58 protein-coding genes and 2 pseudogenes (1 of these 60 cut by a window edge) are annotated in these 57,671 nt (G+C 39.3%); 21 read left to right on the top strand and 39 right to left on the bottom strand.

The genetic code is table 11. The annotated features are described in order from the left end of the window. The 8 genes from ilvD to leuD all read left to right on the top strand — a co-directional run. Positions 1-1,247, top strand: partial view of a dihydroxy-acid dehydratase gene (gene ilvD / locus H0184_RS21810; protein ID WP_221828402.1) — the 3' portion only. 424 nt of this gene lie to the left of the window's left edge; the window shows 1,247 of its 1,671 coding nt (coding positions 425-1,671); the start codon falls outside the window, past its left edge; it ends in the stop codon at positions 1,245-1,247. Between the two features lie 454 nt (positions 1,248-1,701). Then, positions 1,702-3,429 (top strand): acetolactate synthase large subunit, encoded by a 1,728-nt coding sequence (gene ilvB / locus H0184_RS21805; protein ID WP_221828400.1) that lies wholly within the window; start codon positions 1,702-1,704, stop codon positions 3,427-3,429. Then, positions 3,426-3,947, top strand: a complete 522-nt coding sequence (ilvN, locus tag H0184_RS21800) for an acetolactate synthase small subunit (RefSeq protein WP_034677413.1) — start codon at positions 3,426-3,428, stop codon at positions 3,945-3,947. Before ilvB ends, ilvN begins: the two co-directional genes overlap by 4 nt. Positions 3,948-3,970: 23 nt before the next feature. Continuing rightward, positions 3,971-5,005: a ketol-acid reductoisomerase gene (gene ilvC / locus H0184_RS21795; RefSeq protein WP_221828398.1), complete on the top strand. Its 1,035-nt coding sequence runs from the start codon at positions 3,971-3,973 to the stop codon at positions 5,003-5,005. Continuing rightward, on the top strand, positions 4,992-6,539 hold the full coding sequence (locus tag H0184_RS21790) for a 2-isopropylmalate synthase (RefSeq protein WP_221828396.1): 1,548 nt from the start codon (positions 4,992-4,994) through the stop codon (positions 6,537-6,539). Before ilvC ends, H0184_RS21790 begins: the two co-directional genes overlap by 14 nt. A 46-nt stretch (positions 6,540-6,585) precedes the next feature. After that, the gene (gene leuB, locus H0184_RS21785) at positions 6,586-7,692 is read left to right on the top strand and encodes a 3-isopropylmalate dehydrogenase (protein ID WP_221828394.1); all 1,107 of its coding nucleotides are present in this window, start codon (positions 6,586-6,588) and stop codon (positions 7,690-7,692) included. A gap of 129 nt (positions 7,693-7,821) precedes the next feature. Next, positions 7,822-9,240, top strand: a complete 1,419-nt coding sequence (gene leuC, locus H0184_RS21780; RefSeq protein ID WP_221828392.1) for a 3-isopropylmalate dehydratase large subunit — start codon at positions 7,822-7,824, stop codon at positions 9,238-9,240. After that, on the top strand, positions 9,241-9,825 hold the full coding sequence (gene leuD, locus H0184_RS21775; RefSeq protein ID WP_221828390.1) for a 3-isopropylmalate dehydratase small subunit: 585 nt from the start codon (positions 9,241-9,243) through the stop codon (positions 9,823-9,825). It begins immediately after the preceding gene. Between the two features lie 325 nt (positions 9,826-10,150). Here leuD and H0184_RS21770 read toward each other — a convergent pair whose 3' ends face one another. Both H0184_RS21770 and H0184_RS21765 read right to left on the bottom strand, forming a co-directional pair. Continuing rightward, positions 10,151-10,477: a YnfA family protein gene (locus H0184_RS21770; RefSeq protein ID WP_221828388.1), complete on the bottom strand. Its 327-nt coding sequence runs from the start codon at positions 10,475-10,477 to the stop codon at positions 10,151-10,153. Positions 10,478-10,841: 364 nt separating this feature from the next. After that, positions 10,842-10,988: pseudogene (locus tag H0184_RS21765) on the bottom strand (alpha/beta fold hydrolase); the annotation flags it as partial. Positions 10,989-11,133: 145 nt separating this feature from the next. Between H0184_RS21765 and H0184_RS21760 the strand changes: the two are divergent. Then, entirely contained in the window at positions 11,134-11,271 is a 138-nt protein-coding gene (locus H0184_RS21760) for a hypothetical protein (protein WP_221828386.1), read from the top strand. A gap of 38 nt (positions 11,272-11,309) precedes the next feature. On the opposite strand, the gene H0184_RS21755 is transcribed toward H0184_RS21760, so the two are convergent. From H0184_RS21755 to H0184_RS21695, 13 genes and pseudogenes are all read right to left on the bottom strand, one after another. Next, positions 11,310-11,867 carry a class I SAM-dependent methyltransferase gene (locus H0184_RS21755; RefSeq protein WP_221828777.1) on the bottom strand — a complete coding sequence of 186 codons (558 nt, stop codon included), beginning with the start codon at positions 11,865-11,867 and terminating at the stop codon, positions 11,310-11,312. Between the two features lie 36 nt (positions 11,868-11,903). Further along, positions 11,904-12,425: a GNAT family N-acetyltransferase gene (locus H0184_RS21750; protein ID WP_221828775.1), complete on the bottom strand. Its 522-nt coding sequence runs from the start codon at positions 12,423-12,425 to the stop codon at positions 11,904-11,906. A gap of 66 nt (positions 12,426-12,491) precedes the next feature. Further along, positions 12,492-12,953: pseudogene (locus tag H0184_RS21745) on the bottom strand (histidine phosphatase family protein); the annotation flags it as partial. Positions 12,954-12,972: 19 nt separating this feature from the next. Further along, positions 12,973-13,371 (bottom strand): GNAT family N-acetyltransferase, encoded by a 399-nt coding sequence (locus tag H0184_RS21740; protein WP_221828384.1) that lies wholly within the window; start codon positions 13,369-13,371, stop codon positions 12,973-12,975. A gap of 26 nt (positions 13,372-13,397) precedes the next feature. Next, the gene (locus H0184_RS21735; protein WP_221828383.1) at positions 13,398-13,829 is read right to left on the bottom strand and encodes a VOC family protein; all 432 of its coding nucleotides are present in this window, start codon (positions 13,827-13,829) and stop codon (positions 13,398-13,400) included. 115 nt (positions 13,830-13,944) lie between these two features. Then, on the bottom strand, positions 13,945-14,520 hold the full coding sequence (locus H0184_RS21730) for a GNAT family N-acetyltransferase (protein ID WP_221828381.1): 576 nt from the start codon (positions 14,518-14,520) through the stop codon (positions 13,945-13,947). Positions 14,521-14,602: 82 nt separating this feature from the next. Then, on the bottom strand, positions 14,603-15,361 hold the full coding sequence (locus tag H0184_RS21725; protein WP_221828379.1) for a nucleotidyltransferase domain-containing protein: 759 nt from the start codon (positions 15,359-15,361) through the stop codon (positions 14,603-14,605). Next, positions 15,306-15,800, bottom strand: coding sequence for a GNAT family N-acetyltransferase (locus H0184_RS21720; protein WP_396953614.1), 495 nt, complete (start codon positions 15,798-15,800; stop codon positions 15,306-15,308). Before H0184_RS21720 ends, H0184_RS21725 begins: the two co-directional genes overlap by 56 nt. Positions 15,801-15,808: 8 nt before the next feature. Next, the gene (locus H0184_RS21715) at positions 15,809-16,432 is read right to left on the bottom strand and encodes a histidine phosphatase family protein (RefSeq protein ID WP_221828377.1); all 624 of its coding nucleotides are present in this window, start codon (positions 16,430-16,432) and stop codon (positions 15,809-15,811) included. A gap of 10 nt (positions 16,433-16,442) precedes the next feature. Next, positions 16,443-16,868 (bottom strand): HIT family protein, encoded by a 426-nt coding sequence (locus tag H0184_RS21710; protein ID WP_221828375.1) that lies wholly within the window; start codon positions 16,866-16,868, stop codon positions 16,443-16,445. Between the two features lie 240 nt (positions 16,869-17,108). Beyond that, the gene (locus H0184_RS21705; RefSeq protein WP_221828374.1) at positions 17,109-17,465 is read right to left on the bottom strand and encodes a DUF2085 domain-containing protein; all 357 of its coding nucleotides are present in this window, start codon (positions 17,463-17,465) and stop codon (positions 17,109-17,111) included. Then, positions 17,440-17,697: a hypothetical protein gene (locus H0184_RS21700; protein WP_221828372.1), complete on the bottom strand. Its 258-nt coding sequence runs from the start codon at positions 17,695-17,697 to the stop codon at positions 17,440-17,442. The genes H0184_RS21705 and H0184_RS21700 overlap by 26 nt, the downstream gene beginning before the upstream one ends. 462 nt (positions 17,698-18,159) lie before the next feature. Further along, positions 18,160-18,474, bottom strand: a complete 315-nt coding sequence (locus H0184_RS21695; protein ID WP_221828370.1) for a DUF3892 domain-containing protein — start codon at positions 18,472-18,474, stop codon at positions 18,160-18,162. A gap of 127 nt (positions 18,475-18,601) precedes the next feature. Between H0184_RS21695 and H0184_RS21690 the strand changes: the two genes are divergently transcribed. After that, positions 18,602-19,348 (top strand): RDD family protein, encoded by a 747-nt coding sequence (locus H0184_RS21690; RefSeq protein ID WP_221828368.1) that lies wholly within the window; start codon positions 18,602-18,604, stop codon positions 19,346-19,348. A 44-nt stretch (positions 19,349-19,392) separates the two neighbouring features. Here H0184_RS21690 and H0184_RS21685 read toward each other — a convergent pair whose 3' ends face one another. Beyond that, entirely contained in the window at positions 19,393-20,295 is a 903-nt protein-coding gene (locus H0184_RS21685; protein ID WP_221828366.1) for a hypothetical protein, read from the bottom strand. A gap of 167 nt (positions 20,296-20,462) precedes the next feature. Between H0184_RS21685 and H0184_RS21680 the strand changes: the two genes are divergently transcribed. Continuing rightward, positions 20,463-22,019 (top strand): glycoside hydrolase family 55 protein, encoded by a 1,557-nt coding sequence (locus tag H0184_RS21680; RefSeq protein WP_221828364.1) that lies wholly within the window; start codon positions 20,463-20,465, stop codon positions 22,017-22,019. 8 nt (positions 22,020-22,027) lie between these two features. Here H0184_RS21680 and H0184_RS21675 read toward each other — a convergent pair whose 3' ends face one another. Next, on the bottom strand, positions 22,028-22,618 hold the full coding sequence (locus tag H0184_RS21675; protein WP_221828362.1) for a DUF1836 domain-containing protein: 591 nt from the start codon (positions 22,616-22,618) through the stop codon (positions 22,028-22,030). A 132-nt stretch (positions 22,619-22,750) separates the two neighbouring features. On the opposite strand from H0184_RS21675, the gene trhA reads away from it, so the two are divergent. Next, positions 22,751-23,398, top strand: a complete 648-nt coding sequence (gene trhA / locus H0184_RS21670) for a PAQR family membrane homeostasis protein TrhA (protein ID WP_221828360.1) — start codon at positions 22,751-22,753, stop codon at positions 23,396-23,398. 37 nt (positions 23,399-23,435) lie between these two features. On the opposite strand, the gene H0184_RS27805 is transcribed toward trhA, so the two are convergent. The 8 genes from H0184_RS27805 to H0184_RS21635 all read right to left on the bottom strand — a co-directional run bounded on the left by H0184_RS27805 (position 23,436) and on the right by H0184_RS21635 (position 28,619). Further along, positions 23,436-23,570, bottom strand: a complete 135-nt coding sequence (locus H0184_RS27805) for a hypothetical protein (RefSeq protein ID WP_260631720.1) — start codon at positions 23,568-23,570, stop codon at positions 23,436-23,438. A 178-nt stretch (positions 23,571-23,748) separates the two neighbouring features. Next, the gene (locus H0184_RS21665; RefSeq protein WP_221828357.1) at positions 23,749-24,609 is read right to left on the bottom strand and encodes a phosphotransferase family protein; all 861 of its coding nucleotides are present in this window, start codon (positions 24,607-24,609) and stop codon (positions 23,749-23,751) included. A gap of 84 nt (positions 24,610-24,693) precedes the next feature. Further along, positions 24,694-25,158: an SRPBCC family protein gene (locus H0184_RS21660; protein WP_221828355.1), complete on the bottom strand. Its 465-nt coding sequence runs from the start codon at positions 25,156-25,158 to the stop codon at positions 24,694-24,696. 57 nt (positions 25,159-25,215) lie between these two features. Further along, complete coding sequence (locus H0184_RS21655; RefSeq protein ID WP_221828353.1) at positions 25,216-25,935, bottom strand: GDSL-type esterase/lipase family protein; 720 nt, start codon at positions 25,933-25,935, stop codon at positions 25,216-25,218. 18 nt (positions 25,936-25,953) lie between these two features. After that, on the bottom strand, positions 25,954-26,325 hold the full coding sequence (locus H0184_RS21650) for a DUF488 domain-containing protein (protein WP_260631719.1): 372 nt from the start codon (positions 26,323-26,325) through the stop codon (positions 25,954-25,956). 97 nt (positions 26,326-26,422) lie between these two features. Then, positions 26,423-26,653 carry an excisionase family DNA-binding protein gene (locus H0184_RS21645; RefSeq protein WP_221828349.1) on the bottom strand — a complete coding sequence of 77 codons (231 nt, stop codon included), beginning with the start codon at positions 26,651-26,653 and terminating at the stop codon, positions 26,423-26,425. Between the two features lie 5 nt (positions 26,654-26,658). Further along, positions 26,659-27,687 (bottom strand): DmpA family aminopeptidase, encoded by a 1,029-nt coding sequence (locus H0184_RS21640; RefSeq protein ID WP_221828347.1) that lies wholly within the window; start codon positions 27,685-27,687, stop codon positions 26,659-26,661. Next, a complete protein-coding gene (locus tag H0184_RS21635; RefSeq protein ID WP_221828345.1) occupies positions 27,684-28,619 on the bottom strand; it encodes a dipeptidase in 936 nt (311 codons plus the stop codon). Before H0184_RS21635 ends, H0184_RS21640 begins: the two co-directional genes overlap by 4 nt. A gap of 206 nt (positions 28,620-28,825) precedes the next feature. Here H0184_RS21635 and H0184_RS21630 point away from each other — a divergent pair, with 206 nt between their 5' ends. Together H0184_RS21630 and H0184_RS21625 are read left to right on the top strand one after the other, a co-directional pair. Then, the gene (locus H0184_RS21630; protein WP_221828343.1) at positions 28,826-28,975 is read left to right on the top strand and encodes a hypothetical protein; all 150 of its coding nucleotides are present in this window, start codon (positions 28,826-28,828) and stop codon (positions 28,973-28,975) included. Positions 28,976-29,112: 137 nt separating this feature from the next. Next, on the top strand, positions 29,113-29,748 hold the full coding sequence (locus tag H0184_RS21625) for an FMN-dependent NADH-azoreductase (protein WP_221828342.1): 636 nt from the start codon (positions 29,113-29,115) through the stop codon (positions 29,746-29,748). A gap of 36 nt (positions 29,749-29,784) precedes the next feature. On the opposite strand, the gene H0184_RS21620 is transcribed toward H0184_RS21625, so the two are convergent. From H0184_RS21620 to uraD, 6 genes are all read right to left on the bottom strand, one after another. Next, the gene (locus H0184_RS21620) at positions 29,785-31,026 is read right to left on the bottom strand and encodes an ArgE/DapE family deacylase (RefSeq protein WP_221828340.1); all 1,242 of its coding nucleotides are present in this window, start codon (positions 31,024-31,026) and stop codon (positions 29,785-29,787) included. 11 nt (positions 31,027-31,037) lie between these two features. Next, complete coding sequence (allC, locus tag H0184_RS21615; protein ID WP_260631718.1) at positions 31,038-32,264, bottom strand: allantoate deiminase; 1,227 nt, start codon at positions 32,262-32,264, stop codon at positions 31,038-31,040. Continuing rightward, entirely contained in the window at positions 32,245-33,642 is a 1,398-nt protein-coding gene (allB, locus tag H0184_RS21610) for an allantoinase AllB (RefSeq protein ID WP_221828337.1), read from the bottom strand. The genes allC and allB overlap by 20 nt, the downstream gene beginning before the upstream one ends. A gap of 8 nt (positions 33,643-33,650) precedes the next feature. After that, positions 33,651-34,010 carry a hydroxyisourate hydrolase gene (uraH, locus tag H0184_RS21605; protein WP_221828335.1) on the bottom strand — a complete coding sequence of 120 codons (360 nt, stop codon included), beginning with the start codon at positions 34,008-34,010 and terminating at the stop codon, positions 33,651-33,653. Continuing rightward, positions 34,011-34,961, bottom strand: a complete 951-nt coding sequence (gene pucL / locus H0184_RS21600) for a factor-independent urate hydroxylase (protein WP_221828332.1) — start codon at positions 34,959-34,961, stop codon at positions 34,011-34,013. It abuts the gene before it with no gap. 389 nt (positions 34,962-35,350) lie between these two features. Further along, complete coding sequence (uraD, locus tag H0184_RS21595) at positions 35,351-35,821, bottom strand: 2-oxo-4-hydroxy-4-carboxy-5-ureidoimidazoline decarboxylase (protein WP_260631717.1); 471 nt, start codon at positions 35,819-35,821, stop codon at positions 35,351-35,353. 407 nt (positions 35,822-36,228) lie between these two features. On the opposite strand from uraD, the gene H0184_RS21590 reads away from it, so the two are divergent. From H0184_RS21590 to adhE, 5 genes are all read left to right on the top strand, one after another. Further along, the gene (locus H0184_RS21590) at positions 36,229-36,699 is read left to right on the top strand and encodes a nucleoside deaminase (protein ID WP_221828328.1); all 471 of its coding nucleotides are present in this window, start codon (positions 36,229-36,231) and stop codon (positions 36,697-36,699) included. Between the two features lie 25 nt (positions 36,700-36,724). Beyond that, positions 36,725-38,455 carry an adenine deaminase gene (gene ade / locus H0184_RS21585; RefSeq protein ID WP_221828327.1) on the top strand — a complete coding sequence of 577 codons (1,731 nt, stop codon included), beginning with the start codon at positions 36,725-36,727 and terminating at the stop codon, positions 38,453-38,455. 269 nt (positions 38,456-38,724) lie between these two features. Further along, on the top strand, positions 38,725-39,114 hold the full coding sequence (locus H0184_RS21580; RefSeq protein ID WP_221828325.1) for an SET domain-containing protein: 390 nt from the start codon (positions 38,725-38,727) through the stop codon (positions 39,112-39,114). A 384-nt stretch (positions 39,115-39,498) separates the two neighbouring features. Next, positions 39,499-39,726: a hypothetical protein gene (locus tag H0184_RS21575; protein WP_221828324.1), complete on the top strand. Its 228-nt coding sequence runs from the start codon at positions 39,499-39,501 to the stop codon at positions 39,724-39,726. Positions 39,727-39,818: 92 nt separating this feature from the next. Then, entirely contained in the window at positions 39,819-42,422 is a 2,604-nt protein-coding gene (gene adhE, locus H0184_RS21570) for a bifunctional acetaldehyde-CoA/alcohol dehydrogenase (protein WP_221828322.1), read from the top strand. A gap of 73 nt (positions 42,423-42,495) precedes the next feature. Here adhE and H0184_RS21565 read toward each other — a convergent pair whose 3' ends face one another. The 6 genes from H0184_RS21565 to H0184_RS21540 form a co-directional block, all read right to left on the bottom strand. Then, positions 42,496-46,299, bottom strand: a complete 3,804-nt coding sequence (locus tag H0184_RS21565; RefSeq protein ID WP_221828319.1) for an FIVAR domain-containing protein — start codon at positions 46,297-46,299, stop codon at positions 42,496-42,498. A gap of 421 nt (positions 46,300-46,720) precedes the next feature. Then, a complete protein-coding gene (melA, locus tag H0184_RS21560; protein WP_221828316.1) occupies positions 46,721-48,049 on the bottom strand; it encodes an alpha-glucosidase/alpha-galactosidase in 1,329 nt (442 codons plus the stop codon). Positions 48,050-48,075: 26 nt separating this feature from the next. Further along, positions 48,076-48,906, bottom strand: a complete 831-nt coding sequence (locus tag H0184_RS21555; protein WP_221828314.1) for a carbohydrate ABC transporter permease — start codon at positions 48,904-48,906, stop codon at positions 48,076-48,078. Next, a complete protein-coding gene (locus H0184_RS21550) occupies positions 48,906-49,745 on the bottom strand; it encodes a carbohydrate ABC transporter permease (RefSeq protein WP_260631735.1) in 840 nt (279 codons plus the stop codon). The genes H0184_RS21555 and H0184_RS21550 overlap by 1 nt, the downstream gene beginning before the upstream one ends. 163 nt (positions 49,746-49,908) lie before the next feature. Further along, the gene (locus H0184_RS21545) at positions 49,909-51,174 is read right to left on the bottom strand and encodes an ABC transporter substrate-binding protein (protein WP_221828309.1); all 1,266 of its coding nucleotides are present in this window, start codon (positions 51,172-51,174) and stop codon (positions 49,909-49,911) included. A 258-nt stretch (positions 51,175-51,432) separates the two neighbouring features. Beyond that, positions 51,433-52,449, bottom strand: a complete 1,017-nt coding sequence (locus H0184_RS21540) for a LacI family DNA-binding transcriptional regulator (RefSeq protein ID WP_221828307.1) — start codon at positions 52,447-52,449, stop codon at positions 51,433-51,435. 271 nt (positions 52,450-52,720) lie between these two features. On the opposite strand from H0184_RS21540, the gene H0184_RS21535 reads away from it, so the two are divergent. Together H0184_RS21535 and H0184_RS21530 are read left to right on the top strand one after the other, a co-directional pair. Next, entirely contained in the window at positions 52,721-53,557 is an 837-nt protein-coding gene (locus H0184_RS21535; protein WP_221828305.1) for an AraC family transcriptional regulator, read from the top strand. Between the two features lie 183 nt (positions 53,558-53,740). Then, positions 53,741-54,601, top strand: coding sequence for a GRP family sugar transporter (locus H0184_RS21530; protein WP_221828304.1), 861 nt, complete (start codon positions 53,741-53,743; stop codon positions 54,599-54,601). Between the two features lie 109 nt (positions 54,602-54,710). Here the strand turns inward: H0184_RS21530 and htpG are convergent, their stop codons facing one another. Together htpG and H0184_RS21520 are read right to left on the bottom strand one after the other, a co-directional pair. Further along, positions 54,711-56,591, bottom strand: a complete 1,881-nt coding sequence (htpG, locus tag H0184_RS21525; protein WP_221828302.1) for a molecular chaperone HtpG — start codon at positions 56,589-56,591, stop codon at positions 54,711-54,713. Positions 56,592-56,734: 143 nt separating this feature from the next. Continuing rightward, positions 56,735-57,349 (bottom strand): LysE family translocator, encoded by a 615-nt coding sequence (locus H0184_RS21520; protein WP_221828300.1) that lies wholly within the window; start codon positions 57,347-57,349, stop codon positions 56,735-56,737. Positions 57,350-57,671: the final 322 nt, after the last annotated feature.

Raw genomic sequence — 57,671 nt, 5'->3', positions numbered from 1 at the left:
GAGGTCCAATGGAAGCTGGTGTTTCTCCAACGACTGGAAAGAATCTTTCCCTTACCTCTGTTTTTGAGGGTGTTGGTGCTTACCATAGTGGTTCCATGACAGAGCAGCAATTGCTTGAAATTGAAACAAACGCCTGTCCTACCTGCGGCTCATGCTCAGGAATGTTCACAGCAAACTCGATGAATTGTTTAATGGAAGTCCTAGGAATGACAGTACCAGGTAACGGAACAATGGTCGCAACATCTGTGGGAAGACATGAACTCATTCGTCAAGCGGCAAAACATCTTGTTGAATTGGTAAAAAATGATATACGTCCACGCGATATCATTACAAGAGAAGCAATTGACAATGCATTTGCTTTAGATATGGCAATGGGGGGATCAACGAACACGGTTCTACATACCCTAGCCATCGCACATGAAGCAGGTATTGAATATGATTTACGCGATATTAACAGAATTGCTGAAAAGGTTCCATATTTAGCTAAAATCATGCCTGCATCAGATTACTCAATGGAAGATATCCATCATGCCGGCGGAGTAAGTGCCATTATCAACGAGCTTTATAAAGTTGAAGGTGCACTGCATAAGGAGTGCTTAACGATCACCGGAAAAACCCTTCAAGAAAATGTGAAGGATGCCGCAATAACAAATGAAAATGTCATCCGAACAAAAGACAATCCATATAGCCCTGTTGGCGGTCTATCCATCCTATATGGAAATATTGCTCCAGATGGCAGTGTAATTAAAGTCGGTGCGGTTGACCCATCGATTACAACCTTCCTTGGTGAAGCAATCGTTTTTGAATCTCAGGAAGAAGCACAAGAAAATATTAATAATGGTACTGTCCAAGCAGGACACGTTGTCGTTATCCGCTATGAAGGTCCAAAAGGCGGACCAGGAATGCCAGAAATGCTTGCCCCTACCTCCGCTATTATGGGACGCGGATTAGGGAAAGAAGTCGCACTAATCACGGATGGCCGCTTTTCAGGTGCCAGCCGCGGAATTTCAATTGGACACATTTCACCTGAAGCAGCTGAAGGCGGACCTATTGCTCTAGTTGAAAATGGTGACAAAATCCTAATTGATCTGCCTGCCCGCTCCATTGAATTGCTAGTGGATGACGAGGTATTAGCAGAACGAAGACGCTTATGGCAAAAGCCAGAGCCAAAAATTAAAACTGGCTACCTAGCCAAATATGCAAAGTTAGTTACATCTGCCAACACTGGCGGGATTATGAAAATATAGAGTTAAAAGATGCTGTCGCTTTAACCTAACCAGGGTTTAGGCTCCCTTTTAATAGCCGAGGTTAAAGACATTTCAGTAGATTTGAAAAGTTTATAGTAAAAATCGATGACGGGAATAAAGGAATAAGAAAATGTATTTTCAGAGAGCTGGGGTTGCTGGAAGCCCAGTAATACACCTTATTCCGACATCATCCCTGAGTATTGAGCTGAACAGTCCTAACTTATTAGGCTCAATCAGGTGTTCTATTAGGGCACCTGTTATCAAAAGAGGCGATAATGTTTATTTGTCGCTTCAAGAGGCAGCATTCGTGAGGATGCTGTAAAACCGGGTGGTACCGAGAAATGGAAGGCCTTTTCTCCCCGATATATTCTGCTTTTGTTTTCAACTGCAGTTTATTCGGAGGCGAAATGGCCTTTTACTATTTAGGTAGATATCTACAAGGAGGGATTAAGAGGTGAAAGTAGAAGCAAAGCTGGACTTCCAAACAAGTACGGCACCGAAAACTGGTGCAGACCTGCTCATTGACTTATTAATAAATGAAGGTGTCGATACCTTATTTGGGTATCCAGGTGGTGCAGTTCTACCAATATATGATGCGATTTATCGTGCGAGAGGCAACATTAAGCATGTCCTCTTCCGTCACGAGCAAGGAAGCATACATGCAGCTGAAGGTTATGCCCGTATTACAGGAAAACCTGGAGTTGTAATAGCAACTTCTGGACCTGGCGCTACGAACCTGGTTACAGGTATTACAGATGCAATGATGGATTCCTTACCTCTAGTCATTTTCACTGGTCAGGTTGCAAGAGGTGTCATCGGAACAGATGCTTTTCAAGAAGCAGACGTTATGGCGATTACAACACCGATTACAAAACATAATTATCAGGTTCAAGACATTTCCGACCTGCCTAGAATTGTAAAAGAAGCTTTTCATATTGCTTCTACAGGACGTCCAGGTCCAGTATTAATAGATATTCCAAAAGATATCTCTGCTGGAGAATTAACGCAGATACCTGAGGAAGGTGCTATCCACCTGCCGGGATATCAGCCAACAACGAAGCCAAATCCGCTGCAGATCAAAAAACTTGCTGATGCCATTACAAAGTCTAAAAAACCGGTTATTCTTTCTGGTGCTGGAGTTCTTCACGGTAAAGCATCTACAGAGTTAACGGCTTTTGCAGAAAAACACAAGATTCCAGTTGTAACCACTCTTCTTGGTCTTGGAACTTTCCCAGCAAACAACCCTCTCTCTCTTGGGATGGGCGGTATGCATGGAACATATACAGCAAACATGGCAATATACGAGACTGATTTACTGATTAATATAGGTGCACGCTTTGACGACCGGCTTACAGGAAATCTAAAGCACTTCGCTCCAAATGCAAAAGTGGCACATATTGATATCGATCCGGCTGAAATTGGAAAAAATGTTCCAACAAATATTCCAATTGTTTCGGATTCCAAGGAAGCTTTGATTGAATTAATTAATCAGACAGCAGAATCACCCGATACTGAAGGCTGGTTAGAAACATTAAACAAGTATAAAGAAGAATTCCCATTATGGTATAAACACGATCCAAACGGAATGTCACCACAATGGCTGATTGAAGCCATTCATAAAGTAACAAATGGTGAGGCTGTTGTTACGACGGACGTTGGTCAGCACCAAATGTGGGCCGCTCAGTATTACAACTTTGAAAAACCTCATCGCTGGGTTACATCTGGCGGTCTTGGAACAATGGGCTTTGGCTTCCCTGCTGCAATCGGGGCGCAAATGGCTTCACCAGGAAGCACGGTAGTAGCAATTGTCGGCGACGCTGGATTCCAGATGACACTGCAAGAGTTGTCTGTCATCTATGAACAGAATCTGCCTGTCAAGATCATCATTGTTAATAACGGTGCCCTAGGTATGGTTCGACAATGGCAGGAATTATTACATGGCAACCGCATTTCAGAGTCCATCCTTCATTCGCAGCCCGATTTTGTGAAGCTTGCCGAAAGCTATCATATTAGAGGGTTAAAGATTGAAAGTCAGGAAGAATTAATCACCAAGCTTCCTGAAGTATTTGCTTACGATGGCCCAGTTCTAATGGATTGCCGCGTATTACAGCAGGAAAAAGTCTTCCCAATGATTGCTCCTGGCAAAGGGATACACGAAATGATTGGGGTGAAACCATCGTGAAACGGATAATATCGCTAACCGTTCAGGACCGAAGTGGTGTCTTAAATCGAGTCACTGGTTTATTGCAAAGACGACAATTTAATATTTCAAGTATTTCAGTCGGTCCTACTGAAACCGAAGGCATTTCAAAAATGACCTTAGTAGTTGAAGTTGAAGATGAGCAGCGCCTTGAACAAGTGACAAAACAGCTTAACAAGCAAATTGATGTTTTAAAAGTTTCAGATATAACAGATAAGGCAATTGTCGCTCGTGAACTGGCACTCATTAAAGTAGCCGGCAGCTCACAGCTTCGCAGCGAGATTAACGGGATTATTGATCCATTCCGCGCCTTGATTATTGACGTAAGTAAAGACAGCTTAACGATCCAGATCACAGGCCGTCCAGACAAAATTGACGCGTTGATTGATTTACTTCGCCCATATGGAATTAAAGAGATTGCAAGAACAGGATTAACCGCCTTCTTACGCGGTCATCAACCACAGGTTAACGAGTTAACTACCTACTCTCAAATAAAATAAACATTTTCGAAGGGATGATTAAAATGGCAAAAGTATTATATAACGGAGATATTCAAGAGGCAGTTTTACAAGGAAAGAAAATCGCAGTAATCGGTTATGGCTCACAAGGTCATGCACATGCATTAAACCTAAAGGAAAGCGGCTTTGACGTAGTTGTTGGTTTAAGAGGCGGAAAGTCTTGGGATAAAGCAGTTGAAGATGGTGTTGAGGTTACAACTGTTGCGGAAGCAACTGCTCAAGCAGATGTTGTCATGGTTTTACTTCCAGATGAAATGCAGCCTAAAGTATACGAAGAAAGCATTAAACCAAATCTTGAAGCTGGTAACGCACTAGTTTTTGCTCATGGTTTCAACGTTCACTTTACACAAATCGTTCCTCCAGCAGATGTTGACGTATTCCTAGTTGCCCCTAAAGGACCAGGACATTTAGTACGACGCACTTATACAGAAGGCGCAGGTGTTCCAGCACTTTACGCAGTTTACCAAGATTACACTGGCCAAGCGCGTGAATTAGCTCTAGCTTACTCAAAAGGTATCGGTTCTGCTCGTGCAGGTGTGTTAGAAACTTCTTTCCAAGAAGAAACAGAAACAGATCTTTTCGGAGAGCAGGCAGTTCTTTGCGGCGGTACTACAGCCCTAATCAAAGCTGGTTTCGAAACTCTTGTAGAAGCTGGTTATCAGCCTGAGGTTGCTTACTTTGAGTGTTTACACGAATTAAAATTAATCGTTGACCTTCTATATGAAGGAGGACTAGAAAACATGCGCTATTCTATCTCTGACACAGCTCAATGGGGAGATTTCGTTTCTGGACCACGTGTTGTGAACGAAGATACAAAAGCACGCATGAAAGAAGTATTAACAGATATTCAAACAGGTGCATTTGCGAAAGGCTGGATCTTGGAAAACCAAGCAAACCGTCCACAATTTAACGCAATTAACCGCAGCGAAAACAACCATCCAATTGAAGTGGTAGGCCGTGAGCTTCGTGCCTTAATGCCATTTATTAAAAATAAGCCAGTAAATGAGAAGAAGGAAGTGGTGGTAAATGGTTCACGTTAACATCTTTGATACGACACTGCGCGATGGTGAACAGTCCCCTGGTGTGAATTTAAACCAGCTTGAAAAACTTGAAATTGCTAGACAACTAGAAAGGTTTGGCGTTGATATCATGGAGGCCGGATTCCCGGCTTCCTCCCAAGGGGATTTCGAGGCAGTAAGAGCAATTGCCCGGAGTATTAAAAATAGTTCCGTTACAGGCCTGGCAAGAGCAACCAAATCGGACATTGACATTGCGTGGGACGCATTAAAGGATGCTGCAGAACCAAGGTTGCATGTTTTCCTTGCCACCTCCCCTATTCATATGAAATATAAATTGTTCAAAACACCAGAGGAAGTCATTCAAACCTCTGTCGATATGGTGGCATATGCAAAACAAAGGTTCCCTCATATCGAATGGTCTGCTGAAGATGCTTCTCGTTCAGATCTTGATTTTCTTGTCAAAATCATTACAAAGGTTATCGACGCTGGAGCAACAGTCATTAACCTCCCTGACACTGTAGGATATGCAACTCCAGCAGAATATGGTCAAATGTTCCGTTATATCAGAGAAAACGTTCCAAATATCCATAAGGCTGCACTATCCTGCCATTGTCATGATGATCTAGGAATGGCTGTAGCCAATTCACTAGCTGCGATTGAGAACGGTGTTACCCAGGTCGAGGGTACGATTAACGGTATTGGTGAACGTGCAGGGAACGCCTCATTAGAGGAAATTGCCGTAGCTCTGAATATTAGAAAAGATAAATACCCTTTTACTACGAATCTTGTTTTAAAAGAAATCAAACGCACTAGCGATCTAGTAAGCCGTTTTACGGGAATGATGGTACCTGGAAATAAAGCTGTTGTTGGAAAAAATGCCTTTGCTCATGAGTCAGGAATTCATCAGGATGGTGTCTTAAAAAATACCTTAACCTATGAAATTATTACCCCTGAGATGGTTGGTATTCAATCCAATGATTTAGTTCTTGGGAAGCATTCAGGACGTCATGCCTTCAAAGATAAAATTGAAAATATGGGCTTTACGTTATCAGATGAAAAACTTCTTGAGGCATTTAAGGCTTTTAAACAGCTGACTGATCGTAAAAAAGAAGTTACCGATGAAGATCTATTTACCATTTTGACAGATATTCAAACAGCTGTTGCTGACATTAAAAAGTATGAGTTAGAAGCTTTCCAAGTTCATTATGGTTCTGCAAACCTCCCTACTGCTACTGTAGCGCTTACCACTCCAGAAGGTGTACGCGTTGAAACAGCCCGTACAGGTTCAGGAAGTGTGGAGGCACTAATGAACACATTAGAAGCTCTTATTAAAGAAGAAATTCACTTAACTGATTTTAAACTTAACTCGGTCGGCCAAGGACGGGATGCATTGGCTGAGGTGCATGTAAAAATGACCGTTGATGGTGTACAGGTAAGTGGCCGAGGTTCAGCTCAGGACGTTTTAGAGGCTTCTGCCAAATCATTCTTGAATGCTGTAAATCGAGTATTTTTTACCCCTAAGGCTGTTGTTCAAGCAGCATCAGCTCAAGCATAGAAGGCTTCGCAAGGCGAATGAAAAAATGACGAGGAGGTTGCTTCGAATGAAAAGACGTATTGTATTACTACCTGGTGATGGGATTGGCAAGGAGGTTATTAATTCTGCAAAAGATGTATTGAATGCTGTTGCTGAAGAATTTAACCACAGTTTTAGCTTCGAAACCCATGAAATCGGAGGGGCAGCCATCGACCTATACGGCACTCCGCTGCCGGAAACAACAGTTGAAGCGTGTAAACAGGCAGATGCTGTATTATTAGGCGCGGTTGGCGGCCCGAAATGGGATAACAACCCCTCCCATTTACGCCCTGAAAGAGGATTACTCGGTATTCGGAAGGCTCTTGATTTATACGCAAATCTAAGACCTATTAAAGGATTTAAAAACTTGCTTCATGCTTCTCCTTTAAAAGAAGAAGTTGTTGCAGGCAGCGATTTATTAATCGTTCGTGAATTAACCGGCGGAATTTACTTTGGTACTCCAAGTGAACGCCGTGACAACGGTCAGACCGTTGTTGATACACTTGCATATACGCGTAAAGAGATTGAAAGAATTGTAGATAAAGCCTTTCAAGCTGCACAAGGACGACGTGGCCACCTTACTTCTGTTGATAAAGCAAACGTGTTGGAATCCAGTAAAATGTGGCGCGAAATTGTGGAAGAGAAAAAAGCTCAATATCCAGATGTCGTGGTTGAACATGTATTGGTGGATGCGGCAGCAATGAAATTAATCACAAGTCCTTCCAAGTTCGATGTTATTGTTACAGAAAACATGTTTGGTGACATTCTTAGTGATGAAGCTTCTGTCCTAACCGGTTCACTAGGAATGCTTGCTTCAGCAAGCTTAAGCGAAGATGGAGTTGGCTTATACGAGCCTGTTCATGGTTCTGCACCAGACATTGCAGGTAAAGGTATTGCAAATCCAACAGCAATGATTTTATCAACTGCATTAATGCTGCGTTACTCTTTCCAACTCAATGATGAGGCAAAGTTAATTGAAGATGCGGTACAGTCTGTGTTAGATAGCGGATTCCATACAGCTGACCTTCAAATACCTGAAGGAAGACAAGTGGGTACTGAAGAAATGACTCGTCTAATTGTGGATTATATTAAATCACAGAACGCATCAAAATGTATTATGAGCTGTTACGTGTAAAATTTATTGCAGCTGGGCTCATCAGTCCAGCTGCTTCTCCCTATCTAGGAACCGTTTTTTTAAGAATTTACTTATCTAATCCGGGACGACCTCCCTTTTACTAAATCTATAAACGTGAGGAAGGACATTATGCAAATACCAAAAAATATAATTCAAAAAGTTTGGCAGCAGCATGTTGTACATCAAGAAGCAGGAAAACCTGATTTACTTTTTATCGATTTGCATCTAGTTCATGAAGTAACTTCTCCTCAGGCCTTTGAAGGATTACGGATGAACGGTCGAAAAGTACGCCGCCCAGATTTGACATATGCGACAATGGATCACAATGTTTCCACACGTGATCGTAACGTTATCAAGGATCCAATTTCAAAGAAACAAATTGATACATTGAAAGAGAACTGCCAGGAATTCGGTGTTGAACTTTCAGATCGTCAGCACCCTGACAATGGAATTGTTCATGTTATTGGTCCTGAGCTTGGTCTTACACAGCCGGGTAAAACAATCGTCTGCGGTGATAGTCATACTTCTACACATGGTGCGTTTGGTGCCCTTGCGTTCGGGATCGGGACAAGTGAAGTAGAACATGTCTTAGCTACACAAACACTTTGGCAAGCACCTCCAAAAACAATGAATGTTAAGGTAAATGGAAATCTTGGAACGGGTGTAACGGCGAAGGATTTAATCCTAGCGATTATCGGAAAATTCGGGGTCCAATTTGGAACTGGTTATGTGATGGAATATACAGGTGAAGCAATCCGCTCCCTTTCAATGGAAGAACGAATGACCGTTTGTAATATGTCCATTGAAGCTGGTGCACGTGCAGGCTTGATTTCTCCTGATGAAACAACTTTTGAATACCTAAAAGAACGTCGACATGTTCCTAAGGGTGAAGCTTTTCTTGAAGCAGTTGCAAAATGGCGGGCACTTGCTACCGATGAAGGTGCACAATATGATGCGGTTGTTGAAATAGAGGCATCTGAAGTTGAACCTCAGGTTACATGGGGAACAAACCCAGGCATGTGTATCCCAATTACAGCCTCTGTTCCAAATCCAGATCATGAGGAAAAAGCAAATAAAAAGGATGAAATTTCTCGTGCCCTTCAATATATGGGACTTGAAGCCGGCCAGCCAATTTCAAATGTAGAGATTGATCATGTCTTTATCGGTTCCTGCACCAATTCACGGTTAAGTGATCTGCGAAAAGCTGCCGATGTCATCCGCGGTCACAAGGTTAATCCTAAGGTTAAGGCAATTGTTGTTCCAGGTTCTTTTAGTGTAAAAATGGCTGCCGAAAAAGAAGGCATTGACCAAATCTTTAAAGAAGCTGGCTTTGAATGGCGTGAAGCTGGCTGCAGTATGTGTCTGGCAATGAATGATGACATTGTTCCTCCAGGAGGACGCTGTGCTTCCACTTCCAACCGTAATTTTGAAGGCCGCCAAGGAAACGGGTCTCGCACTCACCTTGTAAGTCCTGAAATGGCTGCTGCTGCTGCGGTTGCAGGCCGTTTCGTTGATGTTCGTCAGTTCACTGCTCAGGGGGTACTATAAATGGAACCATTACGCATTCATACAGGAGTCGTTTGCCCGTTAAATCGAAATAATGTAGACACAGACCAGATTATTCCAAAGCAGTTTCTAAAAAGAATTGAACGAAGCGGTTTTGGTCAGTTTTTATTTTATCACTGGCGCTTTGATGATGATGGTAACCTGCGTGAGGACTTTTCCATGAATCATCGAAAATATCAGGGTGCTTCTATTTTAGTAGCAGGTGAAAACTTTGGCTGTGGGTCCTCTCGTGAGCATGCCCCATGGGCGATTCAGGACTTTGGCTTTAAAGTGGTTATTGCTCAAAGCTATGCAGATATTTTTAAAAACAACTGTGTTAAAAATGGTATTCTTACGATTCAAGCTAGTGAAGAACAAGTTCAAAGTATCATGCGTAAGGCTGAGAACGAAGAGTACACACTTACTGTGAATCTAGAAGACCAAGTGGTTACCGATAATCAAGGGTTAGAGTTTACATTTGATATTGCTCCATATCCGAAAGAGATGCTGCTTAACGGCTGGGATGAAATTGGAGTAACTCTCAACTATGAAGATAAAATTGCAGCGTATGAGCTTGCACATAAATAAAGTTGAAAAGAGCTTGGACATCCATCCAAGCTTTTTTTATTTGTTGTGCCAGAGCCCCCCAAAAAGCAGGACTCAGAATCACAAACACCCTACTGAGTGACCACTACTTTACTATTTATATGATTTAGGCCTCTCATCACCCCTATGAGTGACCGTTCCTTCCCTTTTTATAGGATTTTGGGCTCTCATCATTCTTATGAGTGCCCGTTTCTTCCCTTTTTATAGGATTCCGGGTTCTCATCACACTTATGAGTGCCCGTTTCTTCCCTTTTTATAGGATTTCGGGCTTTCATTTTACGAAAAGAGCTTGGACACCAGCTCTTTATTAGTTCCTTGGTGCAAGTAACATCACTAAAACACCTGCTATGCATATTCCAGCCCCGATCCAGTCATACAAATCTGGAGTTTTCTTATCAATTCCCCATCCCCATAAGACTGATAGTACGATGAAGACTCCCCCATAGGCGGCATATACTCTGCCGAATGACGGAAAGGATTGAAAGGTCGCAATAACACCGTACAAAGCTAACACTACTCCGCCAATTAGTCCCCAGTAGGAAGGCTTCCCCTCTCGAAGCCATTGCCAGATAAGATAACCCCCTCCTATCTCTGCAATGCCTGCAAGGATAAATAATATAGATGCTTGTAACACTGTGTTCACGTCCTTCGGTTAAATGAGAGATAATATGAGAACCATCTAGACCCCTTATGTCTTGAAAATGACTGTAGATGGGAATCAGATGTTCTTCCTGGTTCCCCTAACGGTTGAATTTGGATGTCGACGGGAATCAGACGTTCTCTCTGGTTCCCTTAACGAATGAATTTACCTGCCTACGGGAATCAGACGCTCTTTCTGGTTCCCTTAACGGTTGAATTTGGGTGCCAACGGGAATCAGACGCTCTTTCTGGTTCCCTTAACGGTTGAATTCCATTGTCAACGGGAATCAGACGCTCTTTCTGGTTCCCGTATCTGTTGAATTTACCTGTCAACAGGAACCAGACGTTCCCTCTGGTTCCTTGTCGGTCTTCGTAAAAGTTTCAGCAAAATAATCTCCGGTTTCATTAAATTCAGAATAATGGCGGGTGACACAAATCGGCTCTCCCTCACCCTTACTAAATACTTCAAACGTTCCACGTGGTGTATCTATTAGATTTGATTCCAATTAATCATATTATTCTCCCTAGATTTGTATTAGTCAAAAGACATGTGACCGTTTCTATATTCACCCCAATATCTCCTTCTCTAAAAAATAAAGAATGAACTAAGGGCTTAGGTTTGATACTAATTACTAAAAAGGAGGGATTACGATGGATGGAAAGTACAATACGAATGATGATGCAAATGTTGAAATGAAGAAGGCACTAAGCAAAACTACACCTAGAAAAAATCCAAACATGAGTGAAGCAGAGTTTAAGATGAAATATCAGGGGAAGAAGGAAATCTAATAATATGAGGCAGGACTTTCCTGCCTCTTTTCTATCTCTCATAGCTTTATTGCATCTAAGATCAGTGAAGGTGCACGCATTTGTTCCCTATTCCTGGGGTCAAATTTTTTCGAACGAAAAATCACTCCATCTTCTGGATTCCACTCTTTGAAGTGGAAGTTACCTTCTTCATCACAATATTCGAGTAAATTTACTTGAAAGCCTGCGGCTTCAAACAATTTTGTTAGAGTATGATAGTTATGTACGATTTTATGACTTGCTGCTGGGTGATCTTTTGGGCCTGGACCACCAATTTTAACTATATTTTGATATTCTTTATCAGGAAAATATCCATCTGGAACTGCACATCGAACATAACCGGAAGGCCTCAGGTATTTATTGCAATTTTTTGCCGCATCCACCCCTTCTTCAAATGTAAGATGCTCCCAAACATGCTCCGCTAATATTGCTGTAATTGTATTACTATCAAACTTTTTACTCCAAGTGGTTTCATCAAGTAAATTTAGTTCTTCTTCCTGGGTATGTACCCATCCTGGATTATTAATGTATTCCCCTGCTCCGATAACAATTTTGATTTCTTTCTCTGTTACCACCAGTTTTCCTCCTGTCCACGTCAACTCCAAATAAGTAAATTAATTTTCTATCCAAAATCTTTTTATAACATTACCATCTTCTTCAATATAGTCTGAATCTGGGATACCCCCATTATTAATAATCGTTTTGAAGGAACCTGTATTATCCTCATTACATAAAACCAGAGCTTTTCTAATACCTAACTCTTTAGATTTCTCAAGCGCCAATGACAATAATTTAGTCGCATATCCTTTTCGTCTCTCAGAAGGACGGATACCGTAACCAATATGCCCGCCGCTATTTAATAGAATTTCTGTTAAACGGTGTCTAATATTAACAACACCTAGTATTCTTTTATCTTGGTTTATTAACCAAAATGTTGAATCTGGCACCCAGCCTTCAGGAAGATTACACCCTTGCTCATTATCCTGTAAAAATTGAACCATTGCCTCAAAGTTTGAAGGATCTTTTTTAATAACCCAAGGTACCATATCCTCTTTGCTCTCTAACCATTCATCATAAAATGAGAGGTATTCTTCCTTCAAATCTACCGTTGGTTTAATTAACGATAGCTGATTCAATCTTTCATACGTTAATGAATGCTTCTCTTTTTTCAATAGAAAAACATCCGGATTTCGCAAAGCTTTCCAGTCCTCAAAGCCGAAATGATTATTATAATGATTTAAGAGTAATGACAGCAGGTTACCATGCGTAACTATTATAGTATTCTCAGCTTCACTGTTCAGAACTTCCTCTACTACACTAATGATTCGTTTTACTGCTTCATTACTAGACTCTCCACCTTCGAATTTCAAATCAAAATCCTCAAAGGTAGATCTCAACTTTTCAAGCCAGTCAGAAAGATTTTCAGAACTAAGTACTCTTTCTGTCAATAAATCATTTGTTTCAATCTCCAAATTAAGTCTTTTTGCAAGCGGCTCTATTGACTGTATCGTACGCACAAAAGGACTTGAAATAATCCGATTAATTGAAATTCCAGTAAACAAATCTGCTAATTGAATGGCTTGTTTAAAACCTCTTTCTGTAAGTGCTGCTTCAGGTGGCTGCCCTTCTGCTTCACAATGCCTAATAAGATAAATTTTCTTCACTAAAAACCTCTCCCTGAACTTATTCTCCTAACGTTTTCCTAAAACCATAAAATGGTCGAAAACCTTGTCCTTCATAAAAAGAACGAGATGTACTAGACGCAAGCATTTCAATTCTTGTTTTCGGATATTTATTATGAACGTATTGTAGTAACTCTCTTCCAAGACCGAACCCGCGATAATTTTTGTCAATTAGTAATTCACAAATATATAGTGTAATACGTGTATCAGTTAATCCTCTAATATATCCAACTACACCATTACCTTCTGCTTCTATGACAAAAGATACATTTGATTTTCCCCATGCTTCCTTAGTATCTTCATGATTTTCAACTAAGTTATTCCAGCCCTCTGCTTGGTTTAACTCTTGTATTCTGTTAAAATCATTCTCTACATACTGTCGGATATTTGTCTGATTCATTGAATAAACCTCACAAAATGGTTATTTTAATCAATAATTAACATATCACTCTCATCAAACTTCCAGCTCTCCGCATAAGCAACTTCCCAATGGTAGCCATCTGGGTCTAAAAAATATCCACTATATCCTCCCCAAAATACCTTTTGTGGATTTTTTACAATCTTTCCACCTGCCTGCTCCACCGTTTCAAATATTTGATCAACCTCTTCTGCAGATTTTGCATTGTAAGCGAGAGTAATCCCTGAAAAGCCTTGCCGAGATGGCGGGTCTTCTCCATTGATATCCTTAGCAAGCTCATCTAAAGGATACAAAGCAAGCTTCGTACCGCCATTTTTAAAAAACACAATTCCAGGATTTTCTTCCGTTACAGATGTTTCAAATCCTAGTCCATCTCGATAAAATCTAAGTGACTGAGAGATATTTTTCACACCTAAAGTAATAAGGTTTATTCTATTCATATGTTATACCTCCATTTTTAAAAAAATCTCAACACTATATATTCATCATTTAAACCTATTAATCCTTCCTAAAAAAAGGAAAAGTGCATTACCCCATCAGGAGCAAAGCACTACTTTATAATTCATCTAAAATATTTTGATTTTGGGGATTTTCGGTAAAGGTCAAGACCTCTTCAACAGGTTGGTACGACTCGCCATAAAAATGTTGATCCTTATAGGTATGTATCTTATTATACGTCTTTTTCATGCCTTCAAATATCAGCTCTTCCGACTCTTGATTAGGTGCCCAATAGAGAATCTCCATTTTATTAACCTCATTTGTCGCCAGCGACCGTCTTTCATACCCGATTGAATTTGCGTGCTCGAATCCCTCGCGTTTATAAAAATGAAGCCTTTTTCCTGTATCACTGTCTTCATAGTTAACCGGTTCAACTTCAAGGATAATTGGCTTTCCTTTTTGTTTCATTTTTTCGATAAGCTTATGACCAAGCCCCTGCCCGCGTGCATCTTTTGAAACAAATAGATAATCAATAAATACAAAATCCTCTAATTCTGCATACATCAAAACATGATTCGGCCCTTCGTCTTTATGATAAATATCAGAACGCTCTTTCAACAAAGTCTCCATATGCTCTCTAGACTTCATTTCTACCACAGGAAAATATTGATTTAACTTCTCATACCAATGCATACTACTCCCCCTATATTAAAGTATCTTAATGAGGAAAGTATGTGTGATTTTACCATTTTTAATACTGGTATGAACCAGATTATTATTTTCCTAATGAGAAGCCGTGAAATAGCCGTCCGCCATATGGCTGCAAAATCTCATCAACCAATACGATAATTAAATCCTTATTACCCGTTTTATAAAAAGTGTCAAACGCCTCGACAAATCGATTTGCAAAGTTTTCATCATAGTTTCTTAATGAGCGTATTACCCATTTGGATGCTCCTATCCATTGTCGGTTTGTCCTTAACACAAATTCACTAACTAATTCAGCTAGTGTATTAGCAATAAATATTTCTTCCGCCCGCATGGTACACCCTATAAAATCATCAAGCGCATCTGTAATAAAATAGCGTTTAAATGTTATTGTCTCAGATGACCATTCCTCAGGTCCCTTCTCCAATAATTCTCTTGCCTCTTGTTTTATAGGCTCGATTATTCCAGTATCTTTTATTACGATTCCCTCCGAAACCATTTTAGGCAAGGAAGGTCGTGCTCGTTCACAATCACTTTTAAAAAAGTCCTTATAAGAGGTAAAATTATGTACAAAAATCTCTATACTCCAACCATATTCAATGACTGACTCTCTAAATGCAGATTTAAGGTTACAGTCAAATATAACAATATCAAGGTCAGATGTTTTTGTGGCCTCGCCTCGAACAACACTCCCTGCTAACAAGGCACCATCACAATTCGGAAAATGGTTCATGATAAATAGATCAGCTGCTTTGTATGCTTCCAGTCTTTTAATCTGTCCCCGCCTCCATTTCTTTTTTATAAAAAATAAGTGTTGTTTGTTCATTTAAGACCTTTTTAACACCTGTTTTTATATATCCCAATTTTTCATATAAGCAGCAATTACGTTCTTCCTCCAAAATGGTTGCCAATTCCCAGCTAATAGCCTGAGGAAACAATTTTTCCACATGAGCAATAGCCTTTTGGGCAATCCCCTTCCCTTGATGTTCAGGAAGAATAAACATAGGACTTATCCAAAATTGTTTCTCCACTTTCCAATGTACACAAATAGCACCCACAAGATGGTGATCAGCCAGTATTTTATAAAATCCCCCTTGAGGATTGTTTATTCTGGTAATGACTCGTTCGATGGTTTCATTTGCTGGATTTTTCTGGTAATCTTTATATTTTTCAAGCAAGGGCATAAAGGCATCTACCTGTATATCAAAAATCGCTTTTGCATCTGTATTTACTGCTTTTTCTAATCTAACGTCCAAATTGGCCATACCTCCTTCTAAATAAAATTTGCCGTTTCCAAATGAGTGATATCTCCTTCTACTATGAGTTTAAAACCATTTTCATTCATTTCCACAATCGTAAGACTTGTATCATGTATATAGGGAGGGTCCCATAAATTTTCAATTGGTATATTCTTAAAGAATGTATACAAGCATTTGATGACGACAGAATGAGTAACAATCAATATATTTCCAGATTTATATTCTCTTTTTATTCGATTTAAAACCTTAATGGCTCTTGCACGTGTTTCTTCGAACGTCTCTCCTCCATCATTCGTAAATAGATGTGGTGTATTCCAGAATGCCTCGAACTCTGTTCCATACATTTCTTTAATGGAAGAATGAGTTTTTCCTTCCCATTGACCCAGTTTAATTTCCCTTAAATTTTCATCGTAAATGATCGGAATATCTCTTTCACCACGTATCAAATTAGTAGTGGCTTTCGTCCTCCCGCTTGTACTGGAATAAATGGCTGTTACCTCTGTTTCTTTCAATCTTTCGCCTAAACATACTGCATTTTTTATGCCGTTTTCCGTTAGATTTGAATCCAGCCAGCCTTGCATTCTTTTTTCAGTATTCCATTCTGTTTCACCGTGTCTTGTTATGTATAAAGTGATCATTAGTTTCTCCTTATTTGTTTAATTCACTAATTGCCTTAATTAGTTTTCTAGCAGTCTCTTTTAACTTCGTTTCATCTTCTATCACAATCTCATCTTCTAAATAGAAATCTCCAAATGACTGTCCTCTATATCTAGGGACCACATGCATATGATAATGTGTTAATTCATTAAAAATCCCGCCATTTTGGCAGATGGTGATCCCATCTGGATTAAACAGTTTTTTTATTGCTTTTGATAAAAGAATTGATGCCTTCATAATTGAATTGGCTGTTTTTTCGTTAAGTTCTTCTACATCATAAACATGTTTTTTAGGCAATATCATAATATGCCCTTCATTAAATGGCTCATGGTCTAAGAAACAACAAACATACTCATCTTCAAAAACAACATGAACAGGCAGATTTTTATTAGCCAAATTACATCCCAAGCATTCCATTTTTTCACAACCTTCGCTTCTTTACGTTCTACTTTAACAAAAAAAAGGCCATGCATTAGACCTTTTATAAAATATTTTGGAATGTTTCTAAAATATATAAAATAAATTGATAGACCATTGTGAGCAGCTGTGATAAAAACTCAAATAAAGAGTCCAACAATTAACATCATCCTTTCATACCGACCTGTCTTATACTATGCTTTGCAGGACAAGTATGAAACGGATAATAGCGCACTTGTGTTACAATACAAGAGAAATAATCCCTTGGCTGATACTCACGATAATAATACTCTGACCTAAACCGCTTACGATTCCCGTTGTTAACCTCAATGGATTATTACTCAATCGAAGTTTCCTTTTTTGGGTCCATCCGTCCAAGACCATGGGAAGATTTAATACAATCCCCAGCCAAAGCGGCTGATTTATTGGAACTATTAATAATAAAGGAAAAAATAAATACCCCAATAAGATCCCCGTGCACCTAGCGCATAGTGGAAGCGTATGCCCTTTTATTGTTAGACTTCTAGACTTCATTCGATGACAAGGTACAATATCAGTCAGCACCTTCAGTTTAATTACAATTTGGTCCGCAATCACAATCTGGCCCTCCGTCACAGTCTGGTCCACAATCGAAATCTGGGCAATCTGGCGTACAATCACCCTTTTTCTTTTTTCGATACCTCTTTTTTCCATAATAAAAAAGCACGAACAGCAACATTAAAATACCTATAGCAGCAGCAATTATGCCAATTACCATTTCACCATTTAGTAATAACGTAACAGCAACTACAAAAGAAATAATCATCGCAGTTAACAAAAGAAAAAACATACCAACCACCTTTTCCTCTAAGAATTTCTCTTATTCTATAACATTATGACTCCTGCAGACTAGGTCCCATAACAATATATTTAAGTCCTTTTCATCTTTTATATTCCATTAAAATAGGAAAAATCCTTTTTCTAACAAAAGGCTCTGTTAAGCGGAATATTGATTTTGCCGTGTTTGAAAAATAAGCGGAGTTTTTCCGTTTAAAATGGGAAATACTATCATTTCCTTATAAATAGGCGGAGTTTTTCCGCTTATTGTTCTCAAATCCTTGTAATTTGACTTATTTAAAGCAATTTAAGCGGAATATCTCCGCTTATATCTGCTTCTAAAGGTTCCTCTATAAACAATAGACGGAAATTCTCCGCCTATGAATTTTTAACCCTGTACGAAAATCAACAATGAATAATAACAGAGCCAAATAAAAGAAAGGGAGCAGCTCCTTTGTGCTGCTCCACTAATGATTTAGAATTCAGGCAGTCGGTCAAGATTGTTTTCTTTTATCCCATCTGGTTCACTTCGTATGATATCTCTTCCATACTTATGAAACACATCTACATGTGCAATCTGACCTGATTTTGCTTCTGTTAAAGCGGTAATGTAATCCAGTTCTCTGCCTGTACTTGTTTTAAAGGCAATGATATCCCCATCATCGTTTTTTCTAACGGCTGTAAATTCCTCTTTTCCATTAGGATTGCCTTGATCTGCCTCTAACTGTGCTTGCTGCTCACTTTGCTGCTTATATTCCTCATAAATCTTCTCATAATTCTTATCTTCCATAGCTCCCACCTCCGAACGTATGTTAGTATTTTGAAGCTAATGGGTAAAAAATATTCAAAATACACAAAACTGACAAAAATGGCCCTTAACCTAACATGGTATAATTTACCTAATCGGGGGCGATAAAATGGAATCAAATAAGGAAAATGTTTGGTTTTTTATTAAAGATTCTGAGCAGCAAGGTCCTGTCTGCCTATTTGAATTAAAGAAGTTAATAGAACAAAGAGTACTTTCTGGTGATACCTTTGTATGGAACAAATCAATGAGCAGCTGGCAAATGGCCAAAAACCTTGCAACTTTCTCAGAAAGTATTTTTGAATCCACTCGAATCCACCTGTTCCCAGATAAGTTTAAAACAAAAGAAGAATATGAAGAAGCGACCTATCCTGCTGGAAGACCTTATGTACGTTACCTTGCTAGACTATTCGACCTTTCCTTATTTTCAATACTTTTCATTCTATTTGTCTCTATTCTTTCTCCATCGTTCGTCGCAGAAATCTCAAATTTATATATATTTATCATAAGTTTATTCCTCTGGATTATCGTTGAACCGGCGATTATTGCTATTTTTGGCAATACTTTTGGAAGGGCTTTCTTAAATACTAAGATTAAAAGCATACATGGTGATAAAGTCGATTTCAAAACTGCCCTTAAGCGAAGTATTTTTGTTAGCGCTGCGGGTATGGGATTCGGAATCCCTATTTTAAATTTTATTTGCTTCATTTTTTCCTATCGGGACCTGAAGGGGCACGGAATGTCCACCTGGGACCTTAAAATCGGTACCGTAACCCTTTATGGAAAGGTTAGTATGTCGAGACTTTGTATTGCAGGAAGCCTTCCAATGGGGATGTTGGCTGCAGGTTTTTACATTTAAAGGAAGAGTCAGAGCTGTTTGGGAATCAAACAGCTCTTTTGTAATTAGTTTAAGGACATACCCGAAGAACTTGTTGGCTCTTTGGTCTCCTTTATGTTTTTTAAAACTAATATCATGCAGTAAATTACCAAGAGATTAAACAGAATTATGCTCCATATCAATAAGCCGCCTATCTGCACTCCCGCTTTTATTTGAAGAAAGATCATTGAAGTCATTGCTGTCAGTAATGTTATTTCTTTAATGATGATTACAGGCGCAAGCAGGTAGCCAAATGGTTTTCTCATAATAAGTAAGACACCGGCTAGCAAGCCCACAGGTACTACAAAGCCAAGGTCTAGTGCTTGAATCACAAATGTTGTGTAGTGCTGTAAATCTCCCGGAGGTAATGTATGGTTCATTAGCGGAAAACCCAGCTTCCCCGTCCACATCATCCCAAAAACAAAAGAGACGAATAGTAAGAACCCGCCTAAAAACTTTACTGGCATCTTTTCTGAAAAAAATAAAGGCAAAGAGTTAATATCATAAGACATCATCATGAGTGTAAAGGCAAAGAAACTGGCTGACATGAGGGCAACATAGACTAGAAACATTGAATTGTACATGGAAAGGAAGGAGTAAGAGGCGTAGGTGTATAGAAAATATCCTAATGTACCCGTTTGTAGCAGGCTGCCTTTAAGCAAACCTTTTCTATACAAATAAAAGGATAGCAGCAGCAAGGGAACTCCTAAGAAAAGCGTAACATAATCCTGTGCAATGGCTTGTGCAGCCATTGATACCGAGTCATGCTCATAAAGCCCTTTCCCATAGATTGAGACACTCTCTCCATATAAGGACTTGTATTCGTATTCTCCTTGACCTTGATTCGAGAAGATGGCAAAAGACGTTGAAAAGATAGAAAGTATGGCAACAATGATAACGAGTAAACTTATCGTTTTTTTGTATTTCATAGCTGGGTCCCCCCTTTCAAAATTAACGTTCATAGTATCTATTCTATATACCTAAGCCGCGACCTCTTTGTTCACAAAAAGTTCGGTTTTCCACTTTACTAGAGCTTTTCCTGCTAATCGGCAATAATAGTTTTATAAATGTTTTTTTCTTGGAGTGAAGAAGAATAATGAAATTTAATAAATCCCATGACCCGCGGGAAAATAGGGAATTGCTTATAGAGATTACCGGAAAAGATCTTGATATAGAAAAAGCCATAATAGAGACAGAGCAGATTTTTCATCAATGCCGTGAGAACAAGCCCGTCCCCTCTTTCAACAAGTCAACATTCACAGTTCCTTTTACACGAAAGATAATAGAGGGATTATTTAGATTCTTCGCCAAGCCCTATAACATTCTGGAGCCTGTAAAAGTTTCCGTCGATCCTAAAGGGAATGTGTATCCTGAATGGAAACCGAAACTAGATGACGAGTATGAAAACTTAGTGAGCAGAATTACCAGGGAGGTAAATATTGAGGATTATGGCGGGGTTGGGGATGGAAAAACAGATAACACAGCTGCTTTTAAAAGAGCGATTGGAAAGGGATTCGTCAAAGTAAACGTTCCAGAAGGAAGCTTTATTACCAAAGGGATTGTTCTGCCATCTTGGACCTATCTCGCTGGGGCTGGAAAAGGTAAAACAACGATTAAACTGCATCACAAAGCTCCCAAAGGGACACGATTAATTACCAACGCAAACCATTGGAAGGGAAATCATCATTTGCTTGTTCAGGGAATGACGCTTGATTGGAATGTCGAAAGACTGGGGGCTGTACAAAAAACGAGTACTTGGGGCAATCATTCCAGCTGTTTAACGTATGCAAACATAACCTATGGCTGGGTAAAGGATGTTGAAGGAATCAATCCTGGGCTGCATTGCTTTGATATTTCCTCCACTCTATACAATTATGCTGGAGATGGATTCCGCGCCAGAGGCGGCAGTAAATATGTTTGGCTGGATGGGTTAACTGGTTATGGTTTTGGAGATGACGGAATAACGACCCATCATAGTGACTATATTTTCATTTCGAATTCACATATGTGTGACCCAAGCGGACGAGCCCATAAGAAAGGTTTTTCGAATTCAAATGGGTTTGAAGTAGATGATGGTTCAAGAAATGTGCTTTTGGTTAATAATTCTTCGGCCAGGTGCTTTGGAGGCATTGAAGTGAAAGCCCATCAGAATTCTTCCGCTGCCTCAAATATTCAAATACTTGGTCATATCTCTGTAAACGATAATCGTTCCTATAACTTCCGCCATATCGGGCACCACAAAAGTACTGACTGCGAATCAAAATCAGCTTTTAATATTACAGCAATGAATCTTGTAGCAAATGCACCCATTTTTACTGACTTATATAAGGATTCCACACCGCGGGCCTTAGTAGTATCGGCTTATAAACATGTCATTATTAATCATTTCACATTGATTGGCGATCCCGATTATAACTACCAAGGTAACCCCGTTATTGCGATACAATATCGAGCAAGAAATGTAGCTTTAGATAATATTTCAATTCATGGATTTAAAAGTGCTGGTTCAGATATTAAAGTTTACGGCGGTGAAAACCGGGCTGATTCTGTTTCTATCCATAATGTTAAGACTTGTGACTCTGCCCCAAAGGCAATTGATATAGGTAAAGAGGTAGAAGATGTCCATGTACATCAAGTGAAGGAATTAGAATAAGCGTCATTTCATCTATGACGCTTTCCTTCTTTCTCAACAACAATTTCATCAACCAGTTTTTCAGCGACTTTTCGGTATAAATTACTCATGTGAACGAGGGCAGAAATCATCAGAACCTGCTCAAGATACGGAGCGTTTCGATCTTCCATTTTCGATACTTCTTCCTTGACATCCTTTACCCGCTCATTAATATCCTCATTAAAATCCACCACGTTTTTTTGAGCGAGGCTTAAATAACTATTGTAAAAAGAATCTATCTCGATATCCTCTTTAACAATTCTTTTATTTATCCCATCAAGTGTTGTCTGAATATCGTTAATGGAAAGAGCCCCTTTTAGTTGATAAATTAAACTCATTAAAATCAAATGCTCTTTGGAGTACTTCTTATTCTTTATCGGAAAAATAAGCTTCCCTTTCGCATAGTTATTGATCATTGTTTTGGTAAGGATCTTTTCTTCGTCATTGCGTTTGGAATCTGCAAATTTATTTTCAAATAACTGAATCACCTGGTCCATATACAAATCAATATTCGGTATTTCATCTACTGTTAGGTTTGAATCTAAACCTAGCTGTTCGATTATCTCACTGATTTTTTCCATCATAAAAACTCCGATCATTATGTTATCTAATTACCATTATATCGTAACAGTTATTCGTTGACTAGATTATGTTTTATGAGTATTATTATAAGTAGTTATTGAAACTACATGATGTATTAGGAGGGTTTTTGCTTGAGTAATTTTATTCGGGAACCAATTAATGGACTAACTCATTTAACTGGAGCGCTGTTATCGTTTGTTGGACTTCTTGCGATGGTGATCAAAGTGTCGAGTACGAACTCGTCAACGATGGCCATTACTGCAGTCATCATTTTCGGAGTCAGCATGATTCTTCTCTATTCTGCTTCGGCCACTTACCATATGGTAATCGCTAAAGACCATGTGATTGCTTTTCTAAGAAGGCTCGATCATTCGATGATTTTCATTTTAATTGCAGGTACCTATACACCATTTTGCTTTATCAGCTTAAATGGAACGACAGGGAATATTCTATTTTCGATTATTGCAGCGGTAGCTTTAAGCGGAGTAGTTTTTAAGATGGTTTGGTTTAATTGCCCACGCTGGATTTCTACGGCATTGTATCTTGTTATGGGATGGATGATTGTATTTGTCTTCTCCCCATTAGCAGGAAGCATGGATAGGCTGGGGTTGTTTTTATTAGTGCTGGGCGGTATTTTTTATACAATCGGCGGAGTTATTTACGGAGCAAAGCCAAAATTCCTTCAATCTAAATACATGGGCTTTCATGAGATTTTTCACATTTTTATTATGCTTGGGAGTTTGTCTCATTTCTTATGCGTATTTTACTTTGTTATATAAAATAGAAAAACGCCCTGGGAGGCGTTTTTGCTTTGAATTATGAGTTGTTTTTATTATCTCTTGCAGCTTGTTTCCTTGCTTTCTTGCTTAATCCTTGTTCTGCACCAAATTCCGTATCGGCTTTGCTGCCGCCAGTATGCGGCTGGTTACGATTATTATTTTTATTGGTCATAACTTGTAATTCCTCCTTTTTATGTATGTTGTGGCTAGCAACATCTTTTATAATGCTTAAAAAGGTAGGAATTTATACCTAATTATTCACTTCACTGCTTTATCAAATTAAACTTTTTATGAGTCTTAAGAACCATAAAGGTAAGGTAAGACCTTTTTAGAAGGCTTTTGAAGTTATTCTAAATATAAGCTTTAATACCATTTTTAAATGCTTCAGCATCATTATTTTCCACCCCATGTAAGGCTTCCTGCAGCGCAAATGTGCTTCTATAAAACTTTACTCGTTCAGCTATTTCGGTTCCGTTTGGATACAAATTCAAACACATGTTATAAAAATCTTCCCCGTAACTGGATAGTATTCCTGCAAAGTCATATGCTGGGTCACCTATACCACTGCCGCCAAAGTCAATAATTCCCGATATCTCTTTGGTATGAGGTTCCCATAAAATATTGGTTGCCCCAAAGTCCCCATGAACCAAAGAGGTGTTTAAGTTTTGGCATATTTCGCTATTTAGAAAGGTTTCAAATGAATGAGAGATTTGTCTTTGTGCTTCTACACTCATAAAAGAATAAAGCTTATTTTGTATCTTTTGATAAAGATTGACTATTTGTTCACGAGGATTGTTTTCATCTAATGATAGTTTATTTTTTGGAAATGAATGAATTTCAACAAGGAAGTTAACAAGTTGTGATGATAGTTTATTTAATACTTCTTCATTATCAATGGTTGCGAAACTTGCTTTCCATAATGGAGATCCTTGAATTAACTCATAGCCAACGAAAGCTTTCCCTGCCTCCCATTCTTCAAAAGATTGATAGATTGGCTTTGGTATCGGAATGGATACAGTATTTTTAATAGCTCCTAATATCTCAGTCTCTTTTTTTAAACTTTCAATTCCCTTTTGATACTTTGGGAATCTGAATACGATGGATTCATTTATAATGATTACATCATTATTTTGGCCAACTTCATTTGGCTGACAATCCAGGATGGATAGTTTAGGGTAAACCTGTTTAATACGCTTTATATATTTCTCCACTGTCTTTACTCCCCTTAACTTTGCTCAAATCATGACAAAACAGCAGACTAAATCTTGTAGATTTAGTCTGCCTCATTACTCCTGTCAATTTACGTTCGCATCTGGCGCCTTGTCGGCTACTAGATTTAATTGAATGTTGTGCTCTAGATATGCCTTTAATCCAGAGAGTACCATTGTGTATCCTCCCATAGAATCAATGGCTTGGTTTACCATCTCATCGCCGCTTCCAGAAAAGCCTGAGTTTGTAATAGAAACAAAGGTTTCATTATCCGCTCGCGGGATAAATATCCACTCCACCTGGGTGCCGTCGGTCCATTCAATTCTTAATAGCTTATTTTGTACGATTTCCTTAACAACTAATTCATCCCCAACACCATACATTTCCCAGTCCCACCTGATTGTTTTACCCTCTTCTAACCTTCCGCTGCTTTTAGTGAACCAAAATTTTGTAGTGATCTCAGGGTTAATAAAAGCTTCATACACCTCTTCGACTGGTCTGCGAATTAGCATTTCTGCTTTAACGATGGGTTGTTCATTTAGCGTTATCATTTTATAAGCTCCTTTTTTAGTTCATAGCTTTATATCACTAGGTCTTCTAATGGATGATTATTTAAAACTAAGTTCTTTTATTACTTTTTCTGACACTCGCTCAGAAATTAGTCGATATCCAGCGGGATTAGGATGTAATGAATCACTAAAATAGGTGCTTTTAGGTTTGTCATGAAATAGGTCAAGAGTGGCAACAAAGTAAGTTGTATTAAAATTACCTGCCACATTGGCAATCCCATCGTTCCAATCTTTTATGGTGTTTAGAATTTCCTTGCGATTCGAGTATTCAACATAAGGTTGATATAAACCTAGAACGAAAATAGGAGCTGCAGAATTATCTTTCCTTATGCTTTCAAGGATTTTATTAAGGTTGGTTGTGAATGTAACTTTACCATCATTTATTCTTTTTACATCAAGTGGATTAAATTGATAATTAGCACTCTTCCTAAAATCATTCGTGCCAATATAAAGAATAATATAATTTGCCTTTTCTATTTGCGCTTTGATTTTATCATCCTGAAGTTGTTCTAAAACTTTATCGGTAGAATACCTTGGTATGGCAAAGTTGCTCACTTTGACAGGAGTTTTCTGTTTATCTTCCAATTTAACTTTAACTCCTGCTATGTATCCTTTTTTTTCAGGGTCCCCTACTCCATGTGTGATGGAATCACCGAGGGCTACTAGATTAATGGTCTTGGTTTCAGAAGAACCACGAATACCGGTATAGGTGCCAAACAGGATCAAAATAATACAGAATAAAAAGATATAATTTTTCATAAAAAAGCTCCTAGCTGCCTAATTTTCTTTTGTTTCTTTATGACTCATTAATCTCTTTAGTTCTTCTTCTAAAACGATTGCATGATTATATACTGAATCTTTTGCTCCGTATAGGAGAGTAACGTTCCCTTGGGAAGCAAAATTAATTAATTCATCCATAATCCTCAGCTTCTTCTCATCCGTACGCAATTCCGCTATATACTTAGTTCGAAACTCCTCAAACAACTCGGGTTTGTGGCAAAACCACTTACGAAGATTGGGACTAGGAGCAACCTCCTTATGCCAAGCCGTCAACCTTGCAGCCTCCTTTGAGATGCCGCGAGGCCACAAGCGATCCACTAAAATCCGAAAACCATCTGACTCATCGTATGGTTCATACACTCTTTTCAAGAAAAAATCCCCCACTAGAAACCCCTCCGTATTAAGCTTTTAGGGATAGTGTCCATTCCAGGTGGACACTGTCCACGGACGGTGACAGGCACCGTATTTAGTCTTCATCTTTTATATCGTGGTCTTCGGGGATGGGTTCACTTAGGATTTCTTCGACTAGGTGTTTGTATTTTTCTACTTGTTTTAGGTGGGTGTTGAATTGTTCTTTGTTGATGATCCACTCTTCTCCGTCATGGATGGCGCGGATTTTTTTTTGTTTGATTAGGTCTTCTATTGCTGATTCTGGCATTGATAGGTATTCTGCTGTTTCTTTTATGGTTAGATACATGTCATTCATTCCTCGCCCGTAAAGGTAATATGATTTACGACTCTTCCCGCTCTTCCTTTTGTTGTTACTGCCTGAGACAATGAGTTTAGGATTGCTTCCTCTGCCGCTTCTGCTGCCCCGGTGAATAACTGATTCATCAAAGGATGATCCTCGCGAAGTTGAGTCCTTTGTTCTGTATGTTCTTCATAAAAATGTTCTATCTTATAAGCTGTTGAAAAGGAAATAACGATATCCCCGCTGCCATGACTGAAATGACTGCCTGTTCTCCCTAGACCGATTCCACAGCGTTTTGATAAGCGTAATAGCTGCCTGTCACTTAATGGAGCGTCGGTCGCAAGGACAATGATAATAGATCCATCTGATGTATCCGACAGACCCTCCACTTTTGAGTATCGAAATGTCTGGTGCTCTTCTTTTTTACCAAAGTTGCTCAGAACTAAGCAGCCAATAGTGTATTCTTCAATGCTGCGGGAAGACGAACCAATTCCGCCTTTATATCCAAAGCAAATCATCCCTTTTCCAGCACCTACCGCCCCTTCCTCAGCCTGTTGGTCTGAGGCATTTCTAATTGCCTCAATCGCATGATCCGGTTTAACTGGAAATTGCCGTATTGAATTCAAATAACTATCATTGCATTCTCCAACTACGATGTTAATGGTGCCAGTTGTATCTCCAATTTCAGGGTTCTCAGCCAGCATATATTCTAAAGTCCCTTGAGTGACTGCAGGTACAGCAAACGTATTTGTCAGCATAATCGGTGATTCAAGCTGTCCTAATTCATTGACTTGAACAAGCCCGGTTGTTTTGCCAAAGCCATTTAGTACATAACTTGCCGCAGTTACTTTTTGTTTAAAAACATTCCCTTTGTGAGGCAGTATCGCTGTTACTCCTGTACAGGCATAGTCTACACCAGCATCATCCAGCGGATAATCAAGCGTTACGTGACCTACCATTACACCCGCAACATCGGTAATGCAATTTTTGGGACCTGTTGGCAGCATGCCAACACTTAATCCTGTCTGTCTAATTTTCATCCAAACACTCCTGGCCGGTGGTCGAGAAAGTTTTGGTAGGCGAAACCTCTTACCTCATCCTCTTTAAAGTGCTTTAATAATTCATTAATAAGATTTTGGGTCTTTGATGCATCTTCAAGGTCTGTGATAAACGTTCTTATTCCATCAAAATCAGAACCTAACCCAATGTGCCTCACACCGCCTAATGAACAGAAGTGGTCGATATGCTTTAGTAAGTCTGTTATTTTCACCTCTCCAGCTTCTTTTACGAATGGAGGGTAATAGACAACATGAACCATAGCATTTCTTTTAAACATTGCAGCTGCTTGTTCATCTGTTAAATTGCGGAGGGTGTTACAAAGCTTTCGTGAATTTGAATGGCTTGCGATTGGAAACCTTGCTAATTCAATGACCTCCCATATTCCCTTGTCGCTCAGATGAGAGATATCTGTCAAAATATGATGTTCATTATTAAACTGCACAATCTCTTTCCCAAAAAGCGTAAGCCCGCCGCCGCGTGGTTCACCTGCACCGTCCGCAGCTAAATTAGCATTATTCCAAGTCAAACCAACGGAACGAACCCCCAGTTGATAAAGGATATTGAGTTTCGTAAGATCGTTCCCAATGGCGTCCACACCTTCAAGGGTTAACATGGCACCAATTTGACCGATATTGATCTTTTCAAAATCAGACCATTCTTTAATGTGAATGATATCTTGATTTTTCCCGAGTACTTCCTTGTAAAAATAATCAATTTGTACGAGTGCTTCTTGAAATTTCTGATCAGAAGGAATGTTTGGCTCAATAAAAATGGCAAAGCACTGCACCTTAACTTGCCCTTTATGTAACCGGTTTTTATTGGTCTGCAATTCTTTCGCGTCAGCAAAACGAAGCGTGCCTTTTCCTTCTGAAAGTTTAAGTAATGCATCACAATGGAGGTCAATTAATTTCATGTTGAGCGTACTCCTTTTTTTAAAAATTTTATCATAAATAACGAAGAAAGGTGAATGAAGGAAAAGCACTATACCAAATACTAACATTTCTATAGTAAATAATTACCAGTAGAAATAACATTTAGAATATTAAAAATTACCTATTAAAAATAGTAAATAAATAGTAGAATTTACGTATAGACTATATTATGGAGGTGAATGTACCTATGACAAATAAACCAATTCATTATGATGGAAGTATTCAAAACAATGAGGAGACTACTGCTAATTCCACTGTAAACGAGCCATTTTCATTAACAGATGAAATGCGTGCGAACATTAGTGGAAACCCTTACTTTACTGAAAATAATAACTAAAAAATAAAAGGAGTTTGCAAAACGCAAATTCCTTTTATTTTTTTTGTTATGATTTGTTTATGTATCTGCATATATTTACATTCAACACGCAAACTAGAATGTAGGCTAGACTAGATAGGGAAAGGATCGATATAAAAATGACACAAGTATTGTACATAACCGCTCATCCTCATGATGATACTCAGTCTTATAGTATGGCAGTAGGAAAGGCATTTATTGATACCTACAAAGAAGTAAATCCTGACCATGAAATTATCAATGTGGATCTTTACAAAGTTGATGTTCCACAAATCGATGTTGATGTCTTCAGCGGCTGGGGAAAACTTCGATCAGGCACGGAATTTGAACAGCTATCCTCTGAAGAAAAAACAAAAGTTGGCAGACTTTCTGAGATTTGTGAGCAATTTATTTCTGCCGATAAATATATTTTTGTTACACCGTTATGGAATTTTTCATTCCCTCCTGTCATGAAAGCTTATTTAGATGCAGTATCCGTTGCAGGAAAAACCTTCAGGTATACAGAAAGTGGTCCAATTGGACTGTTAACCGACAAAAAGGCATTACATATTCAAGCACGCGGAGGGATTTATTCCGAAGGACCTGCAGCAGCAATGGAGATGGGGCACCGCTACCTTGAAATTATGATGCAATTCTATGGAGTCCCTTCCTTTGAAGGCTTATTTGTTGAGGGGCATAATGCAATGCCTGACAAAGCACAGGAAATTAAAGAAAACGCCATCGCGCGTGCAAAAGATTTAGCTCATACATTCTAATATCAAAGAGCCAACACACTTCGTTGGCTCTTTCATTTATCCTTCCGTTAATAAATCATAAAGTGTGCACGCGATTATTTTGGTTGCTGCCTGTAAATCAGAAAGTCGAATATTTTCATCAGCCCGGTGCCCGTTAGCTTCTTCTAACACCTTTGGGCCAACTCCAAACATAATCGTAGGAATTCCTGCAGCATAGAAGTGACGGGCATCTGTATATAACGGTACTCCGTGGACCGGGAGCTCCCCATTTTCCTTCAAAATTGATTTCCAATTTTCAGCCAAAGCTTGAACCAATGGTATATTCTCCGGAACGGGTCCAAAGCTTTTAGCATGGAGGATTTTCGTAATTTCAATGTTTATCCCTGGAATGTCATATACTGCTTGATGTACAAGTTCTCTAAACTCAGTTTCTGCAGCCACAAAGTCCTCTTCAGGGATTAATCGTCGATCCACCCTAATACTGCATTCATCTGGAACTACATTGGTATTTATTCCACCCGAAATGAGTCCAACATTCAATGTAGGAAATTCAATCCCTGGTATCGATGACTTTTTTTCTGCGAGTGTTTTACGATAATCATATAAAACCCCTAAAATTTTTGTAGTCGCCTCAATTGCATCAATACCTGTATGCGGCAGTGCAGCGTGTGCTGACTTTCCAGTTGTTTTGATTTCAAAATGCAAACAGCCATTATGTGCGTTGACAGCCGAATAGGTGAAACCTGCAACGATTGCCTGATCTGGCTTGATATGACCTTGGTCAATCAGCCACTTGGGACCTATTTCTCCTCCTGTTTCTTCATCAAATGTAAATGCAAGGTCCACCCTCCCAGAAAGCTGAGCTTGAACCTGTTTTAATGCAAGAACTGCATAGGTATAAGCAGCAATATCTGACTTTGACACCGCCACTCCCCGCCCATACATTTTTCCATCTATAATTTCTCCTCCATATGGGTCGACACTCCACCCTAAACCAGGAGGAACAACATCTCCGTGTGCATTTAATACAACATTTGTCCCTTTACCAAACACCGTGGGCGCAAGGACGTTAGCCATACTAATCATCCCATTTGCTTTTACACTTTCTTCGTCTATTTCAAGGAGAAACACATTTTCAAACCCAAGCTCTGAAAGCTGTTTCTCTAACACTCTGGCGATTGGTAAACAATCACCAGCTGGATTATCAGAAGCTGTTTCAACTAACTTTTTCAAAAACTCCACTAGGTCTTCCTCTTGGTCCTCTATCCACTGCACAATCCTAACTTTATCTTCATTCATAAAATCACTCCTTAGCGCTTGTATGCTAATTGATGTAATAATTGCAAGAGTACCTTCAGACCTGATTCTAAGTCCTGTATGGAAGTATACTCGAGTGGAGAATGGCTGATACCGCCCTGGCTGGGAACGAAAAGGATAGTTGTAGGGCAGACTCGTGCAAATAGCTGAGCGTCATGACCCGCCCCGCTATTCATCCAATGGAAGGGAATATTGCTGCTGGTGCAAATGCTCTGTATCATTTCATTAAGGTTACTATCCATTTGAGATGGCTGAACTTCATGCCACATCTCAACCTGTATATCCAAATCGCGTTTTTTAGCATGGGTTTTAAACATTTCAGTGAATTGATGACAAAAAGAACGTAAAACTGTTTCGTTCGGATGCCGTGCATCGACTGTAAACTGAACTTGATTAGGAATCACATTTGGTACATTAGGCTCCACAAAAAGCTGCCCTACACTTGTTACAAGGTCTTCATCGTATTTCTTAATACTTTCATATAAGTCATGAATCATGTTTACCGCCCCATGAAGAGCATCTCTTCTCCATTTCATGGAGGTTGTACCAACATGATTAGATTCGCCATTCACAGTAATTCGAAACCGCTTCTGGCCGACAATTGCTTTGACAATACCGATCGATTTTTCAACTTTTTCAAGAGTAGGTCCTTGTTCGATATGTAGTTCAATAAAAGTTTGGATATCATTCCGGACCCTGTATTCAGAAAGTCCAAATCCTGCTTCCATCATAGCTTTCTGAAAGCTGCTGCCCTCTGAATCCTTAGTATCACGAATATCGTTGTATGAATAGATTCCTGTCATCATACCTGAACCCCACAGGGCGACCGGAAAGCGGCTGCCTTCCTCTTCGCAAAATGAAACCACCTCGAGGTTAATGGCAGGCTGTCCGTACTGCTTTTTCAAATGTAGTAATGCTAGTATTCCTGCAATGATTCCATAAGCTCCATCATATTTACCGCCTGATTTGACAGTGTCAACATGAGAGCCAATCAGAATGGTTGGAGCATTAGGATTAGAACAAGGCAATCTCCCAAATAAGTTTCCAATAGAATCATAATTTGTGAGCAGCCCAGCTTCTTCCATCCATGCCTTTAATGCTTGCTGAGCTTCCTTCCAAGGCTTGGAATAAAGTGTCCGCGTTACACCGCCATCACGCTCAGCCCCAAAAGTGGCCAGCCAATCGATTGCCTCATGGAGATTAGTTGGGTAGTGAGCCATATGCATCCTCCCTTGGCTGTATAAACTGACCAAACTTTTCTTGGGTTACTCCGGTTTGATCGTCATAAATCACGTTTCCTCGTAAAATGGTTTTCTTTACTTTTAACAGAAAATTTCTATTTTCATAGGGAGAATATTGATTACGAAAGGCAATTGATTGCTGGTCCACCATCGTTGTTTCATCTAATGAAATTAAGGCTAAATCCGCATCCAATCCAGGTTGAATTCTTCCTTTTTTATCAGATATTCTAAATCGATCAGCGGCATTAGAGGTGCCTAGAGGCAGGATATCTTTGAGTGGAATTTTTCTTTTCAATGCTTCATCTAGTAAGGCAAGCCAAGTAAATTGTACCCCTTGAATTCCTCCCCATGCTTCCCAAATGGAATCAGTGTTTTTCATGGAATAAAGACAGGGTGAATGATCGGAACCGATACTATCAATCCAGCCATTTGAGATACAATTCCATAGCCCTTCTACTTCTTCACGCGGCCTGAGCGGCGGGGCACACTTGAGAATGGCACCTGCTCGAAGGAAATCTTCTTCATCGAAAATTAAATAGTGGGGACATGTTTCAACCGTAACATTTATCCCGCTTTTCTTAGCCTGCTGAATCATTTCAACTACTTTTGGTGAACTGATATGAACGAAATGAATGGCCGTTCCATATTTTGCAGCTAGCTCTAGAGCAGCGCTTACGGCCTGTTCTTCTGCTGATATTGGCCGGCTGGCGAGAAAAGCTTTCCGCTCATTCATCCCCTTTTGATTTTTATAAAAGAGTGTAAGATGATTAATCTCCTCTTGCCATTCTGCATGAAGGGCTAGGAGTTTATTTTGTTCTGCTGCATTCTTCATAGCCAGTTCTAATTGTTCACGTGCGACAAATGGAAAATCATCAATACCGCTTTCTGACATAAAGGCCTTCCAGGCGATAATTCCCTCTGACATTTTCGCTAACTCTGTGTTATTGTGTACGTTCTTACCGGTCATACCACCCCATAGGGCATAATCAATATAAGACTTTGCGGTTAAATAGTTTCTTTTATTTTGAAAAGCTTTCAGGTTGGTCACTGACGGAGAACAATTAAGCGGCATATCAAAAATCGTTGTCGTTCCACCAATGGCTGCGGCGCGGCTGCCAGTTTCAATCCCTTCCCACTCTGTCCTTCCGGGGTCATTAAAATGGACATGCGAATCGATAAATCCTGGTACGACTAAACAGCCACTTGCGTCTATGGAATTGGCCTCATTTTCTTTCGGTGGTTCGGGTTCGCTGTCATGTAGAGACTCTATTTTCCCATTTTTTATTTTTATATTTGCAAACCGAAATTCTTCACCTGTAAAAACATATCCGTTTTTCACCCAAAATTCTGTGTTCATATTTCCTCCTAACTCCCCCGGTAGGTACTGTAGCCACCCGGTGAAATCAAAAGCGGCACATGATAGTGAGAAGCCGGGTCTGAAACACCAAAACGAACAGGCACACAGTCTAGGAACGAGGGACTTTCATTGGATGCTCCGAGCTTTCGGTAATAGTCTCCTACATGGAAATGAAGTTCATAGATACCTTGTTTCATATCTTCCCCTTCTAATAGGGGGAGATTTAATCTGCCATCTTCATTGGTATAGGAAGAACGAAGAATTTCTAGCCCTTTATTTTGACAAACAGTTACTAACTCCACTAACACACCGCCAGCTGGCTTGCCAATGCTGATGTCGAGGACATGTGTTGTTAACTTCCCTGTCATTTACTTGGTTCCTCCTTGAGGATTTAGGTCATCACGAGTCATTGAAAAACATTGAAAACCATATGGGGGACGAGGTTCCGTAAATACTTTTCCTTCTTCCGAAGCAGGAATCTCATCTAAGATCGTTTCCCAGGTGCGGTTATTTGATTCAAAGAGGACCTCCTCTAGCTGTGGAAAGCGCTCCAGGATTCTAGTACCGATACGGTAAATCAGATTTTGGATGGATGGAGAGTTTGCTTCATGAAAGACCGTGTAAGCTATATCTCTAATCTGTTCCGCTGCCACATACCCATCTGATGTATTTCCTCTTGCATCCTCGAGATCGTTATAGCGCCAATCTATATTTAAAAAGATAAATAACGGACGATCATAGGATTCGGGCAAAGTCGTATATTCGTCCTTCACATAGCCGTAAAAGGAGCTGCCCTTTACCTTAATAAGCTTAAGACCCTTTAAGCTGCTTACATGATTAGTAGTGGTAATTTCATTTTTTTCACGTTTCACTTCTAAGGCTGCACCGGCCTGTTCATTTAAAGAATAACGAAAAACAAGTGGGCTAGGTTCAAAAGCTCCATTTGTCGGGACAGGAAGCTCTTCAAAGGAGATTTGATCACCAGAGATCGTAATGCCGGTCATATGTGAATAGGTCTCAAGAAAGCGTTGTGCAACAAATTCAAGAAATCCTTCCTGTGTAGCTCCTTGATAATCTCCAGCATGCTTGAGGATAAAGTTCTTCATCGAATCCGTCGCGACAACTAATGTGTTGTCACCATCTTTAAATGACGGGAAAAACGCTTCACCTTCTACAGCGACTTTTACATTCATGCCAAATAGAATGTTTTTTCGGCCTGAGAAGGTGGACTCTGGAATGTTTCGAATGGCTGTTAACGGCTTAGCATAGGTACGATAAACCCAAACATCTGCTTTCCCATAGCTCATTGTTCTCTTCATATTCGATGCCTCCTTGTTTATTCAACAGGATTAGAAAAATAGTCATGGTATCTCTGCATTGACCGTATGCTCTTCTTTTTCTTCGCTTCGGTCACTCCAGACACCCTGCATTGACCGTATGCTCTTTTTTTCTTCGCTTCGGTTACTCCAGGCACCCTGCATTGACCGAGTGCTCTTTTTTCACTTCGCTTCGGTCACTCCAGATACCCTGCATTGACCGAATGCTCTTTTTTTGCTTCGTCTCGGTCACTCCAGATACCCTGCATTGACCGCAGGCTCTTTTTTTGCTCCCCCTCGGTCACTCCGGACACCCTGCATTGACCGCAAACTCTTTTTTCGCTTCGCCTCGGTCACTCCAGTCTGTTAATGCTTCTTAAACACAGATTCTGTTAACCCTTGAAAATTCCATTTAATCGGAATCCAGCGATTTTATAGACTTCATGTAAAGCGATGTTATACTCATCATCGTAAGCGTTATGAATCCTTTGGTTCATTGCCGCAAGGATACTTTCTTTGTTCTGACCTTTCACGGCCATAATAAAGGGAAAGTTAAATTTCTGGACATACCTCTGATTGAGGGTCACAAATTCCTCAAATTCCTCCTTCGTAAGCTGATCAAGGCCCGCTCCTGCCTGCTCCTTTTGAGAAACCTCAGACATTTGCAATCTTGTTCCTAAATCCGGGTGTGCTCGCAGCAATGCTAACTGTTTAGCTTCCTCCGCATTTTGAACAATATTAATCATCGTTTGTAAAAGATGTTCACATGATTGGAACGGCATATTCTCCCATGTCTCCGAAGCCACCCACGGTGAGTGTTCAAACACCCAGCCTGCCTTTTGTACGAACTCCTCCTTGTTCATTTGATTTACATCCTCCATAGCCTCATCTCTCTTCCTTCAGCTGGCTTACTATTAAAACTATATATATTCCTGATCTCCTAAAAATACATCACTGTTCACTCTCTATTTAAGAATCTTCATTTATGGCCAGGCTAATGTCAGTTATCAGAGCATAGCAAACTCGTCCCGGCATTTTTTCACAATACTATCGAAATCCCGAAATAGTATCTACAAACGCGTCATATAATCTAACAAGTTTTTTTAATACAACTCCTAGGCCAAAAAGTGTGGAAACAAACCTGACAACAAGGAAGAATTTCTATGTATGTTATAGAATAATGAATTTCAAGTTAAGTAGAATAATAAACCTTACGTGCTAAACACTAGCTTCAAAAGAATAAAAATACACCATAGGATGGAGAGGTTATATGTCAGATATTCATTTTATGAAAAAAGCAATTGAGGAAGCTCTCAATAATGTCCTAACTAACCACGGAGGGCCGTTTGGTGCAGTTGTAGTGAAGGATGGAAAGATAATTGGGGTTGGTCGTAATGAAGTGACATCATCCAACGATCCAACAGCACATGCAGAGGTCCAGGCCATTCGTGATGCCTGCAGATATTTAAACACCTTTCAGCTGACTGATTGCGAAATTTATACAAGCTGCGAACCTTGCCCAATGTGTATTGGTGCCATCTATTGGGCGAGACCAAAGGCCGTATATTTTGGCTGTACGAAACAGGACGCTGCAAAGATAGGGTTCGATGACCAATTTATTTATGAGCAGCTTGCACTTCCAATGGAACATCGAAAAATCCCAATGAAACAAATTTTCCCAGACGATGCTGACCTTCCTTTTCGTACATGGGAAGGTTCAAATGACAAAGTAGATTACTAATCTTTAGAGTAGAGGGTGTTGAGCAGTGGAGATAAATCCATTAAAACGAAGAATCTCTGTGGCTTCGGGAAAAGAACCTGCGGATACGGTCGTAACGAATGGCAGGATTGTTGATGTATTTAACGGTGAAATAATAGAAGGCGATATTGCGATTGTAGATGGTTATTTTGCTGGTATCGGACAATATGAGGGGAAGAATACTGTTGATGCACAGGGTCGGTATGTCCTTCCTGCCTTTATTGATGGTCATGTTCATATCGAATCGTCATTGGTGACTCCCAGTGAATTTGCAAAGGTCCTTCTGCCTCACGGAGTAACGACCGTTATTGCCGATCCACATGAGATTGCAAATGTCTTAGGTGCTGAAGGTATACAGTATATGCTAGACTCTTCTGAAGACCTTCCCTTCGATATTTATATCATGCTTCCTTCCTGTGTCCCTGCAACTAGCTTTGAAAATTCAGGCGCCATTTTAAAGGCAGAAAATTTATCTCCCTTCTATCAACATCCACGAGTGCTGGGATTAGCTGAAGTCATGAACTTCCCCGCAGTTCTTCATGCTGAAGAGGATATGCTGGATAAAATAACTGACGCTAAAGGATTCGGTAAAAAAGTAGATGGTCACGCTGCGGGTTTGACTCAGAAGGATTTGAATGTATATATGGCAGCAGGTATTCGGACTGATCATGAAAGTACTACTGCTTCTGAGGCAAAAGAACGTCTTAAGAGCGGAATGTACTTAATGATTCGTGAGGGTACAGTGGCAAAGGATTTACACAATTTGATTACGGTTGTAAATCAGTACAATTCCCGCAGGTGTTTATTTGTTACGGATGATAAACATCTTGATGACCTTGTGCTTGAGGGCAGCATAGATCACAACGTTAGGCTCGCAATTGCCGAAGGAATCTCCCCAATCACTGCTATACAAATGGCTACCATTAATGCCGCAGAATGTTTTGGACTTGAAGATAAGGGAGCCATTGCTGCAGGTTACAAAGCTGATTTTTCCTTCGTTGATGATCTTGAAAGTGTCAGAATATCACATGTGTATAAGGATGGAATGGCAGTCGTCCAAGATGGCAAACTGGTTATTGATTGTAATAATAGCAATGTGAATACTTTGGAACAATCCGTTCATTTTGAGGAAATCCTGGAGATTAATTTAAACATTCCCTTGTCCTCTAAAAAGGCAAATATCATCGAAATCATACCTAACAGTCTTATTACACGGCATATTGTGGAAGAAGTGAATACCTGCGATCAAGGATTCTTCCTGCCCGCTATTTCTGCAGATCAATTAAAGTTAGCGGTAATTGAGCGCCATCATATGACTAAGCAGATAGGTTTAGGAATCGTTAAGGGGCTGGGTTTGAAATATGGTGCAATTGCTACCACGATTGCACATGATTCACATAACCTAATTATTGCTGGAACCAATGATGCAGATATGGCATTAGCTGCAAATACCATTAAAGAAATGCAGGGCGGGATGATTGTCGTTAAAGATGGTCAACTCCTCGCATCCTTGGAATTACCCATTGCGGGTTTAATCTCTGACCGCCCTTACCGGGAAGTATATGCGAGTCTAAATAACCTTCATATTGCACTCGAAAAGCTTGGGGCAAACAATGAGTTTAATCCGTTTTTAACCCTTTCCTTTCTAGCTCTCCCAGTCATACCAGAATTAAAGCTTACCGACAAAGGCTTATTTAAGGTTTCAAAGTTCGAACATATTGACATCCGTTCTGTTTAAAATTCGTGTTTTTTAGACACACTATCATGCGAGAAACCGAAAACGGTTGCTTTCAATGCAATTACCTGTCAAACTAAAGGGATAATGGCTGTTTTCTTAAACCTAGTTGTTAAAATCTTAAAGCCGATTTTAACGTGGAAAGAGTTATTTTGCACATTAGAATTTAGTTTGCAGCTCTTTTCTAATTAAATTTTGATCTAAAAAGCAACAAAGTTTAAGAAAAGAGCTCTGATAATTGACTTCAAAGAAAGTAAATGTAGGTGACGAACATGATAGAAATAAAAACATCAAAACTCAGTGATGGAGAGTTCAATAGAGGGGTATTCGCAACACGTGATATCCAAAAAGGCGAGCTTATCCATGAGGCACCCGTTATTGCCTATCCAAATGCAGAACATGAACACATTGAAAAAACATTACTTGCTGACTATGCATTCGAATACGGCATCAACCATACATGCCTTCTTTTAGGTTATGGCATGTTATTTAACCATTCCTATCAGCCAAATGCTACGTATGAAATAAACTTTCCTAATCATACCTTTGACTTTTATGCATACAAAGACATTAAAGCAGGCGAAGAGATTCTTATTAACTATAATGGTGATGAAGAAGATCAAGAACTGCTTTGGTTCGATAAAGAAAAGCAAGAAAACTAACAGCCCCTTCTATGGCTGTTCGGGCTGTCGGGAAAGACTCGACAGCCATTATTATTTCATTTAACTTTTCAGCCCCCGATTAATTACAAATCCTTCTAGATGCTCGTGTTTATTCGTCCTCAAGACCCCCGATTAAGGACTATTCCTTCTGGATGCTCGTGCGATTTGTCCTCAAGACCCCCGATTAAGGACTAATCCTTCTGGATGCTCGCGCGATTTGTCCTCAAGACGTTACTTTTTCCGACAAAGGAACAGCTCCTTTAGGTAAAAAGGACCATTTTTGGCAGGTTTGTTAATATTTCAAAGTTTGTTCAATATTTCACAAACTTTTATCAGAAATCGGTGTTATGATAAATACATAAAGAGCACAAGGAGTGATATAACATGATGCTATGTGAATGGAAGTCCTTTTCAACAGATTCTGAAACGTATACACAAGAAACTTTTGAAGAAACTGTTGGTGATGAATTTGAGGCAATGATGTTTAAGGATAACGAGAACATTCCAAGTTATATATGGACAGTAAACTATGTCATCATTGTAAAAAAATATTCAAAGGTCCTTACTGACATCTCCTTTGAAAAGATACCGCGCAATCCTGTATGCGAGTAACACTGTAAGCTATATAAATTCTGTTTGTTATTATTTTTTTATATAATCTTGTGAAATATTTCACAAAGTTTAAAGTAATTGGAGGAATTAAAATGGCAGTGGCAGAAAAAATTGGCAAGGACATGCAGAGTGTAACGACAATGGTGGATATCTTGGTGGACAATGGTCTGAAAGCTTTAGATGAGTTCCGCAGCTTTGACCAAGAAATGATTGATAATATTGTGAAGCAAATGGCCTTAGCAGGTCTTGATCAGCATATGCAGCTTGCAAAACTTGCTGTTGAGGAAACCAAACGAGGCGTTTATGAAGATAAAATTATAAAGAATATGTTTGCGACTGAATATGTCTATCATAATATCAAATATGATAAAACCGTCGGTATCATCAACGAAAACGAACATGAAGGAATCATTGAAATTGCCGAACCTGTTGGCGTTATTGCTGGTGTCACACCTGTAACGAATCCAACCTCCACAACAATGTTTAAAGCACTGATTTCCATAAAAACAAGAAATCCAATTATTTTTGCCTTCCACCCATCCGCTCAAAAATGCAGCAGTGAGGCGGCAAGAATCCTTAGAGATGCAGCGATAAAGGCAGGAGCTCCTGAGAATTGCATTCAATGGATAGAAACACCTTCAATCGAGGCTACACAAGCACTGATGAATCACGGAAAGGTATCTATGATTCTTGCAACTGGCGGCGCGGGAATGGTCAAATCTGCTTATAGCTCTGGTAAACCAGCTCTCGGTGTAGGACCTGGAAATGTTCCTTGCTATATGGAGAAATCAGCCAACATTCATCAAGCTGTAAACGATCTAATTTTATCAAAGACGTTTGACAACGGAATGATTTGTGCATCTGAGCAGGCTGTTATTATTGATCAAGAGATTTATTCTGAAGTCAAAAATGAAATGATTGCAAATAACTGTTATTTTTTAAATGAAGCAGAAAAAGAAAAGGTTGAAAAATTAGTTATCAATGAATTATCATGTGCCGTTAATCCAAATATCGTTGGAATGGCCGCTAGCAAAATTGCCGCTTTGGCGGGAGTAACCGTTCCTGAAAACACAAAAATTCTTGTAGCTGAATTAAATGGTGTTGGACCAGATTATCCGCTGTCTAGAGAAAAATTAAGCCCTGTCCTAGCCTGTTACAAGGTTAATAGTCTTGAAGAAGGTTTAAAAAGAGCAGAAGAAATGTTAGAATTTGGCGGTTTAGGACATTCTGCCGTCATCCATTCCCAAGACCAAAATGTGATAAAGCAGTATGGCTACCGGATGAAAGCCGGAAGAATCATTGTCAATGCCCCTTCTTCACAAGGTGCCATCGGTGATATTTACAATGCTTATATGCCATCTCTTACACTTGGCTGTGGTTCATATGGAGGAAACTCTGTTTCTACGAACGTTGGTGCGATTCATTTAATCAATATTAAAAAAGTAGCCCAAAGGAATGTTAATATGCAATGGTTTAAAGTTCCGTCCAAAATCTATTTCGAGAAAAATGCCACTCAGTATTTAGCTAAAATGCCGAAGATTTCTAAAGCGTTCATTGTAACGGACCCTGGAATGGTGAAACTAGGCTATGTGGATAAGGTACTATATTATTTAAGAAAACGCCCTGATTATGTACATTGTGAAATTTTCTCAGAGGTAGAACCAGATCCATCCATTGAAACGGTTATGAAGGGTACCGAAATGATGGCGAAATTCCAGCCAGATGTAATCATTGCCCTCGGCGGCGGATCCGCAATGGATGCAGCCAAAGGTATGTGGCTGTTCTATGAAAACCCAGAATCTGAATTCTTTGGTTTAAAACAGAAATTTCTCGATATCCGAAAACGAATTGTAAAATATCCTAAGTTAGGTGAAAAAGCTCAGTTTGTAGCGATTCCAACAACTTCAGGAACAGGCTCAGAAGTAACATCATTCTCTGTTATTACCGATAAAGAAGCAAATATCAAATATCCGCTCGCCGATTATGAATTAACGCCAGACGTAGCGATTATTGACCCGCAGTTTGTTATGACGGTTCCGAAACATATTACCGCTGATACAGGAATGGACGTATTGACCCACGCCATAGAGGCATATGTTTCTTGCATGGCGAACGACTATACAGATGGGCTTGCGATGAAAGCAATCCAGCTGGTATTCGAATATCTGCCTAGAGCTTACCGAAATGGCAGCGATGAATTAGCGCGTGAAAAAGTGCATAATGCTTCAACAATTGCTGGGATGGCCTTTGCAAATGCATTCCTAGGTATCAACCATAGCCTAGCCCATAAGCTTGGCTCAGAATTCCATATTGCCCATGGTCGTGCAAACACAATCTTAATGCCACATGTTATTCGCTATAACGCGGCCAAACCAAATAAATTTACTGCATTCCCGAAATATTCCCACTTTGTGGCAGATAAGCGTTATGCAGAAATTGCAAGAACTCTTGGACTGCCTGCGAAAACTACGGAGGAAGGTGTAGAAAGTCTTGTTGAGGCAATCATTCGCCTTGCAAAAGAACTTGATATCCCGATGAGCATTGAGACAAACGGTATTGACGCTCAAGCTTTCGAAAGCAAGGTTGATTACCTGGCCGATAAAGCATTCGAAGACCAATGTACTACTGCAAACCCTAAACTTCCTCTCGTAACAGAATTAGCTGAAATCTATCGTAAGGCATATAAGGGAGTTTAAAAGATTGTTATAAGCCTGCTAAAAAGGCCATCCAAAACACTGGATGGCCTTTTCGGCTATTGCGAACCTTTTCTTACTCACTCGTTACTTCGGTTAAACCTTCAACTGCTGCTTGTAAGTTTGTTCTTGCTGCCACTACTTGCTCTAGTGTAACTTGTGGATTTTGTAATACCATTTTTGCGGATTGTTGGGCTTTATGGAAGGTTTTCCAACTTTCCTTCGTGTAGTCTGTGTGGTTTTTCCCTTCGTTTGCATCGTACAATTCCTGCAATTTGGTCTTGTTTATTTCCACTTTATTTCTGCCTGTTACCACATCAATACCATCCAAGGTAAAAGTACCACCTTTAATGACAACTTTTGCTGTGTGTTTCGTATCTTTTAGCCCACGAATTGTATAAGAGGTTTGTCTGTCGCCTTTAGCATAGATTCTATAGTTTTCCTCAATTAATTGGTCATCGATATACACGTCGATCAACGCATCAGGAGTTGATCCAAATAAATTGAATCCTGAACCTTCAAAATCAAAGATCATACTGCTGTCAGGAGCATCAAATTTTGGAGTGTGATAGATATCGACCCCGCGGAAATCCATAAATGTTTCTTTTATCTCATTATCTTTTCGAGAAACCTTCAACGTGTGTGGTTTTTCTTCCAGACCTCTTACAGAGTACCTTACGCCCGTGCTAGTATTTACGGCAAAGTTACCCATATCTTGACCATCAAGCTCGAAATTATAGAGTGTTTTGTCACCAGTTCCTGACAAGTAATCAATACCACTTCCAGTGAAATTGACTAAAATATATGGATCATCATTAAAATTCGCCCAGGCATTCGTACTATTTGAGCCCCAAGCAGTATTCTTTCTAAATGCATAAACTGTATTTTCTTTATTCTCTATCAGTGATTCATCTGAAATTTTTACAAGATCAGCAGGCCCAGCCTTTTTAACTGCCAAGACAGGATCAGTGGTCTCAACTTCTACTTTCGTAAAGCTGATATATTTATCTTTTGACACCACTTTAAGGGTATGTTCTTTGTCTTCCAAATCGCCTTGAGACCAGACCATCTGGGTTATACTGCTGTTGTTGGTGTAATTCGCCTCACCCACTAAAACTCCATCTAAATAAACATCGCCTTTTCCATTTGACGGATTCGTTTCACCATATAATCTGACTTCCGTACCCTTAAATTTGATCTCAAGGGAAGCACCATTTGATGCCCATGCATTTCCATTGTTAGATGACCAGCCCGAAGAATAAAATACTTTGTTCAACGTTCCTTGTACGGTTGTTGTGTCCCTATGACCTACAGTCACTCCGTTCCAAACTGGCACATCTGTCTTTGCAGTCATTTGTGTACGGTTAAAATGGGCATATCCTGCCTGTGTATAGTCCCACTTCCCTATATATCCAATAGGATTAAGTAAGTCATTATTGTTCAAAGCTTCTTCTTCGGTTCCATATTTTCTACCCTGGGCACTGTCGACTTTTTCTGATGTATAGGTGTATCCTTTGATTGGTTCAATCGCTAAGTTATCGATAAGAGTTTCATAATAACCGGAACCTAATGCAACTCTTCCGGCCATAACCGTTGAATCTTTATCTGTATAGGAATCGATTGCTGCACCATCTAGATATAGCGTAAATACATTTTCTTTTGCTTCAAATCCTAGATTATGCCAAACCTTATTATCGAAGCCTTCGATCGTTCCACTTTTTTCTACCTTGCCTAGTTTAAGAATTTCATATTTTCCATCTGAAAATACGCGTGCATTGTATGGTGCATGGGAATCTGCCCCGCCAGCTTTAACCTGTCTTACCCCGATTAAGGCATAGTTACTTCTGCCTTCTGCTTCAGGTGTATGTGTATCTAGTAAAAAGTCATAGGAAGCTTTATAGTTCACCCAGCGGTGGTCACCAATCGTTGCGTTTGGATTACCGCTAGAAGCCGAGCCGTCTCTTCCGCCCCAGACTGCCCAGTCAGCACCGATGATGTCATGGCTGATTTTCTGCTGCAGCATGTTTCCATGAGTTTTTGCAGCAGGAATTTCTAAGTCCGTCCGTTCTGCACTTCCACTTGCCGCCGGTTTTGTTGCCTCTTTCACTACTTCAAAAGCACCGGTCTGATCAGTGGTATATCGCGGTGTTCCTCCGCGGCGATCTACATAATCTCTGCCCTTTTCGTCGACAGGATACTTGTCGTATTCAAAATCATCCTTATATGGCAGCGGCATAATTGTATCTTTCGATAAATCAACAGGTTCTGATTCATATTCGAAACCTTCCACTTCAGATTCCTTATCTAACGTTGAAATCGTTACGATGGAATATGGCTTAACTTCCACTTCATACTCCCCGTCTTTAGGAGTGATTTTATTGATATTTTTAAACCAATTGGCATCAACTTCTTGTCCTTCATCTGCTCCTCGTGTTTCCCAGACATAAATCGGAGTATTCTCTTTGCCATTTAGATTTTGAGCTTTTATCTTATATTTACGTGTTTCTTTTGTGTTATTGGCAAAGACGGTTGTATAGTCATTGGTTTCAGGGTCTTTTAATGTCAAATAATTATGGGTGCTCGTATCTACATCCACACCGCCATCAAAGAAAGCTCCATCACTATATGTAGCATCCTTAACATACATCCAGCGCTCATTTTCAGGTGTGGCGTGGTCATCATATCCGACAAAATTCATGACATGACGAACTCCCTGAAGGCCTCCATCTACTTCATAAAAACCAGACCATGGATCCATTGCACTAATTAAATGTTTTGGATTGTAAGCAGAGCCTTCATAAAAAGCAGCAACAGAAGGCTGGAAATCAAATGAAACAGCATTAAGCGGAGTTTTTCCTGCTCCTGTCCAAGAATACACGGAAATAATACGGGACGTTACATCGATAATCCCCGCCTTGCCGCCCAGACCTTTATAGTTTGGCTCCATATTCTGACGGTAGCGCGCGTTGATCATCGGAGCAATTCCTTCAGAGACCCAGCTTTCTTTCGGCTTCTTGCCTTCAGCAATCAATTTTTCTTGTAATTGATTTAATTCATTAGAACCAGTCAAACCATAATGAGAACTAATGACGTCGATTTCGTCAATTAAATCTGGGTTTTGAAGCAGTGTACGACTAATTGTTGACGTATCACGGTAGCCATCTGCGGCAACTAGTTTAAGATGTTTGTAATCGGATTCATAATTTGGTTCTTGCTTAATTTTAGTGGTGAAGTATTTCAACCACTCTGTTTCAATCCGATTATTGTTGTTTTGTGCTCTTTCATTTTGGGAGATTCCAACATAATCCAATTTAAAGCCATATTCTTCATAAACAGCGTCTATGGTTTGTTTGTACCATTGATATCTGTTTTCGTAGCTATTGTTTGCTGCACCATCCCATGTAAATCGAGGTTCACCCCACCGCAAAATTTCAGTTGTAATATCAGGATTAATAGATTTGGCATCAGCTGCAAACTGGAATCCAGCACCTCTAAGAATATTTGCAGGTTCATCGGCATATCGCATCGTTGCAGGTTCTGTTCCTGAAGATGAGTTAACATCGCCGCCTAATTCTATCTTGACATGCGCCAGCCCCGCCCCTGTATCCTTGTTAAAAAGCTTGTTCATAATTTCCCAATATTCTTCAGGGTGCTCTTCTTTGTAATCTAACATCAATCGAGATGTATTATTTGCTGTTACTGTTCCAAACCCTTTGAAGCGGTTGTATTGGTCAACATTGTTTCCGTCAATGGTAATCGTTTTTGTGATTACTTCTGCTTTGGTTTCATTTGACCCTATTAAGCCAAAAGACCCAAACACCATGGAAGCAACGCATAAATTACCAATCATCTTTTTAATCTTTTTGGTTTGTTTCCCCATTTACGTTCAATCCTTTCCTTTTGGTTTTTTCTAACTTAGGATTTTACTATTTTCCTTTTCTGTTTGAAATTCATAGGGGTGCGTTGAGTCTGAGGTTTTTCTTTGGAGATTAGGCTGGAAAAATGGTATGGCTGTGCTTTTAAGTATGTTCCCCCCCTCTAACGGTTATCTGACTTTTCGGATAACACTCTGATAGCGTTTTCATTATTTCATAATTTGCTTTGAATTTTATACAACTTTATCTACCATCTATAATGATTTTTTTACCTTTTATAAATAGTTTATGATAATATTAAAAGCCGCCTCACTATAGCGCGAGAGCGGCCAACTTTGAATCTATTGTACTCAGATTGTTATAAAGGATAAAACATCTAGGACAATCGTATCATTACCCTGTAATTCTCATTTGTTTTACTAAGACCTATATCGTTACAGCAATGCCTGTTTCACTTTTAAATTTCGGCAGCCATTCCCCATGTGCTTCAATTAAGTCGTCACATAAGGAGATAATGTCGTCCATAGATAACTCAGCAGCTGTATGTGGATCAAGCATCGCAGCCTGATAAATATATTCCTTTTTCAGCGTCATTGCTGCTTCAATGGTCAACAGCTGCGTGTTAATATTAGTACGGTTTAATGCAGCAAGCTGCTCTGGAAGATCTCCCACATAGGTTGGAGTAATTCCGCTGCGGTCCGCAATACAAGGCACTTCGACACAGGCCTTCTCTGGAAGATTACTAATCAGTCTTCCAGTATTTAAGACATTACCTCCAAATTTAAACGGAACATTTGTCTCCATCGCCTCAATAATACGTGATCCATATTCACGAGAACGAACATGATTCAAGGACTTATTATGAACCAAGTCTTCTCTCATTGCTGCCCAATCATTAATTTGCTTTTCACAACGACGTGGATATTCATCAAGTGGAATATTAAAACGCTCAATCAACTCAGGATAGCGAGATTTGATAAAGTACGGGTGATATTCAGCATTGTGTTCGGATGACTCAGTCACATAATAACCAAATTTATCCATTAACTCAAATCGAACCATATCGCCATGCTTTGTTTTCTGCAATTCACGTGCTCTTCTCTTAATTTCAGGATACAAATCGACACCATCCTTGCTTACCTCCAGCAGCCAAGCCATGTGATTGATTCCGGCAATTTTCTCCTTTACATTTGTCCGATCCATTCCCAATGCCTCAAATAGATCTTTCGTACAAACCTGTACACTGTGACATAGGCCAACGGTGTTAATATTCGTAAACCGATTCATAACTCCTGTCAAAACCGCCATCGGGTTGGTGTAATTCATAAACAGTGCATTCGGACAAACCTCTTCCATATCCTTTGCAAAATCAAGCATAACCGGAATTGTTCGTAAATTACGGAATATCCCGCCAATTCCGAGCGTATCCGCAATGGTTTGTCTTAAGCCATACTTTTTCGGAATTTCGAAATCAATTACAGTACTCGGCTTATAACCTCCTACCTGAATTGCATTAATTACATATTTCGCTCCTCTTAAAGATTCCTTCCGATCTGTATATGCTTTAATTCGAATATTTTTCCCAAGGCTTTCCTTTAAATTACTCAGCATTTTTTCGGAATCACGCAAGCGCTGTTCATCAATATCAAACAATGCAAATTCAAATCCATCTAAAGCGTCAACAAACATACAATCACCTAGAACATTTTTAGCAAATACCGTACTTCCTGCACCAAGAAACGTAATTTTAGACATAATAATCCTCCAAACTCTTTTTTAAATTATCCTTTAACCGAACCTGAAGCTAATCCTTTAACAAAGTGCTTTTGCAATAATAGAAACAGTACGGCCATTGGCAGTACAGCCATGATTGCAGCCGCAGCTACGAGATTCATACGATTGGCATTTTCCCCAAAGAATCCTGCCAATGCAACTGTAATAGTCTTAACTTCCTCTGCTTGTAAGAAAAAGATAGCGAATTGGTAATCGTTCCATATAAAAACACAAGATATGATTAAAATAGATGCTGTAACCGGCTTTAACAGTGGAAATACAATCCGGAAAAAGATTCCCAATGTACTAGCCCCATCAATTTTCGCCGCTTCTTCCAATTCTTTTGGAATCGTTGAGCGAATAAAACCAGAATATAAGAAAATAGTTAATGGCAGGAACGAGGCAACATTATTCAGAATGGCAATTTCGAGCGTATTCATCATTCCTATGTCAACAACGAGCTTATATAGTGGAACCAACGCAGTTAAAGGCGGAATTACCATAACTGCAATAAATACCATGAAAACAATCTTATTTAGTTTTGTTTGTCTTCTGGCCAGCGGATATGCTGCCATTGAGCCGAATACAATCAGTAATAAGGCACTTACAAAGGTAATAATTGTGGTATTTGAAAGAGCATTTCCAAGGCTTGCCATTTCCCAAGCTTCTGCAAAGTTCTCAAACGCGAGGACCTTTGGAAATATCCATTTCGAACTAAAATCTCCCCTTGCTTTTAATGCTGTTGTAATTAAAATATAGAAAGGGATTAAATGAAAGGCTGCGACCAAAAGTGCTACCCCAGAGAGAAGCCACTTTTTCTTTTTATCCATATAGTCCATTACGCCTCAATCTCCTTTCGTTTGAAGTACACAAGTGCCGCCAAGCTAAGGACCAAAATGATGATTGCCATAAATACACCTTGTGTCGCGGCATATCCCGCATCCTGGCGGTTAAAATAAAGGTCATACATAAACGTGGACATCGATTGCGAAGCATAGCCAGGTCCGCCGCCTGTAAGCGAGACAATCACATCGAACAATTTCAACCCGCCAATAATGTTAATGACCATATTAATCGTGATTGAAGGCATTAACATCGGCAAGGTGATATTTTTAAATTGTTGAAAACTAGACGCCCCATCAATTTGTGCAGCTTCATAATAATCCTTTGAGATACTTTGCAAACCAGCCAGGTAAATAATCATCGCAATCCCAACAAATTGGAAGGTATTGACGAAAACAATCAACCAAATATTTACTTTTGGGTCTCCTAAAGCATTAATTTTTTCAAGACCGAAAAATACAAGTAGATCATTCAGTGCCCCGCCTTGGAAGGCAAAGAAGAAGTAAAAGATGTACCCCATGATGAGCGGGCTGATAATGACCGGCAGGTACACAACGGTCCTAGTAAAATTCCTCAGACGTATGCTCTGGTTTAATAAAAGTGCATAACCTAGACCCATTACATTCTGCAAAACCGTACTGCCAATACCATACAGAAGGGTATTCTTTACAACCAGCCAGGTATCTGGGTCCTTCAGCATTCTCGTATACTGGCTGAATCCAACGTAGTCGTACGTTTGTGAAAACCCGTTCCAGTTTGTAAAAGAAATTTTAAATCCGTTTAAAAAAGGATAAAGGATGAAAAAGCAAACCGCAGCAAGAGCTGGAAGATACATCCACCAAAGCGAGGATTCCTGCCGCGTTTTACGGGTCCTTTTCACTTCTACGGAAGAGTCGGCAATTGGCTGCCTTTTTGTCTCTACTCCTATCAAAGTAACCAGCTCCTAGAATTTTAGATTAAGAGAAATGCTTATGAAAATCGGCCCTCCAACTTCAAAACTATTTCTTTTGCTCTAACAATCTCTTATATTCTTCCGCCATCTTTTTCGAAACCTCTTCAGGCGTCATTGTACCGGATAATAATTCCTGTCCAGAAGCACCCATAGGATCCCACATGCCGCTTGGTAAATATACTCGGTCAAAATAAGGCTCAACTTTAATGTCCTTATACTTATCGTAGTACTCAGAGTAATAGTTTTTCGATTCGGTATTGGTTAGACCAGCTGGGAGCGAGGTACCTTCTGCGATCTCTTTAACGATTTCCGGCTGAGAGATAAATTCTAGGAATTTCTTAGCCTCTTCTTTAACTTTAGAGTCCTTCCAGACGGCTAATGTATGACGCTCGCCGCCAATCCAGCTTGGCTCGTCGCCTTCTTCGATTACAGGCATTGGAAGAACGCCAAGCTTAACATCAGGATTTAATTCTTGAACAGAAGGACCAAGCATTCCGCCGCCAACAATAAACCCAATTTTACTTTGAGCCATTAAATCTACCATTTGATGATTTTGAGCGGTCAATACATCCTCATTAAGAAGCTTCTTGTCTTGCATTTCCTTAAGTTTTTCTGCTAGAAATGTATAATTTGACCAATCAAACGTTCCATCTAACAATTCCTTTTGGAAGTTTTGCTCTGCAGTAATTAATAGTGGTGTGGAAAATTGATCAAAATACTGGCCGAATGCTGATTTATCAGAGCCGGCGAACCAAAGTGGCGTCACTTCACCTTTTCCCTTTTTCTTGATGGTTTCAAGTGCTGTCATAAATTCATCAAAGGTAGACGGTGGCTCAATTCCATATTTCTCTAACAATGTTGCGTTATATGTAAGTCCATCTTTTGCCTGGTTTAGAGGATACGCATAGACTTTTCCAGATTCATCTTTTAAAATTTGCTCAAGTGCCGGATCAAGATCCTTCACCCAGTCCATATCCTTTAAATCTTCAACATATTCCCCGTATCGGTGTATCGCCCAGCCGTGTGTATCAAATAAGTCCGGCATATCATTAGCAGCCATTTTGACACGGAGCATTCCTTCATAACCGTCAGCAGGATAATTTTCTTTAATATCAATATCAGGATTTTCCTTTTCAAATTTCTCGACAACATTTTGAAGGGTAACCTTATCTGCTTCATTGGTCACTGTCGAATACAAAGTAACGACAGTCTTATCAACCTTTTCTTCACTTCCGCCAGCAGCTTTATTACATCCAGTTGCAATGGTTGTCAGAGCGGCAGCAACCAACATTGTTTTTAAAAGCCCTTTCATAAAAACGCCCCCTAAATTTCTTTTTGAATAAGACTAGGTACTTTCACCTAATTTTCGAGTTCGTTCTCTTGCTGGTATTTGGGAGCATCTATATAATAGAATATAGCTCCCTTTCCTAGGTGGAGTTAAACCTTTTTCCCGCGCAAAAGTGATGGCAGTCACTTTGTAAACCTGGTTCCAAGCTTTGGTGCCGGGTGGGATATAAACATCATGCAATACTCAAATTTCCTACTACTCTACATCACCTCCTAAAAAGAATTAATTCCGCTTTCCACCACAGCTTTCCCTGATGACCAACTCTGTCGGGAGAGTAACAGTTAACGGAAGTTCCCTGCCGTTTAGGCGTTCTAGTAAAAGTTTTACCCCTGTTCTTCCCATCTCCCTCGTATGCACTCTGATTGTCGTCAAAGGTGTACTCGCGAATTTTGCTGCTTCAATATCATCAAAGCCGATAATGGCTATATCCTCAGGGACGTTAAGATGGGCTTCTTGTATTGCCCTTAAAGCTCCTATCGCCATCGGATCACTGGCAATAAAAAATGCTTTGGGCAGTTTACCCGCTTGAATTGCCTTATTCATCAATTCATATCCCTGTGCCATTGTATACTCACCGATATAGACAGCAGCTTGGTCAAATAAGTTTTGTTCTTTCATGAAACGTTCAAAGGTGGTAAGACGTTTATCTTCAAAATTAAACTTCTGATTTTTCATATGTTCCATTTCCCTGCCCCCGATATAGCCAATCCGTTTGTAACCAGCATTTAACAGGTGCTTCAACGCCTTTTCCGTTGCGCGTTCAAAATTAATTACAACAGAATCATAAAGGTCTTCATTCGGAGAATGGTTAATGTAAACTACATTTTCAACCTTACTAATAGCTTTCAGCGTTGACTCTTTTACTCTTCCGACAACAAGAAGCCCATCTAACCCTTCAATCATCTGGTGGCCATCTGTTTCATGTAAGCGAAATGTAGCACTTCTGATTCCACGGCTTGCAAGCTCCATCTCAATCCCTTGTCGGATGGAAAGAAAATAAGGATCGCTAATTTCTTCATCCAATGATTGGGTAAGGATAATCCCTACATGTTTCGAAGCATGCTGTTTCTGCTTCAACCGTCTTTCTAAGATTGTTTCGTAACCGAGTTCTTTGGCAACCTGAAGAATACGTTCCCTCGTTTCTGCCTGAACGGTAATCGTATCATCGTTATTTAACACCCGTGAAACAGTAGATGCTGATACATTCGACTTGTCTGCGATGTCCTTTATAGTGGCCATTGTTTAAACCCTCTTCATGTTCTTTTTTACTCCAGTAAACTTTTCTCAATAATCACAAAAATATTTACCTGATATATTTGAATAATAACACCTACTGGAAGGGTTTTCAATTAAAAAATAAAAATTTTCTAAATACTTTAGCGCCTAATTATCATTAAAAATACTGAAATAATGCAATTTAATCACATCTAACAGATTTTCATCTAGTAATATTTTTAGTAATATATATCAAATTCACTGTATTATAATGATAAGAGGAGGAGTGAACAGGATGCAGAAGATGATTCAGTATATCGATACACAAACAAGCTTTAACCAGAAAAATGTAAGCGATCTTATCGTATATAATTGTGGTACAGAAAATTGTGACCCTAATTATTTCTTTGGGCCAATTTCCCGTGAATTTAACTTAATCCATTTCGTATTAAAGGGCTGCGGAAAACTGGTGATCGATAACGAAACTTATCCTGTACATGAAAAGCAGGCATTCTTAATCCCCGCCAATAAAATTGCATTTTACCAGGCAGATTCGAAGAATCCGTGGGAATATTGCTGGGTGGGTTTTATGGGATTCAAATCTGATTATTACCTGCAAAACATCGCGAGCGTTAGTAAAAAAGAATATGTTATTAATTTAGAGGATGTAGATTATTTCTACAATTCGATTAAGGAAATGCTGATGAAGTCAGGTTCAAACCTTTCATCTTACCTATTTCTGCAAGGATACCTGCACCATATTTTAGCAAAGTTAGTTACCGATAATGAAAGTAGAATTTTAAACACACCTTATCATCTATCTTACACCTTACAAGCAATAAACTTTATCGATAAAAACTACAGTAATAATCTGCAAATTAACGCTATTGCACAATATCTTGGTTTACATCCGAATTATCTATCGACCATTTTCAAGCAGGAAACAGGGGTCACCCCAAAAGAGTACTTAATAAAGTTACGTATCAAAAAAGCATGCGAACTACTAGAACAAACAAACTATTCCATTAATGTAATTTCTAACTGTGTTGGGTATAGCGACCAACTTACTTTTTCGCGCGCATTCAAAACGGTGACAGGCAAATCACCGAAAACATATAGAAAGAATCCTTAATTTCATCTTGAAACAGGTATTCCTTTAAAGGACCGGAACAAAATCTTATAATTTTCCCATACTTTTCTATAATACAGCCATATCTTACACGCAGCCCATTTGCTATCTTTGATTTTGAAAATGATATAGTACTATCAAAACTCAGAATCACCTGATTATGGATGGCAAAAGGATGTGTTTACAATGAATTGGTTTATCGCTCTTATTCCTGCTTTAGGTTGGGGTATCATGCCTATAATCGCACAAATGACAAAGGGTAATCCTAGGGAACAATTGACTGGTACGACGATTACAGCGCTATTTTTTGCATTATTGTTATATCTCTATAGTCCAGCCCCTCTAGAATTTTTACCTTTTATCATTAGCTTTGTATCCGGAATTCTTTGGTCATTAGGACAATTACTTCAGTTCCAATCCTTTCAAGTGACTAGCGTTGCAAAGGCCATACCAATTATTTGCGGTCTACAGCTAACCGGTACAACCTTGTTTGCGGCAATTGTTTTTAATGAATGGGAAGGAATATCCGACTTAGTGGTTGGCACGTTTGCATTAATAACTATCTTAATCGGAATATTTCTACTTAGCTTTCAAGAAAAACAAAGAAATTCTTCAAGAGGGTTTTCTTTGCATCTATTTATGGTATTACTTTTTTCAGCTCTGGCTTTATCGTCTTATGTGATTATTAATCAACTTTTTGGTGTGTCAGGTTTTGAGGTTGTATTACCTCAAGCATTCGGAATGTTTTTTTCCTCATTGGTGATCAATTCCTTTTCAAAAAACAAACTGTGCAAGCAAAAAGTTATGCTGAACTTATTAACTGGATTGAGCTGGAGCATAGCAAATTTATCTCTGTTTATTGCAAATGGAACGTTAGGGATTGCCAAAAGTTTTCCACTGTCTCAGGCGAGTATTATAATTGCTACATTGGGAGGAATTGTGATTTTCAAAGAAAAAAAGAAGCATCGTGAGTGGCTGGCAATTTCGGTTGGTATTTTGTCAGTAATGGCAGGGGTATGTATGATTAGTTTCATTAAAAATATATAAGGTTATGGTTACTTCAAAAAAATGCCACGCACACAATATTGTGAGCGTGGCAGCAAAAAGTCAAATGCTATTATCAACGAAAGTAACGGCTAGTAGATTTATCAGAAAACTATACCATCACCTTACAAATGTCATTCGTAAATTCTACTGGATCCTGGATTGGCAATCCTTCAATAAGCAGCGCTTGATTGTATAATAGCTTCGTATACAATTCGAGCTTTTCCTTATCATTTGCAAATGCATCTTTTAAGGATTGGAATACTTCATGATTTTTATTAATCTCTAACACTTTATCTGCTTTGATATTTTGATTATCAGGCATAGCAGCAAGGATTTTCTCCATTTCGATAGAGATGTCACCTTCGGTCGCCAAGCAGACAGGGTGAGACTTTAAGCGTTTTGAAACTCTGACATCCTTAACCTTATCAGTTAGGATACCTTTCATATAGTCAAAGATTTCTTTGTATTCCTTCTCCTCTGATTCAGATTCACTTTTGTTTTCTTCTCCTTCAATTCCAAGGTCGCCGCTGGAGATCGATTTAAATTCCTTCTCCTTGTAGTTCATCAGCATCTTAATCGCAAATTCATCAATATCCTCGGTGAAGTACAGAATCTCATAGCCTTTTTCAGAGACAAACTCAGCTTGCGGCAGTTTATCGATTCTTTCAATCGATTCACCAGAAGCATAGTAAATAAACTTTTGATCTTCAGGCATTCTTGATACGTATTCATCTAAAGTAACTAGCTTCTTCTCTTTAGATGAGTAGAACATGATAAGATCCTGCAATACTTCTTTGTTCGCTCCGAATTCACTATAAACACCATATTTTAATTGACGGCCAAATGATTTGTAAAACTCTTCGTATTTTTCTCGTTCATTATTCAAAAGACTTTGCAATTCACTCTTAATCTTTTTGTTAATGTTTTTTGAGATCAGCTTTAATTGACGGTCATGCTGCAGCATCTCACGAGAAATATTTAGAGATAAGTCCTCAGAGTCTACCATTCCTTTGACAAAGCTGAAATGGTCTGGAAGAAGGTCTGCACACTTTTCCATTATTAAGACGCCATTGGAATATAGCTCTAAGCCTTTTTCAAATTCTTTTGAATAGAAGTCAAATGGAGTTTTCTCCGGGATATATAAAATCGCATTATAGCGAATGGTCCCATCAACACTGATATGGATATGTTTAAGCGGCTTATCAAAACCGTACCGCTTTTCTGCGTAGAAGTTCGCATAATCTTCGTCGGTGAGTTCGCTTTTATTTTTTTTCCAAATCGGAACCATACTATTAATAACTTGTTCCTCTACATATTCCTCAAACTCATTATCACTGCCCTCTTTTGGTCTTCTGCCAGTGACATCCATTTTAATCGGATAGCGGATAAAGTCAGAGTATTTCTTGATAATGGACTTTAAACGATACTCTTCTAAAAACTCATCGTAATTTTCATCTTCAGTATTTTCTTTAATGGTTAGAGTAATCTCCGTACCAATAGAATCCTTCTCAACAGGCTCAATGGTATAACCTTCTGCACCTGTGGATTCCCATTTATAAGCTTCCTCACTGCCTAATGCTTTACTGGTTACTGTCACAACGTCTGCAACCATAAATGCTGCATAGAAGCCGACACCAAACTGACCAATAATATCAAAGCCGTCTTTTAGCTCTGTTTCCTTTTTAAAAGCTAAAGATCCACTTTTCGCAATTGTACCAAGGTTAGTCTCAAGCTCTTCTTTTGACATACCAATCCCAGTATCAATAATTTTCAAGGTTCTATTTTCCTTGTCAGGGATTACTTTAATAAAGTAGCTATCCTTGTCAAAGCTTAATGCATCATCTGTTAATGCCTTGTAGTAGATTTTATCAATTGCGTCGCTTGCATTAGAAATTAACTCTCTTAAAAATACCTCGCGGTGCGTATAAATCGAGTTAATCATCATTTCTAACAGCCTTTTAGATTCAGCTTTAAACTGCATTTTTGCCATAGAAACCTCTCCTTACTCAAATGAATTACTTTCGATTAGCACTCTCCACTCAAGAGTGCTAATGCCGACATTAATTAAATATCATATATCCACATAGCATGTCAATAAAATAGCGGCACAGTTTTATATTGTGCCGCTTACGTTCATTTTTGACTTTGAAAGACCAATTGTAAACCCAAACCAATGTAAATTGTTCCGACCACTTTACCCTGCCAGCGTGATATTTTGCTATTTTTATAAAATAGTTTATTTCCTAATGAGCTTGCTAGAAGGGCTAGCAATGAGGTGTATAAAATACTCATTAACACAAAGACAAGTCCCAGGCTTAATAGTTGATAGACTACCGGCGGGCCGTCAGGACGAACAAATTGTGGTAAAAATGCTAGAAAAAATAATGATGTTTTAGGGTTAAGCAGTTCGATCAATAATGCCTGACGAAATGACACAGATGCATTTGCCTTTTTTTCAGCGGGCTTTACCTGTTTTTGTGTTTTTTCCAGTAATGATTTTATCCCCAAAAAAATTAAATAAGCGGCTCCTAAATATTTTACTACTTCAAAGGCTAATGCAGAAGTCATTAGGATTGCTGAAAGTCCAAGTACAGCTGCCACCGTATGAAGGAGATCACCCACTGCAATCCCGACGCCGGTAATAATTCCAGCCTTAAGTCCTCCGCGCGCAGTTTGGGTAAGCGTTAAAAGAACCGCAGGCCCTGGGATTAGAAATAGAACCAGAACGACCAATATAAAAGCCCACATATTCCTGCCCCTTTACTCGTGTTTAAACATATTTTATCACAATATTCAAAGGATTTTGGATAAAAAATGACACTTTGTCGGTATATGTAAGACAATAGTATGACTTCCTAATTTGCATTGACTATCATCATGGGCATGAAGGACAAATCTCTAAGCTTCTTCATGTGTTTTGTCTTTCATCATGGGTATGAAGGACAAATCTCTACTCTTCTTCATTCGTTTTGTCTTTCATCATGGGTATGAAGGACAAATCTCCACTCTCCTCCATTCGTTTTGTCCTTCATCATGGGTATGAAGGACAAATCTCCAATCTCCCTCATTA

The organism is Neobacillus niacini (assembly GCF_019749295.1).
GTDB classification, from domain to species: domain Bacteria; phylum Bacillota; class Bacilli; order Bacillales; family Cytobacillaceae; genus Neobacillus; species Neobacillus niacini_D.
This window is presented reverse-complemented; position numbering and strand designations above follow the sequence as displayed.

What these genes read in the sequence shown, in the direction of transcription:
- H0184_RS21565 (WP_221828319.1), bottom strand. Translation starts at nt 46,299, where the DNA reads ATGGGGAAACAAACCAAAAAGATTAAAAAGATGATTGGTAATTTATGC.
- H0184_RS21545 (WP_221828309.1), bottom strand. Translation starts at nt 51,174, where the DNA reads ATGAAAGGGCTTTTAAAAACAATGTTGGTTGCTGCCGCTCTGACAACC.
- allC (WP_260631718.1), bottom strand. Translation starts at nt 32,264, where the DNA reads ATGGCTCACTACCCAACTAATCTCCATGAGGCAATCGATTGGCTGGCC.
- H0184_RS21725 (WP_221828379.1), bottom strand. Translation starts at nt 15,361, where the DNA reads ATGAACAAACAACACTTATTTTTTATAAAAAAGAAATGGAGGCGGGGA.
- pucL (WP_221828332.1), bottom strand. Translation starts at nt 34,961, where the DNA reads ATGAAGAGAACAATGAGCTATGGGAAAGCAGATGTTTGGGTTTATCGT.
- uraH (WP_221828335.1), bottom strand. Translation starts at nt 34,010, where the DNA reads ATGACAGGGAAGTTAACAACACATGTCCTCGACATCAGCATTGGCAAG.
- H0184_RS27805 (WP_260631720.1), bottom strand. Translation starts at nt 23,570, where the DNA reads ATGACCAATAAAAATAATAATCGTAACCAGCCGCATACTGGCGGCAGC.
- H0184_RS21630 (WP_221828343.1), top strand. Translation starts at nt 28,826, where the DNA reads ATGACAAATAAACCAATTCATTATGATGGAAGTATTCAAAACAATGAG.
- uraD (WP_260631717.1), bottom strand. Translation starts at nt 35,821, where the DNA reads ATGAACAAGGAGGAGTTCGTACAAAAGGCAGGCTGGGTGTTTGAACAC.
- H0184_RS21640 (WP_221828347.1), bottom strand. Translation starts at nt 27,687, where the DNA reads ATGAAAATTAGACAGACAGGATTAAGTGTTGGCATGCTGCCAACAGGT.
- H0184_RS21695 (WP_221828370.1), bottom strand. Translation starts at nt 18,474, where the DNA reads ATGGAAGATAAGAATTATGAGAAGATTTATGAGGAATATAAGCAGCAA.
- H0184_RS21550 (WP_260631735.1), bottom strand. Translation starts at nt 49,745, where the DNA reads ATGTATCTTCCAGCTCTTGCTGCGGTTTGCTTTTTCATCCTTTATCCT.
- H0184_RS21710 (WP_221828375.1), bottom strand. Translation starts at nt 16,868, where the DNA reads ATGGAATGCTTGGGATGTAATTTGGCTAATAAAAATCTGCCTGTTCAT.
- H0184_RS21790 (WP_221828396.1), top strand. Translation starts at nt 4,992, where the DNA reads ATGGTTCACGTTAACATCTTTGATACGACACTGCGCGATGGTGAACAG.
- H0184_RS21760 (WP_221828386.1), top strand. Translation starts at nt 11,134, where the DNA reads ATGGATGGAAAGTACAATACGAATGATGATGCAAATGTTGAAATGAAG.
- H0184_RS21625 (WP_221828342.1), top strand. Translation starts at nt 29,113, where the DNA reads ATGACACAAGTATTGTACATAACCGCTCATCCTCATGATGATACTCAG.
- H0184_RS21620 (WP_221828340.1), bottom strand. Translation starts at nt 31,026, where the DNA reads ATGAATGAAGATAAAGTTAGGATTGTGCAGTGGATAGAGGACCAAGAG.
- H0184_RS21685 (WP_221828366.1), bottom strand. Translation starts at nt 20,295, where the DNA reads ATGAAATACAAAAAAACGATAAGTTTACTCGTTATCATTGTTGCCATA.
- H0184_RS21530 (WP_221828304.1), top strand. Translation starts at nt 53,741, where the DNA reads ATGAATTGGTTTATCGCTCTTATTCCTGCTTTAGGTTGGGGTATCATG.
- H0184_RS21730 (WP_221828381.1), bottom strand. Translation starts at nt 14,520, where the DNA reads ATGCATTGGTATGAGAAGTTAAATCAATATTTTCCTGTGGTAGAAATG.
- H0184_RS21635 (WP_221828345.1), bottom strand. Translation starts at nt 28,619, where the DNA reads ATGAAATTAATTGACCTCCATTGTGATGCATTACTTAAACTTTCAGAA.
- H0184_RS21700 (WP_221828372.1), bottom strand. Translation starts at nt 17,697, where the DNA reads ATGTTTTTTCTTTTGTTAACTGCGATGATTATTTCTTTTGTAGTTGCT.
- H0184_RS21655 (WP_221828353.1), bottom strand. Translation starts at nt 25,935, where the DNA reads ATGAAAAATTATATCTTTTTATTCTGTATTATTTTGATCCTGTTTGGC.
- H0184_RS21540 (WP_221828307.1), bottom strand. Translation starts at nt 52,449, where the DNA reads ATGGCCACTATAAAGGACATCGCAGACAAGTCGAATGTATCAGCATCT.
- ilvC (WP_221828398.1), top strand. Translation starts at nt 3,971, where the DNA reads ATGGCAAAAGTATTATATAACGGAGATATTCAAGAGGCAGTTTTACAA.
- H0184_RS21555 (WP_221828314.1), bottom strand. Translation starts at nt 48,906, where the DNA reads ATGGACTATATGGATAAAAAGAAAAAGTGGCTTCTCTCTGGGGTAGCA.
- H0184_RS21580 (WP_221828325.1), top strand. Translation starts at nt 38,725, where the DNA reads ATGATAGAAATAAAAACATCAAAACTCAGTGATGGAGAGTTCAATAGA.
- htpG (WP_221828302.1), bottom strand. Translation starts at nt 56,591, where the DNA reads ATGGCAAAAATGCAGTTTAAAGCTGAATCTAAAAGGCTGTTAGAAATG.
- adhE (WP_221828322.1), top strand. Translation starts at nt 39,819, where the DNA reads ATGGCAGTGGCAGAAAAAATTGGCAAGGACATGCAGAGTGTAACGACA.
- H0184_RS21720 (WP_396953614.1), bottom strand. Translation starts at nt 15,800, where the DNA reads ATGGCCAATTTGGACGTTAGATTAGAAAAAGCAGTAAATACAGATGCA.
- H0184_RS21675 (WP_221828362.1), bottom strand. Translation starts at nt 22,618, where the DNA reads ATGGAAAAAATCAGTGAGATAATCGAACAGCTAGGTTTAGATTCAAAC.
- H0184_RS21590 (WP_221828328.1), top strand. Translation starts at nt 36,229, where the DNA reads ATGTCAGATATTCATTTTATGAAAAAAGCAATTGAGGAAGCTCTCAAT.
- leuD (WP_221828390.1), top strand. Translation starts at nt 9,241, where the DNA reads ATGGAACCATTACGCATTCATACAGGAGTCGTTTGCCCGTTAAATCGA.
- H0184_RS21680 (WP_221828364.1), top strand. Translation starts at nt 20,463, where the DNA reads ATGAAATTTAATAAATCCCATGACCCGCGGGAAAATAGGGAATTGCTT.
- H0184_RS21715 (WP_221828377.1), bottom strand. Translation starts at nt 16,432, where the DNA reads ATGATCACTTTATACATAACAAGACACGGTGAAACAGAATGGAATACT.
- H0184_RS21535 (WP_221828305.1), top strand. Translation starts at nt 52,721, where the DNA reads ATGCAGAAGATGATTCAGTATATCGATACACAAACAAGCTTTAACCAG.
- allB (WP_221828337.1), bottom strand. Translation starts at nt 33,642, where the DNA reads ATGAACACAGAATTTTGGGTGAAAAACGGATATGTTTTTACAGGTGAA.
- H0184_RS21735 (WP_221828383.1), bottom strand. Translation starts at nt 13,829, where the DNA reads ATGAATAGAATAAACCTTATTACTTTAGGTGTGAAAAATATCTCTCAG.
- H0184_RS21645 (WP_221828349.1), bottom strand. Translation starts at nt 26,653, where the DNA reads ATGTATCTAACCATAAAAGAAACAGCAGAATACCTATCAATGCCAGAA.
- leuB (WP_221828394.1), top strand. Translation starts at nt 6,586, where the DNA reads ATGAAAAGACGTATTGTATTACTACCTGGTGATGGGATTGGCAAGGAG.
- leuC (WP_221828392.1), top strand. Translation starts at nt 7,822, where the DNA reads ATGCAAATACCAAAAAATATAATTCAAAAAGTTTGGCAGCAGCATGTT.
- H0184_RS21660 (WP_221828355.1), bottom strand. Translation starts at nt 25,158, where the DNA reads ATGATAACGCTAAATGAACAACCCATCGTTAAAGCAGAAATGCTAATT.
- H0184_RS21740 (WP_221828384.1), bottom strand. Translation starts at nt 13,371, where the DNA reads ATGAATCAGACAAATATCCGACAGTATGTAGAGAATGATTTTAACAGA.
- H0184_RS21575 (WP_221828324.1), top strand. Translation starts at nt 39,499, where the DNA reads ATGATGCTATGTGAATGGAAGTCCTTTTCAACAGATTCTGAAACGTAT.
- H0184_RS21520 (WP_221828300.1), bottom strand. Translation starts at nt 57,349, where the DNA reads ATGTGGGCTTTTATATTGGTCGTTCTGGTTCTATTTCTAATCCCAGGG.
- melA (WP_221828316.1), bottom strand. Translation starts at nt 48,049, where the DNA reads ATGTCTAAAATTACGTTTCTTGGTGCAGGAAGTACGGTATTTGCTAAA.
- H0184_RS21690 (WP_221828368.1), top strand. Translation starts at nt 18,602, where the DNA reads ATGGAATCAAATAAGGAAAATGTTTGGTTTTTTATTAAAGATTCTGAG.